Genomic DNA, 57,671 nt, shown 5'->3' with positions numbered 1-57,671 from the left:
AGCGATCGCTCTTGAGTGGCCAACATTTCTAATAGTTTCGCTAAACTAAACATGGCATCAAATCCCGGATGCAACTGTGGAAAGATAAACCCGGTGTCCCCACTTCCCCCCAAAGAGACGTTAGGATTCATTTGCGCTGCTTCCATCAATGCAGTAGGATTAGACTTCGTGCGAATTACCTTACCATCGTGACGACGGGCAATTTGTTCCACTGCGCTAGACGCTTCGACCGGCACAACCACCGTACTGCGAGGATAGGCCGTAAAAATCGTATTAACCATCAAAGCGGTTAACCATTCTCCCCGTATGGATAGGCCCGATTCATCCACTAAGATAAACTGTTCTCCATTGGCCGAAACTTGCGCCCCTAAATTAGCTTTAACCGCTTCAACCACTTGGCCCAGTTGATGGAGTAAAGACTCCCTTTCCTCCGTTGTAACCGTAGTTTGACGTAAACTGGCATTGAGAACAATGGCATCACAACCAAACTTAGTCAGGAGTTGGGGTAAAATCGCCCCTGACACCCCATAAACATAGTCAATGACAATTTTGGGGTCACTGTTACTAATACTGTCAATATCCAGTTGAGTCTCAAAAGTTTCACGATAGGTATCAATGATTTGCGCCGGATAGGCCATATTACCAATGTCTGCAATCCCCACCCGTCGTAAATCTTCCTTAAAATAAGCCCCTTCAATTTTCTTTTCTTGGGACTTAGGAATATTAATTCCTTGCTCGTCCAAAAATTCAATTAAAATATGATCCGTGCGATCCGGATGGGCCCGTAAATGAACCCCACCGGACACCCCTAACTTGGGGGTCATGGTGCGAGAAATGGGAATAGCAGTGGCTTCGAGGTTTTGAATATTAATCCCCACCGACATCAACCCAGAAATCAAAGAACGGCTAATCATGCGAGAAAACCCCCGTTGATCCCGTGATACCACCACTTGCGATCCGGCTTTGAGGGTTGAGCCATAGGCCGCCCCTAATTTCACCGCAAATTCTGGGGTAATATCAATATTAGCCAGTCCTGTCACGCCCCGTTGACCAAAAAGATTGCGATTAGCTGTACTACCCCAAATTAAATTAATATTCAAGATAGCTCCTGATTCAACTCGTTTGTTCGGCCAAACCCGAACATTTGAACTTATTTGTGCTTCTTCTCCTAGGATGGACAATGGACCGATGATCGCCCCTTCTAACACTTGCGATCGCCGATCAATTCGGGTTCCTCTGGCAATGACACAAGCCGCCAAATAGGATTCATCCCCAACGGTGACACCATTCCAAATAATGGGCCGTTTTAAGTCGGAGGCTGCCCCAATGGTGACGTTATCTCCGATGACGCATCCTTGTTCGATCATTACCCCCGGACCAATACGACAGTTATCTCCAATGAGGGCCGGGGGTTCAATTTTAGCCGTCGGATCAATGTAAGTATTCTGCCCCAACCAAATCCCCGGAGACTGTTCGTCATAAGCAAAATCAAGTTTAACTTTTTTTTCTAAGGCATCATATTGGGCTTCTCGATAGGCATCTAAATGGCCCACATCGCACCAATATCCCTCAGCAATGTAGCCATACATGGGTTCCCCTTTGGCTAAGAGGAGGGGAAATAAATCCTTAGAAAAGTCGCTTTCTTCTTTGGCCGGGAGGTATTCTAGGACTTCTGGTTCTAAGATATAGGTTCCTGTGTTCACGGTATCGGAGAAAATTTCGCTAGAGGCAGGTTTTTCGAGGAAACGGATAATTTTTTGTTCTTTATCGGTGATGACCACCCCAAACTCCATGGGGTTGGGGACACGGGTTAGGACAAGGGTGGCTTTCGATTTTTTTTGACGATGAAAGGCGATGGCTTCTCTGAGATCGAAATCTGTAATACTATCCCCACTAATCACTAAAAAAGTATCTTGGAGAAGGTCTTCTACATTTTTTACACAACCGGCCGTGCCTAAGGGTTGCTCATCTTCTACGGCGTAGGTCATTTCTACCCCAAACTCTTTGCCATCTTGGAAATAATCCCGCATCACATCGGGAAGATAGTATAACGTGGCAATTATCTCGGTGATCTTATGTCGTTTGAGTAAATTAATGATATGTTCTGCGATCGGGCGATTTAGGATAGGTACCATTGGCTTAGGTAAATCGCAGGTCAATGGACGTAACCGAGTTCCTGATCCCCCAGCCATTAGCACTGCACGCATAAATCCTCCTTTAATGGTTGATTTTGTTACTTATTTTTACAATTCAAGCTACCATTTCTCCCTTCTACCATAGCTCATTTTTGGAGCTTAGAGGCTGTTTCCATTGAGGAGAAATTATTGAGCGATCGCTCTGACATTCTCTCGGTTAATCAAAGGGTTTCTCTGACAACAACCATAGGAATCTTCAAGTTTTCACCCCTTTGAATAATGATTGCAACCATAGAGAAAATGAGTCGTTGATCAATGTTCAACGACTCTAGATTAAGAAATGTAAAGAAAATTAAGGAATGGGAACAGGTAACCATAAAGCGATAAGTAAAGATTATGACTAGTGTCAATAAATAAGGGTTACCTGTTCTGTGATCCCTGTTGCTTTTACTGTTGACCTTTCTTTTGTTTCAAGCGAGACACCGCACCTGCACCAGCTAAACCCAATAAAGCGATCATCGAACCGGGTTCAGGAACGCTAGCTGGAGAAGCTCCAAAATTAAGATCCTCTGTAGCATCGTCGTTAACGGTAACTTGATAGTTAAGTTGAGTCAGTCCCAAAAGACCTAAATCCAACGCATTACCAAAGTTAAGCTCAGAAATCGATCCCCCATTCAGGGTTTCTTGATGATTATGTTCGTTAAACTGTCTTCCATTCAAATCCTGTAACGGTCGATTATTCTTGGTAAAACCAATACTAGATAGATAATCTTGGAAGATGTCGATTTGTCCAGCAGACATCTGAATGGTATCTTCAAAGACAAACCAGTTAACCCCTTCCGTTGCAGGAGGTGTGGTTAAGGAGCCATTATAGAACCAACCATCAAAATTAGTGGGGATGATATCGCCAATATTTAGGTTTTGACCCAAGGTGAAACTAGAAGGAAGACTGCCATTGGTATCTAGTTCATCTTCAATGGCATCAAACAGGGGTTTTAACTCCTGATTTTCGCTACCTTCTTCTACTAATAACCCCAGAACCGATAATCCTCCGTCGACATGGCGGTTAACAAAGTGTAACTCCATGTCCGAGAGGAGTCCATCGATCGCGTGTTCACTTTCGTAGTGGAAATGGAACTGTTGCAGTTCAAAGGTTTCTCCTGCTACATCTATATCGTTGAAACTACTGGGTAAATATTCAACATTGAAGTTTTTGCCAGCATTGGCAACTTGATCTAGGTTTTGACCGGTATAGTTAACGGTCAAATATTCGCTTAAATCAATGGTAGGGGTATCGGTAATATTGACCGGCGATTGAAAGTTACCGTTAGCATCCGGTGCAATCAGTGGCCAATCATTATCGGGATCATCGTAATCCCAACCTCCGTTAACGACACCGAGTTGCAGACTTTCAATAAAGTTGGGTAAGGTTTGTTTCCAACCCGATTGTTGTACTTCTCGTACCACATAGGGACCCGGTGCTAAGCCTGTAAATTCGTAATTACCGAATAAGTTAGTGGTATCGGTTGCAATCACGTCACCATCAAAGTCGATCAGTTGAATTTCCCATCCAGCTAAACCGAGTTCTAAGGGATCTCTGATGCCATTTTTATTGAGATCGTTGAATTTCGTTCCTGAAATAGAACCGAGTTGCGCCATAGCAGGGGTGGCAAAACCACCAAGCACAGAACAGCAGGTTAAAGCCGTAGCACTGGCTACTTTTAAAAGGCTTAAAATCCTCACAGTCGTATTCATAATTATTGTGTTATGGGTGCAATAGAGTTTTATGATTCCTTAAGAATGTTAAACGAATATTCTTTTTTTGTAAAGTTGTATGTAGATTATGATCAATTTTAAAATTGATAAATAAAACTTATAAAAAATAAGAAGATATTAAGAAACAATCAAGTTGCCAAACGAGAAACAATAAGAATAATTGAAAGGAAGAGATGATTTGTTAGGGATCAGGGTACAATGGGAAAGACGGGAGAATTAGCAACGTCAGAGGAGGTGCGGTGATGACAACCGTAAGTTTGACAGGGCAAGACATTTCTGTGATGACAGAGCAAGATGTAGCGGATCTGGCAGGACGACTCGAACAAGATGATTATACCAATCCCTTTGAAGCCCTCAAAGATTGGCATACATTGCGAGCGATCGCTTTCCAACGTCAAGACCTCGCAGAACCTTATCTCTACTTGCTCGATATCGAAGCTTATGACGAAGCTTAATCATGCTCAAGTCTAAAGTGGTCCTCATAGGCATTAGTGGCGGTATTGCTGCTTATAAGGTCTGTGAGGTTATTTCTTCTCTCTTTCAAGCCGGGGCAGAGGTTCGGGTGATCCTCACAGAAACGGCTCAACGCTTCATCACACCCTTAACGGTTTCTACTCTCAGTCGTCATCAAGCTTACACCGATACAGAGTTTTGGCAGGGGACTCATTCTCGACCCTTACATATTGCCCTGGGAGAAGAGGCAGACTTATGTTTGATTGCACCTTTAACCGCGAATACCTTGGGTAAATTAACTCATGGGTTGGCCGATAACTTATTGACCAATACGGTTTTAGCCTCTGGGTGTCCCATTTTACTGGCACCGGCCATGAATACAGAAATGTGGGAACAGCCGGTGGTTCAACGGAACTGGCAACAATTACGGCGAAATAGTCGTTATCATAGTATCGGTCCGGGGTCAGGTTTACTCGCTTGCGATCGCGTGGGTTCAGGACGGATGGCCGAACCAAGAGAAATCATTACTAAATTACAATCCCTCGCTTACACTCAAGGACAACAAGATTTTAAGGGGAAACGGATCTTAATTAGTGGAGGGGGAACCAGAGAGCATCTTGATCCGGTGAGATTTTTAGGGAATCCCTCCACCGGAAAAATGGCCTTAGCTTTAGCTCAAGCAGCCAGCGATCGCGGTGCTATTGTTACTTTAGTACACGGTCCGATCGCACCAGAATTACGCCCCATCGCTCCTGATTATAAACTAATCTCTGTGGTGAGTGCTGACCAAATGGAAGCGGTGATCATGAGCCATTTAGTGGAGTCTGATATTATTATTATGTCCGCTGCGGTAGCTGATGTAAAACCTGTCAATTATACGGCTCATAAATTACCGAAACAAGAGCTACCTATTGAGTTAAAATTAGAACCGGTTCCCGATATTTTAGGGAAGTTAGGCAGTCTCAAAAAAGTCCATCAAATCTTAATTGGATTTGCTGCCCAAACCGGAGACATTGTTAAGCCGGCCTTAGATAAACTAAAGCGTAAAAATTTAGATATTATTGTTGCTAATCCTATTGACCAGCCAGAAGCAGGGTTTGGAACTAATACCAATCAAGCTATTTTTATTAATGCCAATGAACAACAAAAAACCATAGAATCTTGTTCTAAATTAGAACTATCTCATCGCTTATTAGACTTTGTGAGAACCGTTAGGGTGAATCGTTAATCGATCAAAGATAGTTTAGTCACTATTGCCTCTTACCATCCCCCCTAACCCCCCTGCCCCTAACCCCCCTGCCCCCTACCCCCCCTGCCCCCCTTATAAAGGGGGGTGTGGGGGGTGTGGGGGGTTATCGAAGTTGCAAGATATTATCATAACTCAGCAACTTACCCATTCTTGTGCTTGAGACAGTTGATTATTATGAAAAACTTCAACAGGATAAGGTAGAATGAATCCTATTAATTGAGTCACCCTTCGTATCCATTCAATATCAGACACTAAAGCGATTTTCTCAAAATCAGTCCAATGCTTTAGTCCGAGTTTAAAATCTTCCCAAATAGCTTTAAGATCAAAGCCAGAAAATTCATGACCGAGTTCATACAATAAACGGATTTTTTTGTATTGTCTGAGTTTGGTTTCTATGGCAGGAATAACCAGTGATTGATAATCATCTCCCGTCACTTTGCCTTCCGCTTCTAAAGCTAAAACTAAATCATTTTTTACTGTTAAAAAATTAATCATTATTAAACCCTCCTGATTTTTGTTTATCTTATGTTGAAAAATAGATAATGTACCCCTCACTTATAACCCAATTAGACAGTAACAAGAAGATAACAACGGTTCCCTTAAAACTGATTTTAACCAGCCAAACTTAAGAAGAGTAAACCCCCTCCTAAAATAGTTTCGATCACTCCAGCTATCTGAATATATCTATGTAAAAATTCATCCGACCAATTTTTAACGAAATTTGCCCAACCTGGAACAAGAAGATAGAGAACACATTTAATAGTAATTAACCACCCTAAAATCGTAATCATCACTGTCCAGTTAGCCACCCAAAGATTATGGACAAAAACCACAATTAATCCCCAAGGAAGGAATAAAAGTGACCAGAAGATTAACCAAGTCTGTTTGGTTAACAGTTCTTTAATTAAATCTTTCCAGACGAAACTTTGTAACAGATAAGATAAACCCGTTATGATCAGAAAACTAGCAATAATCCGTTCAATTATTATTGTCATAACTTACCCCCTTGATAATCATTTTTGACATACTCCACTCGTTAAGCTCCTACGTCGCTATAACGAGGGATTCTTAAACTCGCGCTTAAGATTTCCTGCTTCACAGATTGGTAACTAGGCAAAGCCCCCGTCCCATCATCTCCACAGGCATTTTCAGATACGCTATGCCCTAGCGCATATTCTTCTACACCACGATTTCTGATAACTTGCGCTGCTGCCACGTCTCGGTGGGTTTTATACCCACATTCAGGACAATTATGCTCTCTAACATCAAGGGTTTTCTTACCAGTATGAAACCCACAATTAGGGCAAATTTGAGATGTAAAATTCTTGTCAACTTCATTAACAAAAACATCTCTTTTCCATGCTACCCATTTAAGAATGGTTATGAATTGTCTAAAACCAGCATCAAGACAATGTTTAGATAACATTCCTTTAGCCCATGACCTAAAATCAATATCTTCAATAAATATTGATTGTGATTGGTCACAAAGACGATGAGCTAACTTGAAATGCCAGTCTTTACGAGTATCAGAAATTCGTTGATGTAATCTAGCTATCTTTTTGTTTAACTTGTGTCTATTATTAGAGCCTTTTTTCTTATTTCTTAATCTACGCTGTAGCAATTTCAGCTTACGATGTAGTCGATTTAAGAATCGAGGTCTATCCACAAGTTCACCATCGGAAGTAGCCAAGAATTTATCTAAACCTAAGTCAATACCTAAAGGATGTCCATGAAAAGAAACGTCAGGAATATTAACATCTAACTGTAAAGAAAGCATCATGAAGTAACCATTAGCTCTCCTTACAATGCGAGCTTGTTTTAACTCAAACCCATCAGGTATTTCTCTAGACTTTCTAAACTTTACCCATCCTAGGTGTGGTAATTTAATTTCGTTACCTTTAATACAATCTTTTAGCATTTGAGGATATACATAAGACCGCATTCTATCCCTATTTTTAAAGCGCGGAAAGCCTAACTTTTTGGACTGCATATCGGCAAAAGCTCTATCTAAAGTCCTCAAGACTTGTTGTAAAACTTGAGCGTTTACTGATTTGAGTATGTCATTAGTTTTCTTGGCCTTTGTTAATGCTTTAGCTTGATTGTGATAATTAGGGTAAGGTACGTCAGGAGAAATAATATATTCCTGAATTAATGAGCAAGAATTAACAGGGGATTTTCTAGAACTTAGCCAGTCCTTACGATCTCTTAAAGCATAATTCCAGACGGAGCGACAAACATTTAAAGTATGTTCAATTACCTCAATTTGTTGCTTATTTGGGATTAGCTTAAATTCGTAAGTTAATGTAAGCATTAGTTCGACCACTATTAATACTTTCCCTAGTTTAAATTAATCTACACACAATGTCAACTCGTGTAAGTTGTCTCCCGCTGGTCGGTTTATTTGTTGGCAAAAATTCATCTCCCGTTAATTTCTATGAGTCTTTTTTTGGGGAGAAATATAACGGGAGTCCTCTTTTTGTATTTCAGGATAGACAAGGAAGGTTAATCAGAATGTAGAATGTAGAATGTAGAATTACCTCCACCTCAATTTGGAGGCTTGAAACAAGGAAAACTCTTCTTCTCTTGGTCGATTGGATATGGCGAGGAAACCTCGCCATCCCTCGACCGCTTTCATCCCCTTGAAATAGGAGGCTTGGAACCCTTTTTTTGGTCAAAGGCCGATGGTTTTATCGTTTCGACTCTCTATTTTTATTATAATCATTTTTCATCTAAGTAGTGTTACATTTCTTTAAGGAGAGCAAGTATCCAAGCAGCGATTAAACTAAACCAAATCAGCAATTCTAGCCATTTTATCCAGTAAGTTTGGTTCCACCAAAGTTGAACCCAAGAAATATTGAAATTCTGCCAATAAGTTTTAAGATGATTGGGCCATTGTAATGGACTATCTTGTGGCTTATAGAACCAGTTAAACATAGAAACAAAGAAAGGGAATCCACCCACTTTCGCACTAACTAATAAATGAACCGCTAAACTAATAAACATGATCACCCACGATAGTAAATGGGCTAAATACCAACTATGATTAAGTTCTCCATTGGGTAACCATTTTTCATCCATCATTTTGCCAGTAAACACTGCAAACGTGAGGGAAACAAGGGTCAAGGTATTAATAACCCGATGAAAATGATAAGACCAACCTTTTTGAGAAATATGGCTTAACTTAGACAAAGTATTCCGTTGAATTAAACGTTTTCGGCCTTGATGAAACCCATAAAAAACTAACGTGGGGAAGATCAATAACGTCCACAGTCCAAAGGTGCCATGAATCCCTTCGATTTCTTCAAACTTAGGTAAAGGAATTTGTCCCCATCGGCCGTCATAAACATCATAAGTCCAGTAAGCGGTAATCATCGCCAAAATGAGGAATAAAGCGGTTAAACCGTGGACGATACGAAGTAATAAAGGTTGATAAGGTTGTAGAATTTTCATGACAATCATGACAATCAAGAATACTAAAATGGGGTAAGACCAAGGAAGAAAGAAGATAATAAGTATCTCTTTTTCCCTTTGCCTTTCTATTTATCTATTGTTCTGCTTGAACCATAGAAAAGAATCCAGGAACCCTGCCGGCAGCCGCACCACCATCTTTTTGAGAGAGGATGACAGCACTAATTTGATCACTCATGACGGCCACTTTTTTTTCTGTTTGTTTCTCACAAGTTAACTCAATTAACTGAGACGTTCCTGATTTCATGGCATTGACAATCTGATCGTAAAGTGTTTGTGCGTCCTCAATTTCTTTGCGTTGCACGGAAATAGGAAGAGGGGTGTACTTTAGGGCTAAATCAATACTAATCATTAACGCTCCTTACGGTAAATACTGTCTATTTTATTATGGGTTAAAAATGGGAAGTGTGGGAAGTTGAGGAAGAGTGCAGAATGATAAAATAGTAATACCGTTGATCTTGGAAGTTGAATAAATGAATACTTGCGTGTTAATGGCGAAAGTCATTAGTAACCCTGAATTACGCTATACCCCAGATAACCAGACAGAAGTAGCGCAAATGTTGGTAGAATTTGAAGGACGGCGCAAAGAAGATGCGCCCTGTACCTTAAAAGTTGTCGGATGGGGCGGTTTAGCAACCCAAATGAAACAAAGTTGCACCGAAGGCGATCGCTTGATTTTAGAAGGCCGTTTAGCGATGAATACCTTTGAACGGAAAGAAGGATTCAAAGAAAAACGGGCAGAATTGGTGATTTCTCGCTTTTATCCCTTAGATGGGGTGGCTGAGTCTTCTACTGTGGATAATGTAGTTTCTTTTGATTCTGCTAAATCATCCCAACAGATGGATCATAGTTATGATGAGGATGACTATGATATGGATGAGTCAGAAACAGCAACCCCTACATCAGATAATGAAGCTGATGATCCCATTCCTTTTTAATTAATTTCTCATTAATCTCTTTTATATCAACAATTTTTCTGGGGTTTAATATTATTAAACCCCTACGGACGTTCAACCGAAAATGATTAGATAAGGAAGTTAAACCACGACTTAAATCTAGTTAAGTAACGGAAACTAATATTATGTTATTAAACTATAATCCTAAAGATTGTCTTCCCTCTGCCGAAGATTTACCCGATTCTGATGATACACCTGTGGATAACGAATTACAAGACCTAATCCCCCATTTACTTCAATCGATTCTGGCCTTAATTTGGTCAGATAGACAAGACTGGTATTTTGGGGTTGATATGGGTATTTATTATGATCCTTATGAACCTGCTATTGTTCCTGATGGGTTTTTAAGTATTGGCGTTCCTCGTATTATTGATGAAGATTTACGGTTATCCTATGTGTTATGGGAAGAACAAAAGGTTCCCATTTTAGTGTTAGAAGTGGTTTCTCATAAAAGAAGAAAAGAATATACGCAAAAAAAAGATTTTTATGCAGAAATGGGAATTTTATATTATGTTATTTATAATCCTTTGCGAAAAAGAAAACCCAGATTAGAAGTTTATCAATTAAACAATGGAAACTATGAATTATTACAAGGGGAAACAATCTGGTTATCAGAATTAAATATAGGAATAGGGAAAGAAACAGGGATTTATCAAGGAATAGAAAGAGAATGGTTATATTGGTACGATGAAAAAGGTCAGCGTTATTTAACTCCTGAAGAAAGAATTAAATCAGAAGGAGAAGAAAGACAAAAAAAAGGAGAAATAGAGGGAAAACAAAACCTAATTTTAGGTCAACTGCAACGAAAGTTAGGGAATATTTCTTTAAAAACTGAACAAAAAATAAAACAATTATCCTCTAGTCAATTAGATAAGTTATCTCTTGCTTTATTTGATTTTACTGATTTAGATGGTTTAAATCAATGGTTAGATGAAAGGTAAGATGGGCATTGCCCACCCTACGATCTCGAACTATAATCTTATGGTTTGGTGGTGAACGTTTGTATTAATTAGCAGGTGGGAATAGCTGATCTTGTAGTGGACTGTTTTAACTAAAATGGTGGGTTACGACGGACTCTTATGTGTCTGTGATGACTAAATTATCGCCGTATAACCCACCCTACGCTAATGCTATTGTTGTTAGGGTTAGCTACTACTGGGATCGTATTTTAAAGTTTGGTGGTGAACGTTTGTATTAGTTTTTCATCAATGATTAACGAACCCGATGACCAATATCACGACGATAATATTTACCAGAAAAATCAATAGCTTCGATGCAACCATAAACCGTCTCGATCGCTTCATTGAAATCTTGACCCCTAGATGTTACCCCTAACACTCGTCCCCCATCGGTGAATAAGCACTCGCCGTCTAACTTGGTTCCTGCTTGAAACACTGTTGATCCGAGGGTTTCGGCTTCAGTGATCCCTGTAATCACTTTTCCTTTTTCGTAGCTTCCAGGATAGCCTTCAGAGGCAGCTACTACACACACCGCACTGCCGTCATACCATTGTAACGGGGCAAACTCATTTAAACGGCCTTCAATACAAGCCATCAACAACTCATCTAAGGGAGTTTCTAATAAAGGTAACACCGCTTGCGTTTCAGGATCACCGAAGCGACAATTATATTCTAGAACTTTGGGATCACCTTCTGGTGTCACCATTAACCCGGCATACAATACCCCACAATAGTTAATACCTTGTTGACGCAACGCTGACACAGTCGGTTCTAAAATTTCTTGTTGCACCCTTTCTAATAACTCAGGGGTTGCGATCGGTGCCGGTGCATAGGCCCCCATTCCGCCGGTATTAGGACCCGTATCTCCTTCTCCAATGCGTTTATGATCTTGTGCTGGTAATAAAGGCCGTACAGTTTTCCCGTCGGTGAGGGCTAAAATAGAGACTTCTTCCCCTTGTAAACATTCTTCGACCACAATTAAATTAAAACCGGTGGTCATTAACTCATCTACGGCTGCTTGCGCTTCTTCTACGGTTTGAGCAACGATCACCCCTTTTCCGGCGGCTAAGTTATCCGCTTTGACGACGATAGGGGCCCCTTGTTGAGTAATATAAGCTTTAGCTGCCTCTGCATCGGTAAAAGTCTCTCCTTGGGCGATGGCAATACCAGCATCGGCCATCAATTTTTTAGCCCAAGACTTGCTAGACTCGATTTGTGCGCCAGCTTGAGTCGGTCCAAATACCTTAATATTGTAGCGTTGTAAATAATCGGTGATGCCTTTCGCTAAGGGAACTTCTGGTCCAACCACCACGAAATCAATCTTATGTTTCTGGACATATTCAGCAATATTGCCAAAGTCATCCACTGCATAGGGAAGATTTTCGCACCTTTCCAATAAAGCAGTGCCTCCATTGCCAGGGGTACAAAAACACTGTTCTACTTGAGGCGACTGAAGTAGTTTCCAAGCTAGGGCGTGTTCTCGCCCTCCATTTCCCACAACTAAGACTTTCACGCTTTAATCATACATAAAATAAACCCATAGACATCATAAGTCTGTAAGTGCTACCATTGCAATCTAATTGTCATAACTTGATCACTGCCCACGGGTCAGAGATCACTGAAAAAAGATGTTTCGCATTTATACTGCTCATTCATTAGGACAGAAATGGGTTGAAAACTATCAAGACTTTTCACCAATTTTTGCTTGTATTTTAGGCTTTACTGAGACTGCTTTAATTCGGGGTATTTCAGCAGCCGGGGCAACGCCAGAAGCGAGAAAATATACTGCGATCGCTGATGCCGAATTTTTAATTAATGGGGTTCAATCTTCTTATCAATACCGGTTACCTCCTTTAACCCAAGGGGTTTCTCCTGTATTTATTACTCGCGCGGTGGTAGAAGCGTGTCATATTCCGATTTATTTATTTAATGCTGGTTTACCGATTCCTCCTTCTGTTTCTTACATTGATTTAGGGGGCAAACCGGCCCACTGTTTAACCACAGGAAAAGCCTTACCCTTACCGTTAGTTTATGAGTTATTTCAACAAGGATTAAACTGGGGTAAAAAATTATCGAAAACTTCTACAAAAAATTATTTAATTCTCAGTGAATGTGTTGTAGGTGGCACAACAACCGCCTTGGCTATTTTAACAGGATTAGGCTTTAACGCTACAGGAAAAGTTAATAGTAGTCATCCGACTTGTAATCATGAACAAAAAGAATTAATCGTAAAAAAAGGCTTGACAAATGCTAGATTTTATGTTTTTTTTAAACCGATTAATCCTTTTGAATTAGTGGCTGCTGTGGGTGATCCCATGCAAATTGTAGTCGCAGGAATGGCGATTAGTGCTAGTTTAAAAACGGGGGTCATGTTGGCTGGAGGAACGCAAATGTTAGCGGTTTATGCTTTAATTCAAAGCATTATTAATACTTCTAAATGTGATGTTAATTTAGATAATATTATTGTGGGGACAACGCGCTGGGTAGCAGAAGATATTACAGGAAATACTGTTGCTTTAGCGGATGATATTGGTACGGTTCCTTTATTCGCTACTCAATTGAATTTTTCTGGTTCTTCTTATGAACAATTGAGAATCTATGAAAAGGGATATGTTAAAGAAGGTGTGGGGGCCGGAGGTTGTGCGATCGCTGCTTCTTTATCTTATCATTGGACTCAAGAAAAGTTATTAAATAGTATTGAAAATCTTATTAATAATTATCAAAGAATAACAAATTAGGTGTATTTTGATTAGGTAATTTAACGCTCTTATGATCAATATCCGCTATTATTTAGTATAATACGGCTATACCGCTACGCAAAAGGCCAAACTCAAAAGTAGGTTACTAAAGACTTTAGAATCTTTAATTATTCTAGTGGATATTGGGTCACATGATGAGGTTTATTAATAAGAATAATAATTAAAATAGTATTTAAAATTGTTAGGGTGGATTACAATTTATTAATATACAGGGGATAATCTCAATGTTGCAATTACTATCAACTTCTTTTTTATTAATTTCTTTGAGCTTTTATGAGCAATCATTAAAGTATCTATCAATAATTCGTGATCAAGGGATTGAAAATCATAAAATACTCGCTCAGAATAGAGAAAATAATCAACAATTTAATCAGTTAAAACAAGAATTAGAAAAAGCAGGATTTGAGGTAATTATTGCTTTACCACCGAAACGAGGAGCTTATGGACTCTTACAAGTTACCACAAAAAAAATATGGATTAATCCCGTTGTTTTTGATCTCCATATTGCCCTACCAACTATCATTCATGAATCGGTTCATGCGTCTCAAGTCTGTGCAGGAAAAGGAGAAATCACAGCATTAGGATTAACCCTAGAACCCATTAATCAAGCGCGTCCTTTTTTTCAAGGGTATCGAGATATTCATCGTAAAGACTTAGAAAGAGAAGCTTATACGGTACAAACCCAACCCAATAGTTTTGAATTAGCTTTATCTTTACTTAGAGAAAAGTGTAACCTATAACCTAGTAAGGTGGGCAGTGCATCGGCCTACAGTAATATTCAATTTTCTCCTAAAACTTCTTGGAAATTAAACTCAGGGGCAGCTAAAACAAAAACAGTGGTAGGTAAATCTTCAGTCCAATGTTGTAGTCTTTCATAGTTAGGAACAAACAGTTTATCGTCACTGGGAGAGGGCATTCCTAAAAAGATAAAGTCAGCCCCTTGAGACGACTGTTTCAGAATAGTGGCAAAGGTGCGACCATTGGCTACAATAATCTCAGATACGGCATCAATGCGTAAATCTTGGACTAATTTATCTAAGTTATGTTGGGCCTCACTCACCGCAGTTTCATCCATGACCACTAACTTAAGATGAATCTCGCCTTTTTGCCATTTCGGATTAGAGTGGAGTAGATAAGCCAAAATCAACATTAAACTACCATTCCCTTGTATTCCACCTCCCCACCAAACATCGATACGAAAGCGACGATTTTTTGACTCGTGCCAGGGATCATAGGATAAATTAGGATTTTCTCGCAAAACAATGACATTGCGCTGTGCCTTATAAAGATTAGCGATCATTTGACAATAGCGATCGCGGTGAGTGGTTTGTTGAGAATCACCCAATAAAATCGTATTCGGAACAATCGATCCTAACCCATAGGTTTCAACGAGTCTTTCAGCCCCATCGAAGGGATCAGGGGCCGTAATTAACCTAACTAATGCTTGTACCCCACGACGTTGTAAATAGTCCCGAATACGCCGTTCTAATACCGCTTGACCGGCAATATCCCGTGATCCTTGGGGTAAGACACTGGAAACCGTAATTAACCCTCGCTCATGGGTCAACGCTTGGGCTAACTGAATTAACGGCCAGCGTTTAGTGGGCGCACCCGACAAGACTAAAAATTGAGGCCGCCAATTTTTTGTATCATCGGTGTGGTCCGTTTGTAAAATGGCCATGCGTAAAATAGCCATCCAGATACCTCGTCGCACGTCTCCCCACGTTACCATCAACTCCCGTTGACGCACCCAAAAATAGATGGCAATAACCACAATAGCAGCCACACAGGTAGCCAAAGCATCGATGAGAAACATCACCCCTAAACAGCCAACAGCCCCTAATAAAGATAAAGCCCAAGGCACTTTAAAAGAGGGACGAAACGAGGGACTATTTAATAACCCTTCTACCCCGGCCGAAATATTTAAGACTAAATAGGTGGTCAAGAAAAACATGGTTAACACTGGGGCAATAATATTTAAGTCCCCAATACAAACCGCAGCGATCGCTACGGCAAACGTCACCAATGTGCCTATTTTCGGTTCATCGTTGGGCCCACTCCCCTGGCCTAAAAAGCTCATCCACGGGGGGAAAATGCCGTCTCTGGCCAAGGCTTGAAGAATACGCGGGGCTCCTAAAATACTACCAATGGCACTACTGAGGGTTGCCCCCCAAACCCCTAAGGAAATGGCCGGTCCCCATAAGGCCATGCGTTGCATAATCAAAGGTTCGGCAATTAAGGTGCTACTATTGGCCCGCATGGCTAAGAAGATGGGTAAAGTCATATAGATTAAAAACCCGGTTCCCACGGCAGCCAAGGTGCCGATGGGTAGGGCTTTAATGGGGTCCTTTAAGTCTCCTGACATATTTACCCCGGCCATGATTCCAGTTACCGCCGGAAAAAAGACAGCAAATACACCCCAAAAGGGTTCTTTATTATTAACCCACAGTTCGATATGGGTTTCTTCGACGGAATGACCAAAGAAGAAAGAGAATAATGATAAGACAATGGCCGCCATGATGAAATATTGGGCTTTAATGGCAATATCAGCCGAGGTAAAGGCTAAAATGCCTACGCCGACGGTGACAATTAAGGCGATGTAGAGTTGACTTAAGCCCAAGTCAGGAAAGGCTGTCACCACACTTTCAGCAAAACCGATGGTGTATAACGCCACAGAAAGGGCTTGGGCAAAATAAAGGGGGATGCCCACTGCCCCCCCGGTTTCGACTCCCAGAGAGCGACTAATCATATAATAAGCCCCTCCGGTTCTGACTACGCGATCGGTGGCGATGGCACAAACGGAAAGGGCGGTTAAAAAGGTAATACTATTGGCTAAGACAACGATTAAAATCGTCCCGATTAACCCTGAATTGCCGACAACCCAACCAAAGCGTAAATACATGATTACGCCCAGGATGGTCAAAATAGAAGGGGTATAAACACCCCCAAAGGTTCCTAAGCCGGATGGGTTGTCTTCGACGGGAGGTTGAGGGTTGGGGGGTTGCGATCGAAAGGGCAATTTCACAGACGACTATGACCTTATCTAGTTGATCATCGTTATTATGCCAGATTTTTGAGTCTAGGCAATGCCTAAGACTATACAGAATAGTAGATCACAAACATTCTCATCTTGGGGTTGCAGGGGAGTAGGGAGCAGGGAGCGGGGGAGATAAAAATAAAACTAAATTGATTTCAAAGTTGTTACTCTTGAGATCACAAAATAAATCCCAAGAAAGACTTATTTGCTTGTATTTAACTCAAAATCCTCTCCCTGCTCCCATTCTCTGACCCTCCCCTGCTACTTTTACCAGTAAGTTTTCGATCTACTGAGCATCGTTGCTGGTTAGCTTCGGATATTTCTCGGCAAAATATTCACTTAAGAAAGTGTTAACGAAAGATAAGATCACAGGAGCCAGTAAGAAAGATAGCAAGCCACTCACCCTAAACCCAGGGGCAAATGCAGACGCTAACCAAAAACAAAAGCCGTTCACCACTAAAGAAAAAGCCCCTAAGGTAACGAAGTTGAGGGGTAAGCTTAAAAAAGAGATGACAGGTTTCACTGAAACGTTAATTAAACCGATAATCAGCCCTGCAATTAACGCAGAGGGAAAATTCGCTAAGTTGACCCCCGGAAAAATAATGTCAACCACTAATAAACTGAGAGCCGTTCCTAATAATGTTAATAGATTCCTTAACATATTTATCTCCTAAACTTTAACAAAAATATATTTTTTCTAACGCTAGACAGTAATAATTTAACAAACTCTCTCTAATATTTTATCTGTCTAACGAGATAAGATCTTAGAGAATTACCCATTAATCGTTTCTAATTACTGCCTCATCTTTTTTTCTCTGTCTTAAGAAGGATGATATTTTATCTATTTTTTTTACCATTAAAGAAGTTGTAATTGTTATTGAAGTAAAAAGATGCAAATTTTAAAATTAATTCTATCAATTCTTGTCCCTCCCCTCGGTGTGTTTCTCATGGTGGGAGTCAATGGAACTCTTTTAATCAACATTTTGTTAACCCTGTTGGGTTGGCTTCCCGGAGCTATTCATGCGGTTTGGATTTACTCTAAACAAGCAAGAGAGGTGAATACTTACTAAACCCATCGGCGAGAAGTTCTCCAAAAAAGTGCAAAAAAAACCTTAAGAATCGTCGAAGAAACCGAAACCCTACTACTAGAATAAAGGCAGACACGATTCTTAACGCTTATTCCTGAGGATAAAGGAGACATCATGACTGTATCTCGTCAAGAACAATATTTTAATTTGATCGATCAATTAATGCGTTGTCCCAATGGAGAAGAACCTAACTTATTAACAGCACATAGCGAATTAATAGACCAGGGGTTTATTGAATCTTTGGTACAAGTTTCTACCATGATGGCTCATGAAAATAACCCCGATGGAGCAAAATTTTTAATCCATGTTGCCCGTGAATTAGCGAAAGAATTAGGCTTGTATCCTGAAGCTCCTGCCAATAGCTAAAACAGTGAGCAGTGAACAGTGAACAGTGAAGATTGAATAATAAAATTAACTGGTAACTGTTCACTGTATGAAAAATTATGTTAAAGCATATTCTGTCAATTTTCCTACAAGAAAATTGTCCTCTCTGTGAAAGGGCTACCCCGCAAGAAATTTGTGATTATTGTCAGAAACAGTTAAAAAGTTGTCAATTAAAAGATCCTAAAATATTCTGGGGAGGCGAGTTACCTTTATTCGTTTGGGGAGAATACGACGGTAAATTAAAACAAGCGATCGCAGCTTTAAAATATGATAAACATCCCAAAATCGGTGAACTTTTGGGGTTTTGTTTAGCAGAAACCTGGCAAAAGTATGCGTTAATTGATCCTAATTTATCCCCGTTAATTATTCCCATTCCTCTTCATAAAACCAAAGAAAAAAGCAGAGGATTTAATCAATCAGAAATCATAGGGAGAGGATTTTGTCAAGTCACAAAATACCCTTTAAAGAGTAACGGTTTAATTAGAGTTCGTCAAACAAAAGCTATGTTTGGGTTAAGCGTTACAGAAAAAGAAAAAAATATGAAAGGGGCGTTTCAATTAGGAAAATCTTTACAAAATACGACCTTATCTAAACCTGTTTTATTAATTGATGATATTTATACCACAGGAACAACAGTTAAAGAAGCTGTCAAAATTCTACAAAGTCAGGGAATAAAAGTATTAGGGGTGCTTGCCGTTTGTAGTCCACGTCGTTTATAATATAGCCCCAATGGTGCCATAAAATAAATTTAGTTCAGTTAAAATTAATAAATTAATTAGTTTAATTGCTTTTAAAACTATGATTAAACTCAAAAAAATATATACAATTTTACTCGTCGGGAGTGTTGTTTCTGTCACTAATATGACGTTCAATTTAACAGCAAGTTGGAGTCAACAAGAACCAGAAACCCCCGAAGAAACGGTTTTAGAAGAGTCAGAAGAAACCCCATCATTAACGGCAGTACAATGGTATAACAAAGGAGTCGATGAAATCGATGCAGGAAACTATTCAGCAGCCATAGAGGCGTTTACCGAGTCCATTAAACTGGATGAAACCGACGCAGATGCTTATTACAACCGAGGTTATTCTTACTTAGTTTCAGAGCAATTTGAAGAGGCAATTAATGATTATAATCAAGCCATTGAATTAAAGCCCGAATTTGCCTATGCTTATGGTAATCGCTGTTATGCTTACTATCAACTAAAAAATTATGAACAGGCCATTAACGATTGTTCAGAAGCCATTAAAATAGAATCAAATTATGCAGACTTTTATATCTATCTAGGGAATGCCAAAGATGATTTAAAAATGCACGAAGCAGCCATATTAGCCTACAATCAAGCCATTGCTCTCAATGAAAATAACCCTAAAGCCTATTATAATCGTGCCTTAGCTTATAATCGTTTAGGAAAGTCCCTACAAGCCGTACAAGATTATAGCAAAGCCATTCAATTTAATCCCAATTTTGCCGATGCTTATCATAACCGAGGGGTAACTCGCTTTAAACTAAAAGAAAGAGAAAAAGCGATCGCAGATTTAGAGAAAGCGGCCGAATTATTTACAGCCCAAGGTAACATAGATAACGCCCAACACGCTATCAATACCTTGAAACAATTAGAAAAAGAAGAAACCCTTTAACTGATATGCTAGTAACAAATAAAGCCTGCATCAGCAGGCTTTATCAATTAAAATAAACTATCTGGCCATAGTACAAAACCCTATGGCTTTTACTTACCAGCCTTTTTCAGCTTGCGCTAAAACATAAGCTGCCACATCTTCAATTTGTTGAGCATTTAAACGTCCTAAAAAGGCAGGCATTGCAGCTTTCCCCTTAGTTACCTGAGCAATGATGGCCTCTTCACTCAACATTTGGTTCTTTTCTAAAGCACTTTTTGTCAAGCCTTTACTAGCTCCTGCTACCACATTACCTCCTCCCATATGACAGGAGGCGCAGTTAGCGGTAAAAATGCCTTTACCTGCACCCGCATCACCGGCTAAGGCAGGGGAAACAAAACTGAAACAAAAAAAGGCAAAAAACAGTAAAATCAGGGACAATAATCTTTTCATCGTGTTCTGTGTTCTCCTTACAAAGATCAATCCGTTATTAATCTTCGCTATAACTTCTCAGTCTGTCAAAAGACGCTGTGTCAAACTTGCCAACCTGTCACAGTTTGGATTGTTAGATAGCAAAAAAAATCTTTTTTGTCCAAAGACAGCTTGTAAAAGGTCTCTCTTTTTCTTATAATCAGAAACGGACAGAAAAACAGACAAAACATCGTTTTGCCTTCAAGAACTTATAGGGAATAATATAATGTCTAAGAAATTAGGTCTACTCATTGCTACAGTTGCTTTCGTTATCTCCAGTTTCTTTGTAGCTGTTAACCCCGCAGCCGCCGAAACCGTTGAAGTTAAAATGGGTTCGGACGGTGGTATGTTAAAATTTGAACCTTCCAAGGTCGAAATTAGCCCAGGAGATACGGTTAAGTGGGTTAATAATAAGTTAGCTCCCCATAACGTTGTGGTTGAAGGAAGTTCCAAACTTTCCCACAAAGGACTTGTTTTCTCCCCTGGCGAAACCTTTGAAAGCACTTTTAACGAGCCTGGAGAATATACTTACTACTGTGAACCTCACCGTGGTGCTGGTATGGTTGGTAAGGTAATTGTCAAGTAGTTTTCATCATTCTTAACAATTCAAGAGCTTAGCCTACGAGTCTCTACTTCGTAGGCATTTTTATGGCTGAAATTCTGCAAGACGTTTCATCAACAGTTGAGCCTGTTGGGTAACCCTATCCCAGTCTTGATGAGCTAAAGCCTGATGAGGAAATAACTGACTCGATAGGCCAACAGCAATGGCTCCTGCTTCGATAAAATAGGCTGCATTATCTAAAGTCACCCCTCCTGTGGGGATTAGGGGAATCTCACCGAGAGGACCTTGTAACCCTTTGATATAGGCAACACCACCAATGGCCTGTACAGGAAAAACTTTAACACAACTGGCTCCTGCTTGCCAAGCGGTGATAATTTCCGTCGGGGATAATGCCCCAGGAATGATGGGAATGTCATGATTAATGGCTGTTTTAATCAGAGTTTGATTAACATGGGGGGTAAAACAAAATTGAATGTCGGCTGCGATCGCTTTTTCTAAGTCTTCTAGGGTTAAAATGGTACCAGTGCCAATGATGCACTCAGGTAAATCTTTTCTTAATTGTTGAATAATTTGACTTGGTTGGTAACTATTCCAAGTAATTTCAATCAGTTTCATTCCCCCGGCTGCCACGGCTTTAGCCATGTTTACCCCCTGATCGATATTATCAGTGCGAATCACAGCAATAGCACGATTTTGTTGTAATAAATGTCTCCAAGACTGGGAAGAATTAAACTGATTATTAACTGTCATCCGCTTACCTCAATTAATGACTAAATTATCTCTGTGAACGATAGTTTCTGCTCCATGATACCCTAACAATTCGGGAATTTTATCTGAATGATTGCCTTTTATTTTATCAATTTCCTCTTGACTATAATTAACAATGCCTCTTGCAATTTCTTTGCCCATTTCATTGCATAATTGAACCGCTTCTAAAGAATCAAACTCCCCTTCAACTTTAATAATTCCTGCTGCTAATAAAGACTTTCCTTTTTGAGAAATAGCCTTGACTGCACCCTTATCTAGATACAATTTTCCCCTCGGTAATAACCCATGGGCGATCCAACGTTTTCGGGCATTATCATTTTTTAATTGGGCTTCAAATTTCGTGCCAATGTCTTCGCCGTTGAGAATTTTTAAGAGGTTTTTTGGCTTCTTCCCATGGGTTATGATGGTAGTTACACCGGCTGATGTTGCCAGTCTCGCTGCTGTTAGTTTGGTTAACATTCCTCCGGTTCCCCATTGGGAGCCTTTATTGCCTGCTTTAATTTGTAATTGATCTAATTCTAAACGATTAACAAGTTTAATGGGTTTCGCATCAGGAAAGGTGCGAGGATCAGCCGAATAAAGTCGATCAACATCCGTTAAAATAAACAACCAATGGGCATTAATTAAACTAGCGACTAAAGCAGAAAGGGTATCATTATCTCCAAATTTTAACTCTTCAATCGCCACGGTGTCATTTTCATTAACAATGGGAATAACGCCTAATTCAAACAAAGCATCAAAGGTATTTTTTGCATTGACATAACAGCTACGTTCCATTAATTCCCTACGAGTCAACAAAACCTGAGCAATGGGTTGATTTAAAGCAGTAAAAAGGTCATCATAAACACGAATTAATCTACCTTGTCCCACGGCCGCAATGGCTTGTTTGGTCGCTATTTTTTTAGGTCTTTCTGTTAGCTTTAGGCGACTACAACCCACTCCCACCGCCCCCGATGAAACCAAGACAACAGAATAACCCAGTTGCCTTAATTCTGTTAATGTTTCCACCAAAGCAGCAATGGTTGATAGGGCTAATTTTCCGGTCTCTGGTTGAGCCAGACTTGAGGTGCCAATTTTGATAACAATGGTCTGGGAGTGGTTCATATAATGCTTAAAAAATAAGTATATAAACGTTATTTGGCTGCCCGTAAAGCAGCGCCAATTAAACCCACTTTGGGATTTAAAATAACATGAACAGGCATTTTAGATAAGAGTGAACTCATGCGTCCTTTGGCTTTAAAAGATTCCATAAATGACCCTTTTTTCAGTAAAGTTAATACTTTAGCGGCAATTCCACCTGCTATATATAATCCTCCGTAGGGTAAGATTTTTAAAGCTAAGTTTCCCGCTTCTGCGCCGTAAGCAGAAATAAACATTTCCATTGTTTGTTGACATAAAGCATCGTCATTTTCTAAAGCGGCTTTAGAAACTTCTGCGCTTAAATCAATGTTTTCTTCACTATTCCAAGCTTGATAAATTTCTTTTAATCGGTTAGATTCTTTGTCAGGATATTTATGACGTAAAAATTGATAAATTGCACTAATTCCCATACCAGAAACCACCCTTTCTATAGACACTCTGGGTAAATTATAGTTATCTTTAATATAGGTTAATAATTCAAATTCTAATTGATTTCGTGGGGCAAAGTCTCCATGGGAACCCTCTGAAGAAAAGACCTCATAAACTCCACTTTCTAACGGGGTCAAAAAACATTCTCCTAAACCCGTTCCGGCACCTAAAACCGCCATAGGTGTATTCAGTTTCGGTTCAATGTCTTGTAAAGAGTATACATCATCTTTTTCTAACCCTAAAATACCGTAACCAATGGCAGCAAAATCATTAATTAGATTTACTCTTTCTAAGGATAACTGTTTTTCTAAGCGATCGCTAGTTAATGACCAACTTAAATTGGTTAATTCTGAGGCATTATTAACCACCGGTCCGGCAATACCAAAACAGCCATTTTTTATGGTAATTTCTTGCTCTAATTCTTGCTTGGCTTCCTTTAAAAATTCTCTAACAATCGGTACTAAATCATCATAGTTTTGACTAGGATAAGATTTTTCATACAAGGTGGTTTGTTCCGGTAAATTTTTTACTTTTTTAGGATTTTCTGAATTAACTAAACGTAAAATGGTTTTCGTTCCTCCAATATCCCCAGCGAGTAACACAGTCATAATCAATTTATCCTCTATTTTCTTCTTTTCTTAGTTTAATCAAAAGGGGTTATTCTGTAAAATAGTCGTGATCTATTTTTTTGATAGCATAGGATTCAACTAGAGAAACCCCCACGTTATAATCAATTAATAATTCACTTAGTCTTTCCCCGTCAATTAAAATAATTTTACTGTCGATCATGGTTGTGTATTCTATTGCTTCTTTACTAAAGTTAGAAGTAGTAATAAATATGCCTTTTTTGGCTTGTTTTCCTAATAATGCACCGGCAAACTTTTGTATTTCTGGCCTGCCAACAGTATTTTCCCAACGTTTAGCTTGAATATAAATAACATCTAACCCTAATCTATCTTCTTTAATAATACCATCAATGCCCCCATCATTCACTTTTCCCACTGCTTCCCCTGCTTCTTTTCTTGATCCTCCATATCCCATAGAAATCAGTAAATCAATGACTAATTTCTCGAAAAAGTTAGGAGGATATTGTTTAATGGTTTCTAATAGTTCTTTTTTGAGTTCTTCTTTAATTTTAAGATAAATTTTTTCTAATTGTTCCTCTGGTGTTATCGTTTCGTCTATGACATTTAACTGTTGATTAGACTCAGAAGATAATAAGTTATTATTTTTATTTTTTGTATTATTGGTAAAATTAATAAATTCGGGAAAACGCTTTAAAAATTTAGCATCAATTTCTTGAATACTATTATCTTTTAAGATATATTGACCTCTTTCTGTTATTTTAAAATAGCCTCGTCTTGTACTAACTAACAGTCCTGCTTTTTTTAAATAAGTTCTTGCCCATCCTACCCTATTATCAAAAATAGCTTGTTTTCCACTGGGTAACAACTGTTTTCTTTCTTCATGAGTTAGATTAAAATGACTAGCTAAAGCTTCAATACACTCTCGTAACGAATGTTCTTGAGCATCTCCAGAATATTGAAGCAAAGGAAACATGATCGATTGATAATCAGGAATACCCATGAAATACAATGCTATTATACCGCTACGCGAAAGGCAAAAGGCAAAAGGCAAAAGGCAAAAGTAGGCTGAGACTAAGTTTCAACGGTTCAGGATGTCCTAACCTAGGCTTCAACTGCTATACCTACAATTATTAATAGTGTTTCAAAGACACCTAACTCTTGCCTATTCCCTACCCCCCACACCCCCACACCCCCCTTGAAAAGGGGGGCAGGGGGGGTTAGGGGCAGGGGGGGTTAGGGGCGGGGGGGGTTAGTCCCATTTGTGTCGTCGGGCTTCATTAATGATTTCTTGAGCTTCTTTGAGTGAAATGTCATCGGGATCTCGAAGAGATCCCCTTTGCGGTGCGCTCAAGAGTTGGGGAATGAGATGGCAGTCACGATTAGGATCTAAATCAGGTTGTTGGGAATAACGAGGCAGGGCAACATGACACAAAAAAGGTGAAGGTTTGGCTTCTAGTTGAAGCGGTTCAAGATTTTGAACCTCTCGTAAATTGAGAAAAAATAACAAAGCACCGCTCAGGTTAGCATCACTAAAGTTGGCACCACCAACTAAGGCACAGTTGAGGTGAGCATCACTAAGGTTAGCATATCTCAGGTCCGCATCACTGAGATTAGCATATCTGAGGTTAGCACCACTAAGATTGGCATATCTGAACTCAGTATTACTGAGGTCAGCACCGCTAAGGTCAGCACCAGTGAGATTAGCACCGCTAAGGTTAGCATATCTAAGATTAGCACCGCTAAGGTTAGCACATCTAAGATTAGCACCGCTAAGGTCAGCTTTACTAAGATTGGTATCTTTGAAGTCGGCACAGTTAAGATCAGCACCACTAAGATCAGCCCTCTCTGCATCCCTGGAGGCAAAGCGACGATTAAGCAACACGAACAGTCCAGCAGCACCGGTTGCAATGATGCCTAGATCCCGTAGGGGAGATTCCCCCTGTTGGTCAGTAAGCGTGCCTCTTTCGTTATGGGATAGAGGATCTTCCTCTAGCTCAAGTCTGTGATCCCAGAGTCGGTTAAGGCCCCACACCATCGAGAGTAAGACTGGAGTAGCGATCGCTCCGATTACTAATAACTTATTGTTCATGAGCAAACTTCAAAAAACTTTATATAAACAACAATCAGTACACTCAACTCTCAGACAAGTGTACCCCTTCGGTGAAACTTAACATTAGAAACCTTCGTCTACTATAAAACAAGCTCTGGTATTAGTTATGTATTCAATTGTCTTAAAGATAAAAATGAAAAGCCTTCGGGCGTCTTGCCGTGTTTCGACTCCAAAGGCGTTTTCATATCACTCTTACTCCTCACACACAAACATAATGTACCAACTTAAATACTCAAAGCCAACCTAATTTATGACACTTTCTAAATTGTCACAAGCGATCCCTGACTGAATCATCAGATAAAGATGATTAGGTAACTAGATGTATATTCGTCTTTTTCGTCACGGAAGATTGCTAAGTTAAGCTTTATAATTGGGCATACTAAGAAAAGGAATCTCACCCAGCCGGTTGGCAACTAGACAGGAAACAATCAACAATACTTCCTCGAAGGTACTGGCAATGGGAGAAACTCAAAGGTAGTCAATTTTCATTACTTTTTATTCTTTGCACCTATGAAATTTTTGAAACTGCTTTCGCCTTTTGTTTTCAACGTAGTCGGGGGTTTGTCCCCCATTTTATTATCTTTATTTGTTGGCGCATCTCCTACCTTGGCCGCCGAAAATGTTATCTTAAAAGCAGGATTACTGCATCATAAAATTGCAGTTGAAGACTTACAGAAATTGACAGAAAGTGAAGATATTCCTCATAGTTTAAAACCTTATAGTTTTTTATTAAACAGTGAAGTTAAACAAATTTTATCTCAAAGTTTTAATATCGATCCTTTAATTGCAGAACAATTTTTAGACGATCTTTTTAAAAGTGACGACGGCAAAAAATTATTAAAGCAAATGAGTCAAGCTTTACCTGATAGTGATGCCTCGGAACTTAAACAAGCGTTACAATTATTTTTAAAACAAACAAATCATTTGAGTATTATTAATTTTTTACGAGTGTATCCCCAAGAAACTGTTACTATTGATGTGTCAAAAGTAGCCCTTTTAGGGTTAAAAATGAATGGTTCTTTTTTACACAGTCGCTTGATTAATTCCCAATTAGAAAAAGGTTTCAGCAATTCTTCTCAAACCGATATTTTAGCAAAATTTGATCCCACTGCAACAGGAGATCAAACAGTTTCTATAAAAACTGCTGTCCTTTATGATCGTAGTCGCGATCGCTACATTCCCCTAGATATTTATACGGCCAAAAAAACCCACGGTCCTCTGGTAATTATGTCCCACGGATTTGCCTCAGATCGTCGTTTTCTACGCTATTTAGCCAGACATTTAGCCTCTTATGGTCTGACAGTGGTTTCTGTTGAACATCCTGGAAGTGATATTAATGCCTTAATTAAAACAGCAACAGGGATAAAATTAAGTCAAATTTTACCCTCAGCAGAATTCGTTGATCGCCCGCAAGATATTAGTTTTGTTTTAAATCGATTAAGCCTTATCAATCAAAAAAATCCCCAATTTAAAGGAAAATTTAATACTAAAAAAGTTAGTATGATTGGTCATTCTTTTGGAGGTTATACTGCCTTGGCCTTGGGGGGTGCATCCTTAGATTTGAAAAGCTTAAGACGTTTTTGTCAAAACAAATCTCCCCTAGGGCGATCGCCGGCAGATTGGTTACAATGTGCAGCAGGAGAATTACCTTATCCCCAACGAACATTTAAAGATAATCGTATCAAACAAATCATTGTTTTTAATCCCATTATTGGCGAATTATTTGGGGATAATTTATCTCAAATTAAAGTTCCCACCCTAATGTTATCCGCTTCCGATGATGGCATAACCCCCACCATTGCCCATCAATTAAAACCTTTCAAACAACTGTCCACAGAAAAATATATGATCATGGCCATGGGAGGAACTCACATGAGTATTAGTGATATGAATAGTATGAATAGTGTGATGGGACAGAGTACCCTAGTCAAAGAAGTGATGGGAATAGAAGCTGAACCTGTTCGTCAGTTAGTCAGGGGAGTTAGTTTAGCATTTATTCAACAGTTAACCCCTAAAAAATCTCAGTATAAAATGTTTTTAACTTCAAGTTATATTGAATCCTTATCCCAGGAAAATTTAAACTTTCGTATGGGTAAACAATTACCGACCAGTGTTAAAACCTGGATTAATGTAATGAATATGGAGACACCGAAAGTTAGTTTATTGTCTATTCAATCTAAATTGGCTCCTTTACAAAACATTCAACGTTATTTTATCAATGCGCGACAAATTTTCTTGCAACCTCAATATAGCACTGAAAAATTGAATGATTTATTTACAGGGTTACTTCACACCCACGACGATAACTTAGATAAGTGGAGTTAACTCATATCTTGCACCTTCGATAAACCCCCCAAACTCTACCCCCCACATCCCCCACACCCCCCACACCCCCCACACCCCCCTTTAAAAGGGGGGCAGGGGGGGTTGGGGGCAGGGGGGGTTGGGGGCAGGGGGGGTAGGCAAACTGTTAAGTGATTACTGATTTTCCGTAACGGTTTCTGCTGCTTCCCTTTGTTGCGCTGCTTGTTCGGCTTCAGCTTTCACACATTCTAAAACTCGAACCATAGCGGCCGCAGTGTAGTCACGGGTTGCTTGTTCATCAGGGGCAAACTCAGTTCCCTCTTCATTGAGAGGAGTGGCCACACCACAATAAGCCGACATTTCACTAATCACGCCATCGGCCCAACTATTGGAGGTATCTGAAAAAACAAGGGGTTCTTGGGTTTGTTGTAATTCTTGTGGTAAGTCTAGCTGATTTCTAAGATGAATAGCCATACGACGCATGGTATCCATTAACTCAGCCCGAGTAATGGGTTCACTGGGTTGTAAAGTGTTGTTAGGATTACCAAGATTGAGGAATTTCCACTGGGCCCATTTAATTTTTTTGGCACTCCAACGGGAACTATCCACATCTTTAAAAGAAACTACGTCCCGTTCGGGTGTGGCATCTAAATCTACTTTATAAACCGTTCCAATGGCATCAACGGCCATGGAAATCAACTGTTCACGGGTCACCGCTTGGTCAGGACGAAACGTATTATCATCAAATCCTGACACTAAGCCCATTTCAACCGCTTCAGCAATTTGGGCTTGATAGATGTTGTTATTAACATCAACAAAACTGATTCGAGGGGTTTGGGTGGCCGGGGTTGTGGTGGCAGGGGGTGTGTCAGGAATATCCCCACCGGCAGCGATCGCAGCTTGAGAACCGCTAAAATAGAAGTGGCCTAATACTTTCTCTTCATAGGTTCGTTTACTAAATTGCCAACCCGGATAGAGATGAACTTTCATAAACCCTTCGGCCATGCCTTTGGTACTACCGAGAACAATTTCACTGTAACCAGGGGTTCTGGGGGTTCCCACTAACACTAATTCCCCGTCACGACGGACCAAACGCAATAAATAATCTAAACCAAGATCATTACCATCGAGACGAATGGAATAACCGTTACTATCCGTAGCACGACGACAAATGCCAGTAAAGTCAAAATTGAGTAATAAAGGGTCAACTAAGACAGGATTGGAACCGCTTTCTGTCCAACAATCCCGCTTATCGGGGATTTGCTCAATTACTAACAAATCATATTTATCGTCTCCGTAGGGTCTAGCGATGGCAATAACCTTACTTTGATCTAACTGAGTTTCACTAAAGGTAGAAGCTTTAACGGGAAGATGGGAAGGGATAAAACTACCGAGGGTAACGGCGGCTAGAGTCGCTAGGTTTAGGGGTAATCTAGATATTTTCATGGTTTCAACTATAAACTTATGTTGGAGGGTTGTATTAAATAATAGCGAAAGAAAATCCTATTCATCGCTATCTGTTGACCGATTTTAGGGGTCTGGAGTTCCTCTTTCTATAGGAGTATGACAAAGGTTGTCAATTTTGAGTGAATGGGAGTGACAATTATTAGATTGACTATTAATTCTCATCATCCCCCTCAAAATTAATTTATTTTTAAGAATTTATCATAGTTTTCGTTGCCATAGAATTAATAGGATTGAAATAGATCAATAGATAATCAAGTTTAACTCACCTCTATTTCAGTCTGTTTGAGATGACCGTCTTCTAATTCTACAATGCGATCAGCTACGTCTAAAATACGATTATCATGGGTAACAATTAGAATGGTACATCCTTGTTCTTTGGCTAATTTTTGCATAATATTAACTACATCATGACCTGATTTACTATCAAGAGATGCGGTCGGTTCATCAGCTAAAACCATCTTCGGACGACTCACTAATGCACGAGCGATCGCCACTCTTTGTTTTTGTCCTCCAGAAAGGTTATGAGGATAATAATTAATCCTTTCTCCTAACCCCACTGCTTCTAAAATTTCTTGAGTTTTTTGTTTAATTTCTTCTCTGGAATATTGAGGATGTAATTCTAAAGACATGGCTACATTTTGTCTTGCCGTTAAACATTCTAAAAGGTTATGAGACTGGAAAATATAACCGATATTACGTCTAATTTTAACTAATTGATGTTTTTTGGCACCGACTAACTCTTGTCCCAACACTTTAAGACTTCCAGTTTGTGGTGATCTTAACCCTCCCATTAAGGTTAATAAGGTCGTTTTTCCCGAACCAGAAGGACCTTTTAAAATTACAACCTCCCCTGATTTTAACGTTAAATTAATATCAAAAAGGATCTGTTTTCTTAATTCTCCTTTTCCAAAATAATGATCAAGTTCTTTAATATCAATTACAGCATTATTATTCATAATTTATTTAACTGAATTGGTTTTAACTGTTCCCTGTTCCCTTGAGTTAAAAGATATCCGCCGGATCAGCAGCCCGTAATTTACCCACTGCAATAACCCCACTTATACAACACATTAAAATGGTTAAAATTAGAACCGTAATTGCTCTTGATGTTACCATCATAATCGGTAAACCCGTCGCTTTAGCTGCATTATAATACAGTAACATCGAAAAACAAACACCAGGAATAAACCCAATAATACCTAAGATAATGGCTTCTTGAAACACTAGGGTTAATAAATAAAAATCTGTGTATCCCATGGCCTTTAAAGTAGCATATTCAGGTAAATGATCAGCTACATCCGTATATAAAATCTGATAAACAATTACCGTTCCTACGATAAACCCCATAGTCGTTCCTAACGTAAAAATAAAGCCGATCGCTGTTCGAGTTCTCCAGAATTTTTTCTCATGTTGAATAAACTCTTGTTTAGAATAAAAACTAATATCTTCATAATTAAAATTTTTCCTCAAAAACTCAAGATTTTTCTCTAGATCAGCCTCCGATTTTAATTTTATGACTCCAATATCAATTAACCCTTGTTTTCGCTCAGGAAATAAGCGCAAAAAGTTAACATCGCTGGTAATAATTGTCCCATCGGCACCAAAAGAAGTCCCCACAGAAAACAGACCCCCAACTCTTATTTGACGGTTTCCTACTTCAGTTTTAACGGTTTCTCCTGAGTCAAACAATTCAGGAATCGGCCCAAATTCTTTCCGACCTAAACGATCATATAAAACCACATCTTGTTGTTTAGTGACTGATATTTGCTCTTGTACTTCAGGCAATATAATGACATTTTGATCGGGGTTTAAACCAACATTTAAAATATTCCTTGTTTTTCTCACTAGGGGATTTTTCCAAGTAGCAAGTCCGATATAAACAGGAGTAACTGTTTCGATTTGATCGACTCCTAATGTTTCGTATAATCTACGTTGAGAGAAGCTTCTAATTCCTGTTAATGTATCAGTTTTAGAATTAAGAATAAAAATATCACCATCTAAACTTTGATGCAGTTTAACGGAACTGTCAAACAAAGCATCTCTAAAACCCAATTGCATAAACATCAAAACATCAGCAAAGGTAATCCCTGCTAAGGCGACTAATAAACGGGTTTTTTCATGGGTTAACTGTAACCAAGCTAAAGGGGTTTTCATAATATTTATAATTGAATTTCTGTGATAACTTTTGCATAGGTGAGTCCCGAAACTTTAGCGGATGATTCTGGAGTTAACACAATATCTACTTCAACCACTCTAACATCAACGTCCGCGGCCGGATCAGTATCTAAAACATCTTTTTTACCAATTTGTAACCCAATTTTCTTAACGGTTCCTTCTAAGGTTCCGGCAAAGCTATTATTATCACTTTTTATGATGGCTTTTTGTCCTATTTTTACCTGATTAATTTCACTTTCATAAACCTCTGCAACTACCATCATTTGATCGGTTTTTCCTAATTCTAAAATACCATTATCCTCTACTTTTTCCCCTGGATAGGTATGAATTTTTAACACTTGTCCCTCCAGAGGAGACTTAATATAAGCTAAGTCTAAATCTGTTTGTTTTTCTTGTAATTGAGCCATTGCCCTATCCAGTTCTGCTTGTGCTTTTTGAACATCAACTGGTCGAATTTCTGCAATACGATTTAAGTTAGCTTTAGCTGCTATAATTTGTTGATTTAAACTGTTGACTTCTTTCCTGGATTGTGCTTTTTCTGTTTCAATTTCTTCTTGTAATGTATTAATGGTTTTATTGAGTCTTTCTTGCCCTTCTCTTAAACTTTCTCTTGCTTGTTCTAATTCTAATTGACGTTGCTCTAACTCTGACTGAGAAATCACGCCATTTCCGGCTAAATTTTCATATCTTTGATACTCTCTTTGAGCATCTTTTAATTCAGCTTTTAACCGTTCAATCGTAGCGGTTTGTTCTCGTTTTTCCCCCTCTAATTCCATCTCTAACCGTGCCAGGGTGGCTTGATTTGTAGACAGTTCGCCTTCTAACTCCGCTTCTAATTGTTGAATGGTTGCTTCTTGTGCTTCAATTTCCCCTAGTTTAGCCCCTGCTTTGATAATTTCTAAATTAGCTTGAGCGACTTTTACTTCTTCCTGTGCTGCCTTGAAAGCAGCTTTTTTACTGTCTATATTATCTAAAATAGCCAAGGTTTGCCCGACTTTTACCCTGTCCCCCTCTTGCACTAATAATTGCTGAATTTTCGCCCCTCCTTGGGTGGGGGGTGGAGCTAAATTAATGACCTCTCCTAAAGGTTCGAGTCGTCCCAAAGCTGAAATTGTTTCTATTTTAGGGGATTTAACAGAGGTGCTAACTTCCGACTGTTGTGACTCAGAACGACTGAGGTTCAGTACGTAAACGGTTGTGACTCCCATTAAAGCCACCCCTAGGAGAGAAACCCCAATCACCCAGGGTTTACCCTTCTTAGATAATAGGGTTTTTTTGAACTCCATTGCTTGTCCCATTAGGCTTCGTCGCACTCACCAAAAATTTAGACTAGACTGTACAGTTTGATTATAGTGTTTTTAACTAAACGAGGGGTCAACCCTCGTTAACCCCTACGATAAAAAATATTCTGTTTTTAGCGACCGGGTATGCCGACATACCAGAAATAGGTTGCCATAGGGATAACCGTAGCGAGAACCATTAAGATTACCACCCAGATAGTTGCGCTGGTATCGTCTGTATCTTCTGCACTGGTAAAGGTGCTTTCAATATTGAGTTCTTGCACTTCAGGGGGACCGGGGTCGGGGTTGCCAGATAAAACAGCCACAAGGCGATCGCCAGCTTCGAGGAAAGCCTCATTATACTTGGCACTCCGTAAAGGGACAGCAAGGGTTTCTTTAACCACACTCGTCGCAATTTCATCAGTTAATAAAGACTCGGTGTCATCTCCTTGACGTAAAGCGGTTTTATTGGTTAAAGTATCGACGACCAAAATAACTTGGTTAGCCTTTTGTTCGGGGCTAGGATACCATTTATCAAAAATACCATCGGCCAAGTCTTGCATGGTTAAACCATAATCTAAACGACGGATAGCAATGAGTCTGACTTCGTTGCCCGTATTATTGGCTAATTTTTTTAATTGACCATTGAGGCGATTTTCATTAGCAAAACTAATGGCATCCGCTTGATCAACCACCCAAGTGTCTGATCCGGGGGTTAACACAGGGAGATCATAAACCCCCGTTGCCGACGCAGGAGCGATCGCACAACTCAAAGCGATGGCCAGACATAGGATAAGTCCTATCAGGTATTTTATGGGTTTCATAGCAAATAGTTGAATGAAGATAATAGCTTAATTTTCAACTATTTTGACATACTCAAGCCTCTGTGCAAACCTGATTTGGATACTAAGAAAAATTCTAGTTTTGATATTGATCTTGATCTCTGTGACAACCGACACCCCACACCCGACACCCCACACCCCAAAATAATCTTCTTATTTCCCTATTCCCTGACTGACCATTTACCGATAATATGAATAATGCTGAATCAACCTTAACAGTAAAATCAACTTTAGGGAATGGTAAATTCCGCCCCATTTCCTCCCCATCATGGTTAAACTGACGGGGTCCTTAGCGGTTAATTTAAAGATTAATGAACCAAGAAATATTTGAAAAAGTAAAAAGTATCGTCGTCGAACAACTCGAAGTTGAAGAAGATCAAGTGACCCCAGAGGCCAATTTTGCCAATGACTTGGGGGCTGACTCTTTAGATACCGTAGAATTAGTAATGGCCTTAGAAGAGGAGTTTGACATCGAAATTCCTGACGAAGCGGCTGAAAATATCGCCACAGTCAAAGCTGCGGTGGATCACATTGAAGAAGCGACCAGCTAAAGCCTAATTAATAACAAAAATAAGTTATTTATCCCCCCATCGCTCCCTAATTTCGTTGTTGGGTAGATCAATCTTTTTATAAGGGAAAATCATGACAAATTCACAATTAAAGCGAGTAGTGGTAACCGGGTTAGGTGCTATCACCCCCATTGGCAATACCCTAACAGACTATTGGCAAGGTTTAATGAGTGGAAAAAGCGGAATCGGCCAGATTACCCATTTTGATCCCTCTCAACATTCTTGTCGCATTGCTGGTGAAGTGAAAGGATTTGATCCCCATGACTACCTCGATCGCAAAGAAGCAAAGCGCATGGACCGTTTTGCCCAATTTGGCGTGTCAGCCAGTTTACAAGCCTTAGCTGACTCTAAATTAGCGATTAATGACCTTAATGCAGAGCAAATCGGGGTCATTATTGGTACGGGAATAGGGGGGATCAAAGTCCTTGAAGATCAACAAGAAATTTATTTAAACCGAGGCCCCAGTCGTTGTAGTCCTTTTATGATCCCCATGATGATCGCTAATATGGCCTCAGGGTTAACGGCCATCCACACAGGAGCTAAAGGACCGAATACTTGTACGGTAACCGCCTGTGCGGCCGGCTCTCATGCTATCGGCGATGCCTTTCGTCTGGTCCAACGAGGTTATGCAAAAGCCATGTTTTGTGGGGGAACCGAAGCAGCTGTGACCCCCTTATCTTTAGCCGGGTTTGCGTCGGCCAGAGCTTTATCAACCCGTAACGATGAACCCCAAAGAGCAAGTCGTCCCTTTGATAAGGATCGAGATGGTTTCGTCATGGGAGAAGGATCAGGCATTTTAATTCTTGAAGAATTAGAACACGCCTTAGAACGGGGTGCGAAAATCTATGGAGAAATCGTGGGTTACGCCATGACTTGTGATGCCTATCACATGACGGCACCAGTTCCCGATGGTGCCGGGGCTACCCGCGCTATGGAATTAGCCCTCAAAGATGGGGGAATTTCCCCGGAACAAGTCAGTTACATTAACGCTCACGGCACCAGTACCGCAGCTAACGATGTGACCGAAACTAAAGCCATTAAAAAGGCGTTAGGAGATCATGCTTATCGTATTGCGGTTAGTTCCACTAAATCGATGACCGGTCACTTATTAGGCGGTTCCGGGGGGATCGAAGCAGTGGCTACGGTGATGGCCATTGCTAATGATCGCATTCCCCCAACCCTTAATTTAGATAACCCTGATCCTGAGTGTGATCTTGATTATGTTCCTTACGACAGTCGCCCTTTAGACATTGATGTGGCTTTATCTAACTCCTTTGGGTTTGGTGGACATAATGTGACCTTAGCCTTTAAAAAATATCGTTAATTTGATGTTTTTGGTGAGTTAATTATTGATGAAGTTAGCTTATGTTTCTCCTGCATCTAGCAATATGTAGGAGTAATTGTCACAAGAAATTACCTTCCTGATAACCTGCAACCAAATCTACTCAAAAATAGTAGGTTTGGACATCGGAAATGAATCGTTGATATTGGTGATTACAAAAAAGCAGTTTTTACCTGTTTCTTTAGCTTTATAAAGAGCAGAATCGCTCATAGACAGTAAAACATCTGATGTTAAACTAGGAGAAGGCATTAAACTAGCAAATCCTAAACTAATTGAAACATAAGACGAAACAGCAGAGGAACGATGGGGTATTTTTAACTGTTGAATCTGTTCAATAATTCTTTGACAAATGGCTTCACCTCCTTGATTATCAGTATTGGGTAAAATGATAGCAAACTCTTCTCCTCCATAACGACAGACTAAATCTGTTCCTCGTAAAACAGCTATTTTTAAACCTTGGGCAACCTCAAAAAGGCAACGATCGCCTTTGAGATGACCATAGGTATCATTATAGAGTTTAAAGTTATCTACATCGCACAAAATAAGTCCTAATGGTTGTTCTTGTCGTAGGGATCTTTGCCATTCTCTTTCTAAACAATCATTAAAATAAAGACGATTTCCAATCTCAGTTAAAGCATCGATGCGAGCCAGTTTTTCTGATTTTTTCTTACTTTTTTCTAATTCTTTCACCAGGGTTTCTAAATAAGCATTTCTTTCTTTTAATTCTTGTTGTAACTGTTTTATCTGTAGTTGATTTTTGATTCTAGCTAAAACTTCTACTAATTTCAAAGGTTTCGTAATATAATCAGATCCGCCTATAGAAAAGGCTTTTACCTTATCTAAACTTTCATCACTGGCACTAATGAAAATGATGGGAATGTCTTTTGTTTTTAGGTTAGCTTTTAATTTTTCACAAACAGTATAACCATTCATATCTGGCATTTTAATGTCGAGTAAAATTAAATCAGGAGGTGATAGTTCAACAGATTTTAAGGTAGTCACTCCATTGATAGCTTGGCGCACTTCATACTCATTATCTTCTAACATATCTGATAACAATTTCAAGTTGGTCACTTGATCGTCAACTACCATGATAATTGGTTTTTCTTTTGATCTAAGTAAACTTGACATAATGATAAATTTATGTATGAGTTGAGTAATAGTGATCAATTAAAGCGGTAATTTTATCAAATCGATAATTTTCTGCTAAGGGTTGGAGAAATTGAGCTAAACTAGGATGAGAATCTTCAATTTTTTTAATCAACACTAACACTTTTTTTCCTTGAAGATAAAGACTTGCTTCATAGAGATCATTTAGCCAGTCTTGAGGCATTTGCTCTAAAACCGTAGGGTTTACTTCAGTATGAGATGTTAATTGAGTTTGTTTAGTATCTGATTTATAAACATATTGTAACCCTAAATATTGTCTCATTTTTTCCCAAATGACTGCCCTTTGGAAAGGCTTAGCCACAAAGTCATCACAACCGGAAGATAAAGCTTTTTGTCGTACATTTTCAGAGGCATCAGCCGTTAAAACAATGATATAGGGAAATAACTCAGTTGTTGTGTTTTTGATAGATTCAATGGCTTTAAAACCGTCCATAATGGGCAACTCTAACTCCATCCAAATAAGATGGGGTTGCCATTCTTCCCACAGAGAAATGGCTTGTTGTCCATTGTAGGCAACTTGGACTGATAAGCCAATAGATGATAATAGATTAACCAACAGATTCCCACTTGGCAAATCATCATCAACCACTAAAATGCGATAATGAGGTTGGTTGGGGGCTAAACCAATTACTTTTTGGGGTATTGTTTGAGATAGAATTGTCTCTTTCTTAACTAATTCTACCGGAATTTTTATGGTAAATGTTGTACCAATATCAGGCAAGCTATCAACGGTTATCTTACCTTCCATTACTTCAATAAATTGATGGGTGATATAGAGTCCCAAGCCACTTCCTTGTGCTATATTACGTCCTGTTTCTGTTTGTTCAAAAGGCTTAAATAATTTGCTTATTTCTTGGGGTGAGATTCCTTTTCCTGTGTCTTTAATTTGCAATATTAAGTCATAGTAATTTTCATTATTACTAGAGTTAAAGTAGCCACCATCTTCCTGATAAACTACTATTCTCACACTTCCTTTTTCTGTAAATTTAATAGCATTATTTAATAAGTTAATTAAAATTTGTTTTAGTTTCTTTTTGTCAGCATAAATATAGTTTAATTTTTCTTCAAGATTGTTTTCTACCGCAAACTCTAGACCTTTTAAACGACAATTAAGGGCAAACATTTCTTGAACATTCGTTAATAATTGAGATAAATTGAAACTATTTTTTTCTTGTCTCATTTGACCTGCTTCAATTTTAGAAATATCTAAAATTTGGTTAATTAGAGATAAAAGATGTTGACTACTATTATTAATAATCTCTAATTGTTTTTTTTGTTCACTATTCAAGAAGTTATCTTGATACAGTCGTTCACTATAACCAATAATATGATTTAACGGGGTTCTTAACTCATGATTAATATTTCCGATAAATTCTCGTTTGACTTGATTTGCTTTTTCTAGTTGTATTGTTCTTTCCTGGACGCGAGTTTCTAAAGTCTCAAAGGATTCTTTTAATTGTTTTGTCATCTTATTAAAGCCATTATATAATTCGCCTAATTCATCATTATTTTCTATTGTTAATTCTAAATCAAACTGATTATTGTTGATTTGTTTGATAGCTAATTGTAAGTTTTTAATTGGTTCAATAACACGCTTTTTAATAAAGACAAAAATATAGACAATAATGATTATAATGATTATTAAAACAAGTATTAGGACAATAACAATAGGAATAAAAGGATAAATAGTATCTAGAAAAGGTTGCTCAATAGTGACAACCCAAACCAGATTGTCTAAGTAATCTAACCATTTCTCACCTAAAAAAATGTCAAATCTTTTATGATAAGCAAATACTAATTCTTGACTAGGAGATTGTTCAATTGTTAATCTTTCTAAATTGTTAAAGTCGATTTGATAACTATTGATGTGACTTTGCAATAACCTGATATCTCGATGAAGAATAATTCTATTTACATTATTAATTTGATCAATAATGTAAATATTATTTTCCTTTCCTTGTGTATTGGTTAACTGTCTTAAAAGTTCATTTAAGTCAATACGAGTTACTAAATTAACGTTATCATAAGGTAATCCTAATTCATCAGTTAACTTAACTACCATTGTCACTGAATAATTATTAAGTTCATAAGTTACTAAACCAAACCAAACCTGAGTAACATCTTGCAGGTTATGTAACCAAGGTTGTTCCTGAATTTTATTTAGTTTAGGCCGAAGACTGCGACTGCTTTGAGCAATTACTTTCCCATCATTTTGAACTAGCAAGATATCTAAGATAGCTGGATTTCGCCAACGAATTTGACGTAATAATTGTTCTTCTTGGGAAGTCGTTGCGTCACGAGCTAAAATACGATTTCTTAATACGCTAGTTATTAAGGTTTGAAAAAATACTTGAAATGTCCCAATTTTTTCCTCACTAATTTGTTCTAAAGTCCAATCAATTCTTTTCACTATTAATAAAGAACTAATCACAATGCTGCTAATTACCCCCAAAAGACAAATAATAGTTAAGAGCATGATTCGGTGAGTAATTTTTTTGAGGAGTGATTGTTGTCGACATTTATTAATTTGATGACGATTTTTCATGATTTAAAATTTCATCAATATTATCTAGGGTGAGCAAAATATCAGTTGCTATTTGTTCTTGTCCAATGAGTTGACATGAGGGAAAGTTAGTTACTTTATTTTCTAAATAATTAATCATCAATTGAGTTACTAAATTAATTTGATTTTTGGGAATTTGATCAATAGTTGCATCAATTTTACCTGTTTTAATAGCCTTTACACCCAAAAGTGTTCCATCAAATCCAGTAATAATAATACCTGAGCGAGCCGCTTCTTTAACTGCTTCACTAGCTCCCACTGCCATTTGATCATCTGCTGCCATAATAACATCAATTTTTGGGAATTTCCTTAACCAAGTTTGAGTAATTAATTTAGCTTTTTTTGTTTCCCATTCAGCCGATTTCATATCTAAAATCTCAAGACGATAATTGGTATTCGCTATTTTTAAACCTGCTAAAAAACCTTGACGACGTTCGATGGTATTTTCTTCGTGTAATGATCCTTCTAAAATCAAAATATTAATTTTATTATCCTTCACCGAAGATTGTTGTATTTTTTTAATTACCCACTCTCCTAAAATTTCACCTCCTTGGAAATTATTAAAAGTTACAAAGGTTAAAATTTTATCTGTATCGATAGGAGTATCAATTACAATCACAGGCATACCTGAATTTGTGGCTTTTTCAATAATAGGAACTAATTGAATAGAATCTTCGGGAGCAATAATTAAACCATCTATTTCTTGATTTTCAACCAACTCAAGAACTAAACCAATTTGCTTTTTCACGTCTCCTATGATATTGGGTTGTTCCTCAGTGAATTTCACAACAGTTTGAATCCCTAGGATATCACCAACCTCTTTTGCTCCTTGATCCATCGTTTGCCAAAAAGGATCACTTTTAGCTTTAAAAAGATAAGCAATTTTCCAAGGTTTTGTTACAGTGATGTTATCTTCTATATAATCAAGATTAAAAGGTTGACATTGTTGATAATAAGAAGATTGAGTCAAAGTCGTTTCTTCTAAAACTGTAGTCTGTGTTTTCTTTTCTATTTGACAACTAAAAATAAATAAGAGGAGACATGGATAGATAATAAATGACAAACTGACTCTTAGCAGTTGTCTTGAATGATTAATAGAGTTTAAAAAAATTTTTCTAACCATTGATGATAAGACAAGATTAAGTTAAGCATTCGGCGAAATCTTCGTACTTAGTCTCCCAAAGAAACAAAAATATTCGAGAAGACAAGTTTACGTTAAGATATTAATTGGAGGTTGATTGTAGAAAAAACTATTCATAACTCCACGGCTAACATTGAAGATAACAAGGCATTAGCTGAAAAATTGTTAAGAAAAATAAAAAATACACTCCCTTTGATCATGGACGGAAAATGGCAAATTGGTTCTTTATTGGGCATCCCTCTTTATATTGACTCTTCTTGGTTTTTCATTTTGGGGTTAGTTACCCTGGTTAATTCTCAAGAAATAACCCAACTTAACTTAGTGGGAAACCTCTGGTGGTTAGCTTGGATCGCCGGGCTAATTTTGGCTTTACTTCTGTTTATTTCAGTCCTTCTACACGAATTAGGTCATAGCTTAGTAGCCTTAGCTCAAGGAATCAATGTTAATTCCATAACCCTATTTCTCTTTGGGGGAGTCGCAGCCATCGAAAAAGAATCAGAAAACCCCATCGGAGCCTTTTGGGTAGCGATGGCCGGACCATTGGTGAGTTTAGGACTCTCGGTTATTCTATTTACCCTTTTGTCAACCCTTCCGTCTCGTGAAAACTTAGATATGATTGGTGGTTTATCGGTCTATATGATGGAAGATATCGCGAGAATTAACCTAGTGCTAGGGATTTTTAACTTAATTCCCGGCCTCCCCCTAGACGGGGGACAAGTGCTTAAAGCCATTATTTGGAAACTAAAAGGCGATCGCTTTACAGGGGTGCGTTGGGCAGCTGCCAGTGGTCAATTAATCGGTTGGTTAGGGATTAGTTTAGGTCTATTTTTAATCCTCCTAACCGGTAGTTTAAGCGGACTATGGATCGTCTTTATCGGTTGGTTCGTACGACGGAATGCAGAAAATTATCAACGCATCACCCAATTACAAGAAAGTCTTTTAACCATTACCGCTAGGGAAGTGATGACTCGTGAGTTTCGCGTCATTAATGCCCATCTCACCATAACTCAATTGGCTCAAGACTATCTACTCAGTGAACTCCATGAGAGGATGGTCTATTTTGCTGCATCAGAAGGACGGTATCGAGGGTTAATTGTCATTGAAGACTTACAAAATATTGAACGCAGTCAATGGGATACCATGACAGTGTGGGACATGGTTCATCCTTTAAATACCATTCCTTCCGTGGGTGAAACAACCCCCGTTGTTACCATTATTGAAAAGCTAGAAGCCATAAACGAGGGTTATATTACCGTATTATCCCCTGCCGGTGCTGTAGCCGGCATTATCGATCGCGGAGATATTGTCAAAGCGATCGCAGCTTATCATCAATTACCCATTCCTGAAACGGAAATTAAACGCATTAAAGAAGAAGGCACTTATCCGAGTTATTTACAATTACCGGCGATCGCGAAAACCCTTGACACCTGAATGCACAGACAGGGAGATTATGGGAACAAGAGATGAGATAATAATTAAATGGGTAGATATAGGGCAATATGAGCAAGGAGAATTCTGCATCAGCATCAAACTCATCCCCAACCACCATTATTGCCATTATTAATGGGAAAGGGGGTGTGGGTAAGACCACAACGGCGGTGAATGTGGCCGCTATTTTAGCTGAAAAACAAGACGTTTTACTGGTAGATGCTGATCCCCAGGGTTCGGCCAGTTGGTGGACACAACGGGGTAAAGAGGGAATGGATTTTGACTTAACCGAGGAAAATAACCCCAAAATTCTGCAAAAACTGCGTAAAGTAGAAGAATATGATTTAATTGTTGTCGATACCCCCCCGGCCTTACGTTCAGAAGCCCTAAAATCAGTGATCACCTGTGCCGATTACATCATCCTCCCCACACCGCCAGCGGCCATGGATTTAACCGCGCTCATCGAAACCGTCAAAACCGCAGTCATGCCGTTAAAGGTCGCTCATCGGGTATTATTAACAAAAGTAGACTCTCGCAGTTTAAAAGAAACCCTAGAGGCTCAAAACACCTTACTCGAATTAGGAATTCCCGCTTGTCATGCCTTTGTGCGTCAATACAAAGCCCACGAAAGAGCCGTTTTAGAAGGGGTTCCCATCACAGAATGGCGTGGCAAAAATGCCAAAGAAGCGCAAGCGGATTATCGCCGAGTCGTCGAAGAATTACAACGGGATTGGAATCAATTATGACAAAAAAAGAATTATCAGATTTAATACGAGAAGAAGCCACAAACAATTCAGAAACTACTTCTGAAACAGGGCAAACTCCTATCGTTCCTAGCAATCGCGCTCGTCTGACTAAAGCCCAATTAGATGAACTGATCACCGAATTAAATCAGGCCCTGCAACAAGAAAAAAAACAAGTCGACAGCTTACAAAATAAAGTCAAAACCTTAGAAACTGAAATTAAAGAGGAACGAGACTTAAGTAGTCGTTTGCAAAACGAATTAAAAGACGCAGAAAACTATCAATCCCAATTAAATGAACAAAAAGAATTAGTAGAAAAACTCTATAGGCAACTGCAACAAAAAGAAGAGTTAGCGGTAGAATTAGCCGAAAAAAATGAGTTAATTGCTTCATTACAGGCGAAACGACAAGAAGAGCCTAAACCCCTGGTTCCCACTCCTTCACCTCGCGAAGAATTGCAGGTAAAAGAAACAGCTTTAACTAGGCAAGCTAGGGAGTTAGAACCCTTTGCCGCTCCTGCTTCAGCCAGCAAACCATTGACCAATGAAGATATTGGCTGGTTTGATTAATGAATGTAGAATTTAAAATTTAGAATTTAGAATTAAATTCTGATCTCTCTTAAACAAGTCATTGTTTAAATGTTCTTTGTTACCTTGAACATTAATTGATGATCCATTATTAATTATCCATTAACCTATGTCTGATTCAACTCCGTCAAAGATTAACGAAAAAAGCAGCAAAACTCGTCAATTATTAGGAATGAAAGGGGCGAATTCTGGAGAAACTTCTCTTTGGAAGTTACGCTTACAGTTAATGAAACCCATTACTTGGATTCCTTTAATTTGGGGGGTTGTCTGTGGGGCTGCCTCATCCGGGAATTATACCTGGAATTTAGAAAATGTTTTGCTGGCCGCCTCTTGTATGCTGTTATCAGGTCCGTTGATGGCTGGCTATACCCAAACCCTCAATGATTTCTACGATCGCGAAATTGATGCCATTAATGAACCCTATCGCCCTATTCCTTCCGGGGCGATTTCTGTTCCTCAGGTGGTAACACAAATTTTATTGTTATTGGGGTTAGGACTCGGATTAAGTTATGGGTTAGATCGATGGGTTGGCCATGACTTTCCCATCATGTTGTGTTTAACCTTAGGGGGAGCCTTCCTAGCGTATATTTATTCGGCTCCCCCATTGAAGTTAAAGCAAAATGGCTGGTTAGGTAATTATGCCCTAGGAGCCAGTTACATTGCCTTACCCTGGTGGGCGGGCCATGCTTTGTTTGGGGACTTAAACTGGACGATTGTTATCCTAACCCTATTTTATAGTTTAGCTGGCTTAGGAATTGCGGTGGTTAATGACTTCAAAAGTGTCGAAGGCGATCGCCAACTGGGGTTAAAATCCCTGCCTGTCATGTTTGGGATTAATACCGCAGCTTGGGTATGTGTCATTATGATTGATGTCTTTCAAGCTGGAATTGGGGCTTATTTAATTTACATCCATCAAAATCTTTATGCTGCCATTTTGCTCTTATTGGTCATTCCTCAAATCACCTTTCAAGATATGTATTTCTTGCGTGATCCCTTAGAAAATGATGTAAAATACCAAGCCAGCGCACAACCCTTTTTAGTTTTAGGAATGTTAGTGGCTGGATTAGCGTTAGGCAATGCAGGGGTCTAGCTATAGTCAAACGAAGCAGAAGAGGAAGAATTAGATGTCAACATAAATTAAACTTCTGACTTCTGACTTCTGACTTCTGACTTCTGACTTCATACAAACTTCCTCGTGCTTTTTCTAACGACGAATGCCAAGGCGTTTAATGAGGGCTTGATAACGATTGGTATCTTTGCCGTTAATATAAGCTAATAAACGGCGACGACGGCCAATCATTTTCAGGAGTCCTCGACGAGACGCATGATCTTTAGGATTTTGCTTTAAATGATCCGTTAATTGGGTGATGCGTTTAGTAAGGATAGCCACTTGTAAATCAGCCGATCCGGTGTCAGTTTCGTGAACTTGGTATTCAGTGATCAAGGCTTGTTTTTCGTTAGCGGTCAAACTCATAGAACTTATTCAATAAATGCTGCAGCCTTTTATAATATCATTTATTTTTTGATCTAACTACCCTCAGCCCTATCAATTATGTTGGTTGATAAAATTTAGTGTATAACTGAATCTGGCAGTCTAAACTAGAGAAAGATTGACCCATGACAAGTGTAGATGAGCCTTTGCATTAACCCTCAATGTTCTAATCCTGACAATCGGGACACATCCCTTTTTTGCCAAAGCTGTGGCTCAGAGTTACTGCTGGATGGACGCTATCGGGTTATTAAGGAATTGGGGGGTGGGGGGTTTGGCAAAACCTACGAAGTACAAGATAGTAATCCCCAGCACTCGGACGGAAATCAATCTACCCATAAGGTACTTAAAGTTCTTCTTCATAATCATCCTAAATATCTCGAACTGTTCGAGAGAGAAGTGAGTGTGTTAAGTCGTCTTAATCATCCAGGCATTCCCCAAGTTGAGCCAGATGCTCACTTCACTTTCTATTTAAACAATAGCAACACCCCCTTGTACTGTTTGGTGATGGAAAAAATAGAGGGGCTTAATTTGAATCAATATATTACTCAACGGGGTAAGTGTATTTCCCAAAAAATAGCCATTCAGTGGTTAATGCAGTTATTGCGAATTTTAGAAGAAATTCACCATCATAATTTTTTTCATCGTGATATTAAACCGTCCAATATCATGTTACGGTCTACGGGACAGTTGGTTTTAATCGATTTTGGCACCGCTAGGGAGGTTACAGATACCTATCTATCAAAACAATCAACCGGAGAGGTGACAGGGCTATTTTCGGCGGGCTATAGCCCCATTGAACAGTTAAATGGTCAGGCGGTTCCCCAGTCGGATTTTTTCGCGTTGGGACGGACCATTGTTTATTTATTAACGGGAAAACATCCCAGTGAGTTGTATGATTCCCATGTTGATCAGTTAAACTGGCGAGAGAGGGTTCCGGAATTATCAGCGGAGTTTGCTGATGTGGTCGATCAAATTATGGCTCGTTTACCCAATCAGCGGCCTGAATCGGCACAAGTTGTTCTTAACCAATTAGAAGCGGTTTATCATAACTTGTACGGCTCCGATAGTTTTCTGGATAATTTTGCCCTTAATGCCGTTAGTGAGAATGATGAAGATATGCCCACTCGTGTTGCGCCACCTAATACACCTTTACCGTTACCCCCTAAACCTCAATCTTTTGCCTTTAGCGAACCCACCGAAAAGATTGACCCTAATTTTGTTGAACAGTGTCAAACAGAATTAGCTGAATTAATTGGTCCAATGGCTTCTTTAATCTGTCAAAAAACGGTCAAGAAAAATCCTAACATTTCTCCGTCGGATTTTGTCAAGGCATTAGCCACAAAAATTCCTGATCCCCAGAAAGCCGAAAATTTTAAAGAAAAATTATTAAGTTGATCCCCTGTTCACGAATGAAAAAAAATACCATAAACTTATGTTGACATCTACCGATTTTACAGGTTTATTTAATCAACGTTTTTTTAATAACTTTTTACCCATTCCTGCCACTCATCAAATTTTATTAGGCAATCAAGCACCGGATTTTATTCTACCAGATATTACTAATAATCAAAGGGTTAGATTAGGAGATTATTTTGAACAACAGCCTGTTATTTTAGCGTTTACGCGTATCTTTACGGAAAAGCAATATTGTCCTTTTTGTTATCCCCATATTATTAATCTCAACAAGTATTATGAACGGTTTGTTGAACGGGGTGTAGAGGTTTTAATGATTACCAGTACCGACGCTCAACAAAGTCAAATTGTGGTTCGAGATTTAGGGTTAAAAATGCCTTTATTGAGTAACCCCGATTGTAAGGTGTTTCGGATGTATCATACCGGACAAGCGTTAGGCGCCCCCCTTCCCGCCCAGTTTGTGTTAGATAAAACCGGTAAAATCCAATATAAACATTTATTTTCGTTTCTCGAACCTAATGCTAGTGTTGATCAATTGTTACTCAAAATAGCTTAAGTAGATCACAAAGATCCTAGTTAGGATTGCGGGGGAGCAGGGAGACCGGAGCGGAGGAGAAAGAAAATAGAATAAAAATAAAAAATTAGGGAATATGATTGAGATTCTTAGAGATTTATAACCTTTTGAACTTTTATTTACTCTAAAATACTTTAAAATAATCTCCCCTTCTCCCCACTCCTCGCGCGTTCACGCTTGTCGGGGAACCCCACCGGGGTCGCTCGTCTCCCTTGCAGCCCAAACAAGTAAGTTTTCGATCTACTGAGCTTCCTTTTCAGAGGAGCAACTGTAGGGAGACTATCTTAATTCATCTGAAAAATTAAACTAATTGGTAAAACCAACCTTCAAAGCGATCGCCTAAAGCTTTAAGAGAATAGTCTGCTTCAGCTTGTTGACGACATTGTTGCCTGTCAATTTCATCAATCTGATTAATCCCATCAACTAACCCAGAAATACTATCCGGTTCGACTAAAAATCCCGTCTTTTTATGTTGGACAATTTCAGCCGGTCCACCCCGTCGATACGCAATCACAGGAACCCCACAAGCTAACGCTTCAATAGCCACATTTCCGAAAGCTTCTACCCATCGCGGAGTCATCAATAAAGCTTTGCATTGCCCTAACTTTTCTTGTAATTCTTGGGTACTCAAAAAGCCTTCATATTGATAAGGTGCATGGGGATAATTTTGACGAATGGTTTGCCAATAGTCTTCATCCGTCACCTTACCAAAAATTTTTAAGGGAATATTAACGATTTCTGCTGCTTCTATGGCATCTTCTAACGCCTTTTCTGGGGCAATTCTTCCCACCCAAGCTAAACAATGATCAGGGGTATCATAATAATTATATAAAGATAAATTTAAGCCACTGCCTAAGATATGACAAATATCATTAAAAGGAAAGGTTTTGGCTTGAGTATGGGTATAAACCCCAATGGTTTTTGGGTATTTGATAGCCACTCGGTTCATAACCTCATCAAAAGCATCCGTAATCGACCCCATACTGATAAAATGGGCAATAGGACAATGGAAAAAAGGAGTAAGATAAAAAGGTAACCAATCAAACGCAAAATTAACCATTAAATCATAGTCATTTTGCACCCTTCTGGCATAGTCCCACATATTAGCCAAAACAGAATTTTCAGGCAAAATAATAGGCGTGTCTCGACGATGATTTTGGATCATCTCTTGGCAAGTTCCTGAAATTTCTTGACAAGAAAGATGGGGTAATTTTGAGCCTTGAGGTGCCACCACCGTGACTTGATGTCCCCGTTGACTCAATTCTTGCCCTAGGTTAAGCAGGGTTAACTCAACGCCTCCCCCAATTCCTGAGCCTAATGGTCCGACAGGGGTTGACAAAAATAACAACTTCAGCATGGGACTTTCTAAAAAAGTTGACAATAACGGTTCCATAAATCAGGAGATAGATGTTATCCTGGGAGCTAATTTGGCTATAATTTATCTCTTTTATCATTGTCCCATAATTGTTCTGCTCAATACAGATTCTTGCCCTTCCTATGACTTCTGTAACTCCCCCTAATGTCAACCAGCAAACCATAGAACTGGCCCCAAGCTATAACATCCCGATTATTTTGATCGTGATGGCGATCGCGACTTTATTCATACAACCTTGGGTCAGTTTTCCCTTAGCCTTATTGGGCTTGTTTTTGCTCCTACAAACGGTTACCATTCGCCTACAATTTACTCCAACCGCTTTAGATGTTTATCGATCTGATCAGCGTATTCGTAGTTTCCCCTATAGTGAATGGCAAAACTGGAAAATATTTTGGCAACCTATCCCCATATTATTTTACTTTAAAGAAGTCAAGAGTATCCACTTTCTCCCCATTATCTTTGATCCCCAAACCCTTAACGCCTGTTTGGAACGATTCTGTAATTTTGATAAAATAGAAGAAAGCGGGTTGAAATGAATACCGATTCAACGATAGACTTTTGATAAGTTAACTCCCTTTAGTCGAAAAAATAGGCAATAGGTAACAGATAAAAATTAGGTGATTCGAGAGGACACAAAACTAATTGGATTGCGTTCAATTGCCGTCACCTAAATAGGGCAGATTATATCCATCTGTAACCTATGGTCTCCTAAGCCTTTGATTGACTTGCTCAGAATCTAAAATCCTGAACCCTGTTCCTTACACGAAATCCATGACCTCAGACGTTCCCCAATCTTCAAACCCCGATCTCACCCCTAATTCCCCTCAAGAGAAAGCTTCTTTCGAGGATAAAGAAGGGTTGGAACCGTTAAACCTTCCTGAGACACAGGGGGAAAACAATGAAGTGGTTGACTCATCAGATAAGGACGACTCCGCTAATGATGAGCCCTCTAGACCAGTGGATTTAGAAAAGACCATTGAAGAGCTTAACCAAGAGGTTGCCGACCTCAAACAACAGAAACAGGGTTTAATCGCTGAAATCGAAGCTTTAGAAGCCAGCAAAGCTCAAAAACTGTCAGAAAAAACCCAGGCAGTAGAACAGACTTTGGAAAAAATGGTAACAGAAGGACTCAAAGAACTTCAGCAAAAAAAACAAACCCTCGAACTATCCGTTGAACAATTAGAACGTCGTCGGGATAGGATTCGGGAGGAAATGAAAACCACCTTTGCAGGAATCTCCCAAGACTTGGCCATTCGGGTACAGGGTTTTAAAGATTATCTGGTGGGGAGTTTACAGGATCTCGCTGCCGCCGCTGAACAGTTGGACTTGCCGACTCAAGAGAGTTGGGAACAACCCTCAGAACCGGTAACACCTCCCTCAAATAGCGGGTCAACAGTCCAATTTGCGCCTCAAGAATTCGCCGAACAAACTCGTAAAATTCAGCAAATTTTAGAGCAGTACCGCAAAAATCCTGACTACTATGGACCGCCTTGGCAGTTACGCCGAACCTTTGAACCCATTCACGCCGAAAGAGTACAAAAATGGTTCTTTTCTCAAGGGGGAAGGGGAACCATTCGTTCGATGGGCAGTCGCTTACAAAACATCTTAGTGGCTTCGGCGGTGATTTCCGTTCTCAATGAACTGCACGGCGATCGCACTCGGTTTCTAATTTTAGCCCATACCCCAGAAAGACTGGGAGAATGGCGACGGGGACTCCAAGACTGTTTAGGCATTTCTCGGGGGGATTTTGGCCCAGAAAGAGGGATCGTCTTATTTGAGTCTCCCGATCCTTTGATTCAAAAAGCAGAGAGATTAGTAGAGGAGAAGTTTCTGCCTCTGGTCATCATTGACGAAGCAGAAGAACAAATCAGCCTCTCCTTACTGCAATTTCCGTTATGGTTGGCCTTTGCCCCCGATCCACAACAAATGAGCAGTTATCTCTATTAAACGACCAAAACTTTGACCACCTTCAATTTTTATTATGACTTATGGCTTTTTTCATTAGCGCATTACTAATTCTCATCGGCTATCTACTGGGTTCGATTCCCACAGGATACCTAACCGGGTTACATCTCAAAGGGATTGATGTTCGTGAACATGGTTCGGGATCAACCGGTGCCACTAATATTTTACGCACCATTGGCAAACGGGCTGCGATTTTCGTCTTAACGGTAGATTTAGCCAAAGCGATGTTAGCGGTTATCATGGTTAAACTCTGGTTTTTCTTCCAATGGACGGAGCTGATCCCCTCAGAATGGAAACCTTGGTTAGTAATCTTAGCTGCGATCGCTGCTGTGTTTGGTCACAGTAAATCAATTTTTCTCAATTTTACCGGTGGAAAATCCGTGGCATCTAGTTTAGGTGTTTTATTAGTTCTTAACCCCATTGTGGCGTTAGGAACCTTAGGCAGCTTTTTAGCCATGTTAAGCTTATCCCGTATTGTCTCCCTGAGTTCTATTACTGGAGTCATAGCGGTTAACATTCTCATGTTTGGGTTACATCAGCCTTTACCCTATTGTTTATTTGGGCTAATTGTGGGACTGTATGTTATCTTCCGTCATCGGACTAATATTATTCGTCTTGTACAAGGAACGGAACCCAGACTTGGACAAAAATTACAACAAGAAGGAAGTTGATTATTTCTGACCTTGAGATTATCTCGAATACCAGGAGGTAGTTATGTTCTTAGATAACTACCTCCTCATCTTTTTTAGGTTTAATTTCTGTGGGATAAAAAGGAATAACATCATGAAAACGATTGATATCAATATAATACTTGCCATCGGGCCTTTGTCGGAAAATATCGACTAATTTCATATCCCATAAAATGTCTTGATAACGGTATAAATAACGGGCGTGAATGGTTTGAGAAAAGGTTTCATCTAATCCCGTTAAGGTAACCCAAAGTTCGGTATTGTCTTCGGCTAAACTATCCGCTGAGGTTCCAAAAAAAGGGCTATTTTCATCAATGGCGTGCATTACTTGCCAACTTAAACTAAACATAGGAGTCTGCGATCGCAATAAATTCAAATCATAAAAACGGCGCATAAAATGACCTTCACTACTGATTTCGTTGCGCACTAAACTGACTTGTATTTGTGCTTCTAAAATTTGATTATCTCGTTGGTTAGCGGCGCGAAACATTAGAGTAGGAACCCCGTTAAATGGGCAGATTACAGCAACTTTACTAAATAAAACCCTAGCCGTCGGGCGAGAGAAACGAGCAAACATTAATCCAGTTAAAATGGCCACTAATAATAATCCTGTCCATACCTCTAAAGTGACTAAAATTTGAGCATAGAGCGTTTCGGGATACATCGAACCATATCCTACCGTCGATAGGGTTTGAATACTAAAGAAAAATGCGTCTTTAAATGACCCTGGTTCAGCATTAGCAATTCCCTCTCCTGTGGTTAAATAAGCAACAGCAAAGATAATATTAATAACTAAATAAAAAAGACTGGTTAATAAGAGGAATTTTTGCCAAGATAAGGCTAATAGCCAATGATATAAATCGTTTTCAGCAGGATGTAATACATCAACTTGTTGTAGGGGTTTTCTTCGTTTCCCTATCTTTAAAAAACGTTTACTAAAAAAAAATACTGTTTTCATCATTATGATAATTTGGCGAATAAGATAATAAATAAATCAAATTATAACGCAGTTTCTCCCGTCTCAGTCAAAGGGTTAATTAAATGCTTTTTTCTTCACTGATTCACTTAAGGTTTTATGATTGTCTATTGAGTTATTTTTTACGGTATATTTAAACATTTTTTAAATCACAGATAACAATGCTTAATATTCAAGTCTTCTCTTATCTGTTGTACAATATATAATTAATTATCCAGAATTTAAAGAGAGGAAACCATGTCTAGTTATCCTGGACTTTCAAGGGAGGCGTTTCGTCATCCCCTAGATAAACAAGCAGAACAAACGTTAAGAAGTGTTCCGGGTTTTGATATTGTTGCTAGTAGCTTCATGGAATATCTTTATGAAAGACCTCAACACATTTCTTTAATGGGAAATAGTATTAAAGTCGGTCCGCGTCAATATGGTACATTGTACGGTATTTTTAGAGAAACGGTTTATGATTTAGATATTAATCCTGAACCCTTAATTTATGTCAGTCAAAACCCTATTGCTAATGCTTATTCTTTGGGTAAACAACAACCTTATATCGTTTTAAATGCGGGGTTATTAGACTTATCCAATGAACTAGAATTAAGAACAGTCATTGCTCATGAATTAGGTCATATAAAATGTGAGCATAGTTTATTAATACAAATGGCTATTTGGGCCATGGGGGCAGCGTCTTTATTTGGAGAATTGACTTTAGGTTTAGGTAATATTATTAGTAGTGGGTTAATTTTTGCTTTTTATGAATGGCGAAGAAAAGCAGAATTATCAGCAGATCGAGCGGCTTTATTGGTAATTGATGATACAGAACCTATTTTTAGAATGATGATGAAAATGGCTGGAGGCAGTCATAAATATGCCCATGAATGTCATTTGGATGAGTTCATAAAACAAGCCGATAAGTATCGTGAATTAGATGAAGATGATCTCAATCAACTTTATAAATTTTTGATTTATAATGGGGGTAATGGAGTCTTTTTAAGCCATCCTTTCCCTGTTGATAGAGTGCATTATTTACAAAATTGGGCTAATTCTAACGAGTATGAAAATATTCGTCAAGGAAATTATAAAACATCTCAAAAAACTGAAGCAGTTACAGTTGATCAAAGCGAAGAAGCCGCCAACTTAAGGAAACAAATTGAAAAATTACAACAAGAGATTGAAAGAATTAAAAATAACAATAAAAATCAAGATTAATTTTATTAGCGATGTCGTTTCATCAAAGATTACTAAATTGACGTAAAGCAAGACTTGATCCTTGATTCCATCCTAACTCAATATATTGAGGTAAGACAGTTTTAACATCAAAATCAGGAAATAATCGACTCGTTGAACTGTCTTGGTAACTCTCTCCTTCTAACAAATAAATGTTTAAATTTTCTTGGCGATAAATCCATAATTCAGGAACTTTAATAACTTCATAAGCATTGATATCTGTGATGGAAGTAAAATCAACTTCAATGGCTAAATCTGGAGGTGGATCAACGGTTAAATTAAGTTTATCTTTACCTAAAATACCTTGTCTGTTATTAATATAAAAACAGGTATCTGGTTCAACTCCTGCTACTGGTGGTATTTTTAGAGTAATAGGGTCAAAACATTCCCAGTCTAACCCTTTTTTCTCTAAAAGAATTCTCACTAAATTTCTGAGCAGATCAATCCGTTTTCCGTGACTAGGTAAAGGAGACATAAGGCGAATTTCTTGGGTATTCAGATTAAAAGAAAGTTTAGGAATAGAGGTTTCTTGTCTTAAATTCAGTAATCTCTGATAATCTTCCCATGTTTGATCCCGAAAAATAACCGTGTTACCAGGGGATAAAGTTAAAGTGTCTTCACTAATAGTAATTAGCATCATAAACCTTAAATAAACTAATATAAATACTATTATAATTAAAGAAGAAAGACTTACATTAATTTACCCATGAGTGATACTGTTATCATTGACGATATTTACAACCTTTTTCGTGCTTCTCAAATGGTTCTGGCCTGAACTTGCCCGATTTTACTGGAATTTCCCCTAACCGGTTCAATGCTAATGCCTTTATTGAAGAAGCCGCACCTACTTCTGTACCCGAAACTGCAAGTATTTTAGGATTATTGGGAGTAGCTTCCTTGGGTGCATTGGTTTCTAAAGGCAAAAAACAAGCTTGATTAATGATTTTTTTAAACAATTAAATTGGTGTGTAGGGGTTAACGGTGGTTGACCCTTTTTTGCAGTCTCTATTGCTATCTTTTTTTAATTGATCTAAACTGAGAGAGTAGTTAATCACTTTATCAAGATAAAAATCAGTAATGATTAACAGCATTAAACAGAAGGCCATTGTTGGCAAAAATGGCAAAATCGAATTATCAGAAACAGAGTTAACCGAAGGTTCTCTAGTAGAAGTCATCGTTTTAGTAGAATCAGCAGATGAAGAAGACGAAACTGAGTATTTGTTAAGTTCACAAGCTAATAAAAAACAATTACTTGACGCATTAGAAAATGTTAAACAAGGTCAAGTTATTTCTGTTGATTTAGATGAGTATGAAAAAAGTTACCTTTGAGGTTAAAGCGTTTGAGGAGTTTACTAATTGGGCGATTTTAAATAAAAAAATATTCAAAAAATTTGCTCTTTAATTAGAGATGCTCAAAAAAACCCTTTTTCTGGTCTTGGCAAACCAGAACCATTAAAATATGAATTACAAGGATGTTGGTCAAGACGTATTACAGAAGAACATCGATTAGTCTATAAAATTGAGGGAGATATGTTAATTATTTTATCTTGTCGATATCACTATGACTAAAATTTTATTTAAAAACAACACAATTTCTTCCTTGATCTTTTGCTTTATATAAGGCTGAATCAGCTTCTTGTAGAATACGATTATAGTCAGGATGTCCCTCGTAAATAGCCACCCCAATACTACAAGTAATATTAAGAGATTTAACCCCATTTATCTTAAAAGTTTGAATTTCGCATTTATGACGAATTCTTTCAGCAATATGGAGAGCAATATATTGATCAGCACTGCCCAATAAAACTAAAAACTCTTCGCCTCCTGAACGAAAAATAAAGTCACTTTCTCGCACTGTTCCTAATAATAATTCTGCAAATTGTTTAAGCACTAAATCCCCGGCTTTATGTTGATAAGTATCATTTATTTGTTTAAAATGATCAATATCAATAGCTAACATGGCATAAGGAAGTTTTTGTTGGCGACAAATCTCTGTTTGACGACGTAAAATAGTAGGTAAATAGCGGCGATTAAAGACACGGGTTAACGCATCCATTCCTGTGTCTAATTCTAACACTTTTTCTATTAAAGAAGAAATAAACCAAGAGGTTTTGGTGACGGCATCATTGAGGGCAACAATATTATCAAAAAACTGGTTTTCCTTTCCTTCTATTTTAGATTTTGCAGCTATAAATAGGGCATGGTCGATGTCTAAAATTTGTTGTTTTAAATCCGATGCAAAATCTAATTGATATCCAATAAAATCAGCTTTATAAACCACCCAAAGACCAAAATTAGAAGATTGTAATTTGGGTAAAGAGTCTAGATGTATATCAGGATTTTGATAGAGAAAGGTTAAAGTATTTCGTAACCAATCTAATAATAAACCTCGTAATCTTTCACATTCAATGGCAGTATTTGGGCTAATTCCTTTCATCTTCAAAGAAAGTTCATTAGTTTCATGAATCACTTCATTAGATACATAAGCTTCAGAAATAATTGAGACTAAAATATCAAACACTTGTCCTAAGACTAAAAAAGCTTGAGTAATATCCTCTTCTGTCTTGAGAAACTCATGAAGACGACTATAAATCTCTCGCTTTAAAATACTAATCCCATAGGTAAAATAATTAAAATTGACATTAATATTAGCATGAACCAATCCGACTCTTTTTTGTCGTTTGATCATTGCTTTGATTTCTGCTTCATTATGAGGGTTAAATAAAGCCTTAATCCAATGGGTTAAATGTTGTTTAAGATTTTTATCAACTAAACTATGTTTGATGAAAGCTTCGGTTTCAGGGATTTCTAATAATTCAGTATAAAATTGTGAGACAATAGCTGATATTTCTGGCTCTAATAGCTCTCCCATACGGGTTAAAATATCGGCGGATTCACTTTGATAAAGTTTCTCTAACTTAATTTCTATTAATTCTTTGATTTTCATTATAATTAATACATATAAAATACAACAAAATAATTCCCTTAATCTTAAAAGATTAAGCTGGTTAAATAATATAGTTTTGAACCCTCTTTAAATCTAACATAACTGTTTAGCTAAAATCTTTTAATTGTTACTCAGACTGACTAAAATTTACAAAAATTGTCTAATTTGAAACCGTTAATAAAATCTCATTGGCTATTTTCTTTTGTCCCGTCTCTTTCTGCAAAGCTTAATTTTGTGTAATAACTTACCTATCTTCAAAAAAGTTCTCGTTAAACTAGAGACTATCGAAGGAGCCAAGAAGAAGCTTATGGTAACGCTGTTAGAAAACCCATTTCGCGTTGGACTGCGCCAAGAAAGAACCCCAGAACCCTTAATACTTGTCATTTTTGGAGCATCCGGCGACCTCACTCAACGTAAACTCGTTCCGGCACTCTACAAGATGAAACAGGAACGGCGACTCCCCCCAGAATTAACCGTGGTTGGGGTTGCCCGTAGAGACTGGAGCCATGACTATTTTAGAGAACAAATGCGTGAGGGCATTGAAGAATTTTCCGACGGCATTGGAAACGAAGAATTATGGAAGGATTTCGCCGAAGGATTATATTATTGCTCAGGCAATATGGATGATCCTGAGAGTTATCAAAAATTAAAAGGCTTTTTAGAAGAATTAGACGGAAAACGCGGCACTAGAGGTAATCGTGTTTTCTACCTTTCTGTTTCTCCTAAGTTTTTCCCCCCAGGAATTAAACAGTTAGGGGCTGCAGGAATGTTAAGCGACCCCATGAAACACCGTATCGTCATCGAGAAACCCTTTGGAAAAGACTTAAGTTCGGCCCAAGTTCTCAACCGCATTGTACAGAATGTCTGTAAAGAAGAACAGGTTTATCGTATTGACCACTATCTCGGTAAAGAAACCGTTCAAAACTTATTAGTGTTCCGCTTTGCTAACGCTATTTTTGAACCCCTATGGAACCGTCAATTTGTTGATCACGTCCAAATAACCGTAGCCGAAACTGTCGGAGTTGAAGATAGAGCCGGTTATTACGATACCTCCGGGGCCTTGCGAGATATGCTGCAAAACCACCTCATGCAGCTATTCTGCCTCACCGCTATGGAACCCCCCTATGCCTTAAACGCCGATAGCATTCGTAACGAAAAAGTGAAGGTCTTACAAGCCACCCATCTTTTTGACGTTAATAACCTCGAAAAATCAGCTATTAGAGGACAATACAAAGCAGGATGGATGAAAGGGAAGCAGGTTCCCGGCTATTTAGAAGAACCCGGCGTAGGGGAAAACTCCTCGACTCCTACCTATGTGGCCATGAAACTGATGGTAGATAACTGGCGGTGGAAAGGAGTCCCCTTCTATCTGAGAACCGGAAAACGGCTACCCAAAAAAGTTTCCGAGATATCCATCCAATTTAAAGACGTACCCTTACTCATTTTCCAGTCGGCAGCCCATC

Annotated in this window: 56 protein-coding genes and 1 pseudogene (1 of these 57 running past the window's edge); 27 read left to right on the top strand and 30 right to left on the bottom strand. The window is 38.7% G+C overall.

What is annotated here, in order from left to right; genetic code table 11:
• Both C4E06_RS23710 and C4E06_RS23705 read right to left on the bottom strand, forming a co-directional pair.
• On the bottom strand, positions 1-2,207 hold the 5' portion of the coding sequence (locus C4E06_RS23710) for a mannose-1-phosphate guanyltransferase (protein ID WP_107670836.1). It extends 319 nt beyond the left edge of the window; the window shows 2,207 of its 2,526 coding nt (coding positions 1-2,207); the start codon lies at positions 2,205-2,207; its stop codon lies off the left edge, out of view.
• Between the two features lie 375 nt (positions 2,208-2,582).
• Entirely contained in the window at positions 2,583-3,890 is a 1,308-nt protein-coding gene (locus tag C4E06_RS23705; RefSeq protein WP_107670835.1) for a carbonic anhydrase family protein, read from the bottom strand.
• A gap of 263 nt (positions 3,891-4,153) precedes the next feature.
• On the opposite strand from C4E06_RS23705, the gene C4E06_RS23700 reads away from it, so the two are divergent.
• Together C4E06_RS23700 and coaBC are read left to right on the top strand one after the other, a co-directional pair.
• Positions 4,154-4,366, top strand: a complete 213-nt coding sequence (locus C4E06_RS23700) for a DUF2555 domain-containing protein (protein WP_107670834.1) — start codon at positions 4,154-4,156, stop codon at positions 4,364-4,366.
• Positions 4,367-4,368: 2 nt separating this feature from the next.
• Positions 4,369-5,592, top strand: coding sequence for a bifunctional phosphopantothenoylcysteine decarboxylase/phosphopantothenate--cysteine ligase CoaBC (gene coaBC, locus C4E06_RS23695; RefSeq protein ID WP_107670833.1), 1,224 nt, complete (start codon positions 4,369-4,371; stop codon positions 5,590-5,592).
• A gap of 153 nt (positions 5,593-5,745) precedes the next feature.
• Here coaBC and C4E06_RS23690 read toward each other — a convergent pair whose 3' ends face one another.
• The 5 genes from C4E06_RS23690 to C4E06_RS23670 all read right to left on the bottom strand — a co-directional run bounded on the left by C4E06_RS23690 (position 5,746) and on the right by C4E06_RS23670 (position 9,433).
• Entirely contained in the window at positions 5,746-6,108 is a 363-nt protein-coding gene (locus C4E06_RS23690; RefSeq protein WP_107670832.1) for an STAS/SEC14 domain-containing protein, read from the bottom strand.
• A 116-nt stretch (positions 6,109-6,224) separates the two neighbouring features.
• Positions 6,225-6,608, bottom strand: a complete 384-nt coding sequence (locus C4E06_RS23685; protein ID WP_107670831.1) for a hypothetical protein — start codon at positions 6,606-6,608, stop codon at positions 6,225-6,227.
• Positions 6,609-6,649: 41 nt separating this feature from the next.
• Positions 6,650-7,924 carry an RNA-guided endonuclease TnpB family protein gene (locus C4E06_RS23680; RefSeq protein ID WP_107666431.1) on the bottom strand — a complete coding sequence of 425 codons (1,275 nt, stop codon included), beginning with the start codon at positions 7,922-7,924 and terminating at the stop codon, positions 6,650-6,652.
• A gap of 428 nt (positions 7,925-8,352) precedes the next feature.
• Positions 8,353-9,063 carry a cytochrome b/b6 domain-containing protein gene (locus C4E06_RS23675; protein WP_107670842.1) on the bottom strand — a complete coding sequence of 237 codons (711 nt, stop codon included), beginning with the start codon at positions 9,061-9,063 and terminating at the stop codon, positions 8,353-8,355.
• Between the two features lie 94 nt (positions 9,064-9,157).
• Positions 9,158-9,433 carry a hypothetical protein gene (locus tag C4E06_RS23670; RefSeq protein ID WP_107670830.1) on the bottom strand — a complete coding sequence of 92 codons (276 nt, stop codon included), beginning with the start codon at positions 9,431-9,433 and terminating at the stop codon, positions 9,158-9,160.
• A gap of 121 nt (positions 9,434-9,554) precedes the next feature.
• Between C4E06_RS23670 and C4E06_RS23665 the strand changes: the two genes are divergently transcribed.
• Complete coding sequence (locus tag C4E06_RS23665; protein ID WP_107670829.1) at positions 9,555-10,019, top strand: single-stranded DNA-binding protein; 465 nt, start codon at positions 9,555-9,557, stop codon at positions 10,017-10,019.
• A gap of 143 nt (positions 10,020-10,162) precedes the next feature.
• Positions 10,163-10,978 carry a DUF4351 domain-containing protein gene (locus tag C4E06_RS23660; protein WP_107670828.1) on the top strand — a complete coding sequence of 272 codons (816 nt, stop codon included), beginning with the start codon at positions 10,163-10,165 and terminating at the stop codon, positions 10,976-10,978.
• Between the two features lie 271 nt (positions 10,979-11,249).
• Here the strand turns inward: C4E06_RS23660 and purD are convergent, their stop codons facing one another.
• Positions 11,250-12,509, bottom strand: a complete 1,260-nt coding sequence (gene purD / locus C4E06_RS23655; RefSeq protein ID WP_107670827.1) for a phosphoribosylamine--glycine ligase — start codon at positions 12,507-12,509, stop codon at positions 11,250-11,252.
• Between the two features lie 115 nt (positions 12,510-12,624).
• Between purD and cobT the strand changes: the two genes are divergently transcribed.
• Together cobT and C4E06_RS23645 are read left to right on the top strand one after the other, a co-directional pair.
• Positions 12,625-13,734 (top strand): nicotinate mononucleotide-dependent phosphoribosyltransferase CobT, encoded by a 1,110-nt coding sequence (gene cobT / locus C4E06_RS23650; RefSeq protein WP_107670826.1) that lies wholly within the window; start codon positions 12,625-12,627, stop codon positions 13,732-13,734.
• Between the two features lie 245 nt (positions 13,735-13,979).
• Positions 13,980-14,495 carry a hypothetical protein gene (locus C4E06_RS23645; protein ID WP_107670825.1) on the top strand — a complete coding sequence of 172 codons (516 nt, stop codon included), beginning with the start codon at positions 13,980-13,982 and terminating at the stop codon, positions 14,493-14,495.
• Positions 14,496-14,533: 38 nt separating this feature from the next.
• Here the strand turns inward: C4E06_RS23645 and C4E06_RS23640 are convergent, their stop codons facing one another.
• The gene (locus tag C4E06_RS23640) at positions 14,534-16,780 is read right to left on the bottom strand and encodes an amino acid permease (protein ID WP_107670824.1); all 2,247 of its coding nucleotides are present in this window, start codon (positions 16,778-16,780) and stop codon (positions 14,534-14,536) included.
• Between the two features lie 298 nt (positions 16,781-17,078).
• Positions 17,079-17,453 carry a phage holin family protein gene (locus tag C4E06_RS23635; protein ID WP_107670823.1) on the bottom strand — a complete coding sequence of 125 codons (375 nt, stop codon included), beginning with the start codon at positions 17,451-17,453 and terminating at the stop codon, positions 17,079-17,081.
• A 229-nt stretch (positions 17,454-17,682) separates the two neighbouring features.
• On the opposite strand from C4E06_RS23635, the gene C4E06_RS23630 reads away from it, so the two are divergent.
• From C4E06_RS23630 to C4E06_RS23615, 4 genes are all read left to right on the top strand, one after another.
• Positions 17,683-17,862, top strand: a complete 180-nt coding sequence (locus tag C4E06_RS23630) for a YqaE/Pmp3 family membrane protein (RefSeq protein WP_107670822.1) — start codon at positions 17,683-17,685, stop codon at positions 17,860-17,862.
• 132 nt (positions 17,863-17,994) lie between these two features.
• Positions 17,995-18,246, top strand: a complete 252-nt coding sequence (locus C4E06_RS23625; RefSeq protein WP_107670821.1) for a hypothetical protein — start codon at positions 17,995-17,997, stop codon at positions 18,244-18,246.
• Positions 18,247-18,323: 77 nt separating this feature from the next.
• Positions 18,324-18,983 carry a ComF family protein gene (locus tag C4E06_RS23620; protein ID WP_107670820.1) on the top strand — a complete coding sequence of 220 codons (660 nt, stop codon included), beginning with the start codon at positions 18,324-18,326 and terminating at the stop codon, positions 18,981-18,983.
• 79 nt (positions 18,984-19,062) lie between these two features.
• Positions 19,063-19,902, top strand: a complete 840-nt coding sequence (locus tag C4E06_RS23615) for a tetratricopeptide repeat protein (protein ID WP_107670819.1) — start codon at positions 19,063-19,065, stop codon at positions 19,900-19,902.
• Between the two features lie 93 nt (positions 19,903-19,995).
• Here C4E06_RS23615 and petJ read toward each other — a convergent pair whose 3' ends face one another.
• Positions 19,996-20,331 carry a cytochrome c6 PetJ gene (petJ, locus tag C4E06_RS23610; protein WP_107670818.1) on the bottom strand — a complete coding sequence of 112 codons (336 nt, stop codon included), beginning with the start codon at positions 20,329-20,331 and terminating at the stop codon, positions 19,996-19,998.
• A 244-nt stretch (positions 20,332-20,575) separates the two neighbouring features.
• Here petJ and petE point away from each other — a divergent pair, with 244 nt between their 5' ends.
• The gene (gene petE / locus C4E06_RS23605; protein WP_107670817.1) at positions 20,576-20,935 is read left to right on the top strand and encodes a plastocyanin; all 360 of its coding nucleotides are present in this window, start codon (positions 20,576-20,578) and stop codon (positions 20,933-20,935) included.
• Positions 20,936-20,995: 60 nt separating this feature from the next.
• On the opposite strand, the gene C4E06_RS23600 is transcribed toward petE, so the two are convergent.
• The 5 genes from C4E06_RS23600 to C4E06_RS23580 all read right to left on the bottom strand — a co-directional run bounded on the left by C4E06_RS23600 (position 20,996) and on the right by C4E06_RS23580 (position 25,924).
• Positions 20,996-21,661 carry a bifunctional 4-hydroxy-2-oxoglutarate aldolase/2-dehydro-3-deoxy-phosphogluconate aldolase gene (locus C4E06_RS23600; RefSeq protein WP_107670816.1) on the bottom strand — a complete coding sequence of 222 codons (666 nt, stop codon included), beginning with the start codon at positions 21,659-21,661 and terminating at the stop codon, positions 20,996-20,998.
• A 9-nt stretch (positions 21,662-21,670) separates the two neighbouring features.
• Positions 21,671-22,783 carry a glutamate 5-kinase gene (proB, locus tag C4E06_RS23595; RefSeq protein ID WP_107670815.1) on the bottom strand — a complete coding sequence of 371 codons (1,113 nt, stop codon included), beginning with the start codon at positions 22,781-22,783 and terminating at the stop codon, positions 21,671-21,673.
• Positions 22,784-22,812: 29 nt separating this feature from the next.
• The gene (locus C4E06_RS23590; protein WP_107670814.1) at positions 22,813-23,856 is read right to left on the bottom strand and encodes a glucokinase; all 1,044 of its coding nucleotides are present in this window, start codon (positions 23,854-23,856) and stop codon (positions 22,813-22,815) included.
• A 49-nt stretch (positions 23,857-23,905) separates the two neighbouring features.
• Positions 23,906-24,835, bottom strand: coding sequence for a restriction endonuclease (locus tag C4E06_RS23585; protein ID WP_107670813.1), 930 nt, complete (start codon positions 24,833-24,835; stop codon positions 23,906-23,908).
• 249 nt (positions 24,836-25,084) lie between these two features.
• A complete protein-coding gene (locus C4E06_RS23580) occupies positions 25,085-25,924 on the bottom strand; it encodes a pentapeptide repeat-containing protein (protein ID WP_107670812.1) in 840 nt (279 codons plus the stop codon).
• Between the two features lie 531 nt (positions 25,925-26,455).
• Here C4E06_RS23580 and C4E06_RS23575 point away from each other — a divergent pair.
• Entirely contained in the window at positions 26,456-28,270 is a 1,815-nt protein-coding gene (locus C4E06_RS23575) for an alpha/beta hydrolase (RefSeq protein ID WP_107670811.1), read from the top strand.
• A 153-nt stretch (positions 28,271-28,423) separates the two neighbouring features.
• Here C4E06_RS23575 and C4E06_RS23570 read toward each other — a convergent pair whose 3' ends face one another.
• From C4E06_RS23570 to psb32, 5 genes are all read right to left on the bottom strand, one after another.
• A complete protein-coding gene (locus C4E06_RS23570; protein WP_107670810.1) occupies positions 28,424-29,695 on the bottom strand; it encodes a DUF3747 domain-containing protein in 1,272 nt (423 codons plus the stop codon).
• Positions 29,696-29,973: 278 nt separating this feature from the next.
• Entirely contained in the window at positions 29,974-30,672 is a 699-nt protein-coding gene (locus C4E06_RS23565; protein ID WP_107670809.1) for a DevA family ABC transporter ATP-binding protein, read from the bottom strand.
• Between the two features lie 46 nt (positions 30,673-30,718).
• A complete protein-coding gene (devC, locus tag C4E06_RS23560) occupies positions 30,719-31,870 on the bottom strand; it encodes an ABC transporter permease DevC (protein WP_107670808.1) in 1,152 nt (383 codons plus the stop codon).
• Positions 31,871-31,875: 5 nt separating this feature from the next.
• Positions 31,876-33,177 carry an HlyD family efflux transporter periplasmic adaptor subunit gene (locus C4E06_RS23555; protein WP_232826351.1) on the bottom strand — a complete coding sequence of 434 codons (1,302 nt, stop codon included), beginning with the start codon at positions 33,175-33,177 and terminating at the stop codon, positions 31,876-31,878.
• A 128-nt stretch (positions 33,178-33,305) separates the two neighbouring features.
• Positions 33,306-33,995: a photosystem II repair protein Psb32 gene (gene psb32, locus C4E06_RS23550; RefSeq protein WP_107670806.1), complete on the bottom strand. Its 690-nt coding sequence runs from the start codon at positions 33,993-33,995 to the stop codon at positions 33,306-33,308.
• A gap of 329 nt (positions 33,996-34,324) precedes the next feature.
• Between psb32 and acpP the strand changes: the two genes are divergently transcribed.
• Positions 34,325-34,564 (top strand): acyl carrier protein, encoded by a 240-nt coding sequence (acpP, locus tag C4E06_RS23545; protein WP_107670805.1) that lies wholly within the window; start codon positions 34,325-34,327, stop codon positions 34,562-34,564.
• 91 nt (positions 34,565-34,655) lie between these two features.
• The gene (fabF, locus tag C4E06_RS23540; protein WP_107670804.1) at positions 34,656-35,906 is read left to right on the top strand and encodes a beta-ketoacyl-ACP synthase II; all 1,251 of its coding nucleotides are present in this window, start codon (positions 34,656-34,658) and stop codon (positions 35,904-35,906) included.
• Positions 35,907-36,023: 117 nt separating this feature from the next.
• Here fabF and C4E06_RS23535 read toward each other — a convergent pair whose 3' ends face one another.
• Genes C4E06_RS23535 through C4E06_RS23525 form a run of 3 tightly spaced genes read right to left on the bottom strand, consistent with a single transcriptional unit; the run spans position 36,024 to position 40,780 of the window.
• A complete protein-coding gene (locus C4E06_RS23535; protein WP_198648987.1) occupies positions 36,024-37,016 on the bottom strand; it encodes a diguanylate cyclase domain-containing protein in 993 nt (330 codons plus the stop codon).
• A gap of 49 nt (positions 37,017-37,065) precedes the next feature.
• Positions 37,066-39,639, bottom strand: coding sequence for a hybrid sensor histidine kinase/response regulator (locus C4E06_RS23530; RefSeq protein ID WP_107670803.1), 2,574 nt, complete (start codon positions 39,637-39,639; stop codon positions 37,066-37,068).
• On the bottom strand, positions 39,617-40,780 hold the full coding sequence (locus C4E06_RS23525) for a sugar ABC transporter substrate-binding protein (protein WP_107670802.1): 1,164 nt from the start codon (positions 40,778-40,780) through the stop codon (positions 39,617-39,619). The genes C4E06_RS23530 and C4E06_RS23525 overlap by 23 nt, the downstream gene beginning before the upstream one ends.
• A 216-nt stretch (positions 40,781-40,996) precedes the next feature.
• Here C4E06_RS23525 and C4E06_RS23520 point away from each other — a divergent pair, with 216 nt between their 5' ends.
• The 4 genes from C4E06_RS23520 (at position 40,997) to chlG (ending at position 44,646) form a co-directional block, all read left to right on the top strand.
• Positions 40,997-42,229: a site-2 protease family protein gene (locus tag C4E06_RS23520; RefSeq protein WP_107670840.1), complete on the top strand. Its 1,233-nt coding sequence runs from the start codon at positions 40,997-40,999 to the stop codon at positions 42,227-42,229.
• Between the two features lie 68 nt (positions 42,230-42,297).
• A complete protein-coding gene (locus tag C4E06_RS23515) occupies positions 42,298-42,972 on the top strand; it encodes a ParA family protein (protein ID WP_107670801.1) in 675 nt (224 codons plus the stop codon).
• Positions 42,969-43,538, top strand: coding sequence for a hypothetical protein (locus C4E06_RS23510; RefSeq protein WP_107670800.1), 570 nt, complete (start codon positions 42,969-42,971; stop codon positions 43,536-43,538). Before C4E06_RS23515 ends, C4E06_RS23510 begins: the two co-directional genes overlap by 4 nt.
• Before the next feature lie 127 nt (positions 43,539-43,665).
• A complete protein-coding gene (gene chlG, locus C4E06_RS23505) occupies positions 43,666-44,646 on the top strand; it encodes a chlorophyll synthase ChlG (protein ID WP_107670799.1) in 981 nt (326 codons plus the stop codon).
• Between the two features lie 114 nt (positions 44,647-44,760).
• Here chlG and rpsO read toward each other — a convergent pair whose 3' ends face one another.
• Positions 44,761-45,030, bottom strand: a complete 270-nt coding sequence (rpsO, locus tag C4E06_RS23500; RefSeq protein ID WP_107670798.1) for a 30S ribosomal protein S15 — start codon at positions 45,028-45,030, stop codon at positions 44,761-44,763.
• 156 nt (positions 45,031-45,186) lie between these two features.
• Between rpsO and C4E06_RS23495 the strand changes: the two genes are divergently transcribed.
• On the top strand, positions 45,187-46,443 hold the full coding sequence (locus tag C4E06_RS23495) for a serine/threonine-protein kinase (RefSeq protein WP_107670797.1): 1,257 nt from the start codon (positions 45,187-45,189) through the stop codon (positions 46,441-46,443).
• A 37-nt stretch (positions 46,444-46,480) separates the two neighbouring features.
• Positions 46,481-47,017, top strand: coding sequence for a peroxiredoxin family protein (locus C4E06_RS23490; RefSeq protein WP_107670796.1), 537 nt, complete (start codon positions 46,481-46,483; stop codon positions 47,015-47,017).
• Positions 47,018-47,336: 319 nt separating this feature from the next.
• On the opposite strand, the gene C4E06_RS23485 is transcribed toward C4E06_RS23490, so the two are convergent.
• Positions 47,337-48,428 (bottom strand): glycosyltransferase family 4 protein, encoded by a 1,092-nt coding sequence (locus C4E06_RS23485; protein ID WP_107670795.1) that lies wholly within the window; start codon positions 48,426-48,428, stop codon positions 47,337-47,339.
• Positions 48,429-48,532: 104 nt separating this feature from the next.
• Between C4E06_RS23485 and C4E06_RS23480 the strand changes: the two genes are divergently transcribed.
• From C4E06_RS23480 to plsY, 3 genes are all read left to right on the top strand, one after another.
• The gene (locus C4E06_RS23480; RefSeq protein WP_107670794.1) at positions 48,533-48,946 is read left to right on the top strand and encodes a DUF3119 family protein; all 414 of its coding nucleotides are present in this window, start codon (positions 48,533-48,535) and stop codon (positions 48,944-48,946) included.
• Between the two features lie 235 nt (positions 48,947-49,181).
• Positions 49,182-50,357, top strand: a complete 1,176-nt coding sequence (locus tag C4E06_RS23475; RefSeq protein ID WP_107670793.1) for a DUF3086 domain-containing protein — start codon at positions 49,182-49,184, stop codon at positions 50,355-50,357.
• A gap of 41 nt (positions 50,358-50,398) precedes the next feature.
• The gene (gene plsY / locus C4E06_RS23470; protein ID WP_107670792.1) at positions 50,399-51,046 is read left to right on the top strand and encodes a glycerol-3-phosphate 1-O-acyltransferase PlsY; all 648 of its coding nucleotides are present in this window, start codon (positions 50,399-50,401) and stop codon (positions 51,044-51,046) included.
• A gap of 49 nt (positions 51,047-51,095) precedes the next feature.
• Here the strand turns inward: plsY and C4E06_RS23465 are convergent, their stop codons facing one another.
• Positions 51,096-52,022, bottom strand: coding sequence for an ion channel (locus tag C4E06_RS23465; RefSeq protein ID WP_107670791.1), 927 nt, complete (start codon positions 52,020-52,022; stop codon positions 51,096-51,098).
• Between the two features lie 255 nt (positions 52,023-52,277).
• Between C4E06_RS23465 and C4E06_RS23460 the strand changes: the two genes are divergently transcribed.
• Positions 52,278-53,243 (top strand): M48 family metallopeptidase, encoded by a 966-nt coding sequence (locus C4E06_RS23460; RefSeq protein WP_107670790.1) that lies wholly within the window; start codon positions 52,278-52,280, stop codon positions 53,241-53,243.
• A 22-nt stretch (positions 53,244-53,265) separates the two neighbouring features.
• On the opposite strand, the gene C4E06_RS23455 is transcribed toward C4E06_RS23460, so the two are convergent.
• A complete protein-coding gene (locus C4E06_RS23455) occupies positions 53,266-53,901 on the bottom strand; it encodes a Uma2 family endonuclease (RefSeq protein WP_198648984.1) in 636 nt (211 codons plus the stop codon).
• Positions 53,902-53,983: 82 nt separating this feature from the next.
• Positions 53,984-54,217 carry a hypothetical protein gene (locus C4E06_RS28420; protein WP_107670788.1) on the bottom strand — a complete coding sequence of 78 codons (234 nt, stop codon included), beginning with the start codon at positions 54,215-54,217 and terminating at the stop codon, positions 53,984-53,986.
• Positions 54,218-54,338: 121 nt separating this feature from the next.
• Here C4E06_RS28420 and C4E06_RS23445 point away from each other — a divergent pair, with 121 nt between their 5' ends.
• Together C4E06_RS23445 and C4E06_RS29735 are read left to right on the top strand one after the other, a co-directional pair.
• A complete protein-coding gene (locus C4E06_RS23445; protein ID WP_107670787.1) occupies positions 54,339-54,590 on the top strand; it encodes a hypothetical protein in 252 nt (83 codons plus the stop codon).
• Positions 54,571-54,830 (top strand): annotated as a pseudogene (locus tag C4E06_RS29735) (Txe/YoeB family addiction module toxin). Before C4E06_RS23445 ends, C4E06_RS29735 begins: the two are co-directional and overlap by 20 nt.
• 4 nt (positions 54,831-54,834) lie before the next feature.
• Here C4E06_RS29735 and C4E06_RS23435 read toward each other — a convergent pair.
• A complete protein-coding gene (locus tag C4E06_RS23435; RefSeq protein WP_107670786.1) occupies positions 54,835-56,208 on the bottom strand; it encodes a GGDEF domain-containing protein in 1,374 nt (457 codons plus the stop codon).
• A gap of 307 nt (positions 56,209-56,515) precedes the next feature.
• On the opposite strand from C4E06_RS23435, the gene zwf reads away from it, so the two are divergent.
• On the top strand, positions 56,516-57,671 hold a 1,156-nt coding region (zwf, locus tag C4E06_RS23430; RefSeq protein ID WP_107670785.1), incomplete at its 3' end, for a glucose-6-phosphate dehydrogenase.

This window comes from Cyanothece sp. BG0011 (genome assembly GCF_003013815.1).
In the GTDB taxonomy this organism is placed as follows: Bacteria; Cyanobacteriota; Cyanobacteriia; order Cyanobacteriales; family Microcystaceae; genus Crocosphaera.
The sequence above is the reverse complement of the archived record's forward strand: the minus strand, read 5'-3'. Positions and strand labels throughout refer to the sequence as shown.

Excerpts from the sequence above, each read along its gene's own strand:
- C4E06_RS23705 (WP_107670835.1), bottom strand. The coding sequence starts at position 3,890 with ATGAATACGACTGTGAGGATTTTAAGCCTTTTAAAAGTAGCCAGTGCT.
- C4E06_RS23700 (WP_107670834.1), top strand. The coding sequence starts at position 4,154 with ATGACAACCGTAAGTTTGACAGGGCAAGACATTTCTGTGATGACAGAG.
- coaBC (WP_107670833.1), top strand. The coding sequence starts at position 4,369 with ATGCTCAAGTCTAAAGTGGTCCTCATAGGCATTAGTGGCGGTATTGCT.
- C4E06_RS23690 (WP_107670832.1), bottom strand. The coding sequence starts at position 6,108 with ATGATTAATTTTTTAACAGTAAAAAATGATTTAGTTTTAGCTTTAGAA.
- C4E06_RS23685 (WP_107670831.1), bottom strand. The coding sequence starts at position 6,608 with ATGACAATAATAATTGAACGGATTATTGCTAGTTTTCTGATCATAACG.
- C4E06_RS23680 (WP_107666431.1), bottom strand. The coding sequence starts at position 7,924 with ATGCTTACATTAACTTACGAATTTAAGCTAATCCCAAATAAGCAACAA.
- C4E06_RS23675 (WP_107670842.1), bottom strand. The coding sequence starts at position 9,063 with ATGAAAATTCTACAACCTTATCAACCTTTATTACTTCGTATCGTCCAC.
- C4E06_RS23670 (WP_107670830.1), bottom strand. The coding sequence starts at position 9,433 with ATGATTAGTATTGATTTAGCCCTAAAGTACACCCCTCTTCCTATTTCC.
- C4E06_RS23665 (WP_107670829.1), top strand. The coding sequence starts at position 9,555 with ATGAATACTTGCGTGTTAATGGCGAAAGTCATTAGTAACCCTGAATTA.
- C4E06_RS23660 (WP_107670828.1), top strand. The coding sequence starts at position 10,163 with ATGTTATTAAACTATAATCCTAAAGATTGTCTTCCCTCTGCCGAAGAT.
- cobT (WP_107670826.1), top strand. The coding sequence starts at position 12,625 with ATGTTTCGCATTTATACTGCTCATTCATTAGGACAGAAATGGGTTGAA.
- C4E06_RS23645 (WP_107670825.1), top strand. The coding sequence starts at position 13,980 with ATGTTGCAATTACTATCAACTTCTTTTTTATTAATTTCTTTGAGCTTT.
- C4E06_RS23635 (WP_107670823.1), bottom strand. The coding sequence starts at position 17,453 with ATGTTAAGGAATCTATTAACATTATTAGGAACGGCTCTCAGTTTATTA.
- C4E06_RS23630 (WP_107670822.1), top strand. The coding sequence starts at position 17,683 with ATGCAAATTTTAAAATTAATTCTATCAATTCTTGTCCCTCCCCTCGGT.
- C4E06_RS23625 (WP_107670821.1), top strand. The coding sequence starts at position 17,995 with ATGACTGTATCTCGTCAAGAACAATATTTTAATTTGATCGATCAATTA.
- C4E06_RS23620 (WP_107670820.1), top strand. The coding sequence starts at position 18,324 with ATGTTAAAGCATATTCTGTCAATTTTCCTACAAGAAAATTGTCCTCTC.
- C4E06_RS23615 (WP_107670819.1), top strand. The coding sequence starts at position 19,063 with ATGATTAAACTCAAAAAAATATATACAATTTTACTCGTCGGGAGTGTT.
- petJ (WP_107670818.1), bottom strand. The coding sequence starts at position 20,331 with ATGAAAAGATTATTGTCCCTGATTTTACTGTTTTTTGCCTTTTTTTGT.
- petE (WP_107670817.1), top strand. The coding sequence starts at position 20,576 with ATGTCTAAGAAATTAGGTCTACTCATTGCTACAGTTGCTTTCGTTATC.
- C4E06_RS23600 (WP_107670816.1), bottom strand. The coding sequence starts at position 21,661 with ATGACAGTTAATAATCAGTTTAATTCTTCCCAGTCTTGGAGACATTTA.
- proB (WP_107670815.1), bottom strand. The coding sequence starts at position 22,783 with ATGAACCACTCCCAGACCATTGTTATCAAAATTGGCACCTCAAGTCTG.
- C4E06_RS23590 (WP_107670814.1), bottom strand. The coding sequence starts at position 23,856 with ATGACTGTGTTACTCGCTGGGGATATTGGAGGAACGAAAACCATTTTA.
- C4E06_RS23585 (WP_107670813.1), bottom strand. The coding sequence starts at position 24,835 with ATGGGTATTCCTGATTATCAATCGATCATGTTTCCTTTGCTTCAATAT.
- C4E06_RS23580 (WP_107670812.1), bottom strand. The coding sequence starts at position 25,924 with ATGAACAATAAGTTATTAGTAATCGGAGCGATCGCTACTCCAGTCTTA.
- C4E06_RS23575 (WP_107670811.1), top strand. The coding sequence starts at position 26,456 with ATGAAATTTTTGAAACTGCTTTCGCCTTTTGTTTTCAACGTAGTCGGG.
- C4E06_RS23570 (WP_107670810.1), bottom strand. The coding sequence starts at position 29,695 with ATGAAAATATCTAGATTACCCCTAAACCTAGCGACTCTAGCCGCCGTT.
- C4E06_RS23565 (WP_107670809.1), bottom strand. The coding sequence starts at position 30,672 with ATGAATAATAATGCTGTAATTGATATTAAAGAACTTGATCATTATTTT.
- devC (WP_107670808.1), bottom strand. The coding sequence starts at position 31,870 with ATGAAAACCCCTTTAGCTTGGTTACAGTTAACCCATGAAAAAACCCGT.
- C4E06_RS23555 (WP_232826351.1), bottom strand. The coding sequence starts at position 33,177 with ATGGAGTTCAAAAAAACCCTATTATCTAAGAAGGGTAAACCCTGGGTG.
- psb32 (WP_107670806.1), bottom strand. The coding sequence starts at position 33,995 with ATGAAACCCATAAAATACCTGATAGGACTTATCCTATGTCTGGCCATC.
- acpP (WP_107670805.1), top strand. The coding sequence starts at position 34,325 with ATGAACCAAGAAATATTTGAAAAAGTAAAAAGTATCGTCGTCGAACAA.
- fabF (WP_107670804.1), top strand. The coding sequence starts at position 34,656 with ATGACAAATTCACAATTAAAGCGAGTAGTGGTAACCGGGTTAGGTGCT.
- C4E06_RS23535 (WP_198648987.1), bottom strand. The coding sequence starts at position 37,016 with ATGGTAGTTGACGATCAAGTGACCAACTTGAAATTGTTATCAGATATG.
- C4E06_RS23530 (WP_107670803.1), bottom strand. The coding sequence starts at position 39,639 with ATGAAAAATCGTCATCAAATTAATAAATGTCGACAACAATCACTCCTC.
- C4E06_RS23525 (WP_107670802.1), bottom strand. The coding sequence starts at position 40,780 with ATGGTTAGAAAAATTTTTTTAAACTCTATTAATCATTCAAGACAACTG.
- C4E06_RS23520 (WP_107670840.1), top strand. The coding sequence starts at position 40,997 with ATGGACGGAAAATGGCAAATTGGTTCTTTATTGGGCATCCCTCTTTAT.
- C4E06_RS23515 (WP_107670801.1), top strand. The coding sequence starts at position 42,298 with ATGAGCAAGGAGAATTCTGCATCAGCATCAAACTCATCCCCAACCACC.
- C4E06_RS23510 (WP_107670800.1), top strand. The coding sequence starts at position 42,969 with ATGACAAAAAAAGAATTATCAGATTTAATACGAGAAGAAGCCACAAAC.
- chlG (WP_107670799.1), top strand. The coding sequence starts at position 43,666 with ATGTCTGATTCAACTCCGTCAAAGATTAACGAAAAAAGCAGCAAAACT.
- rpsO (WP_107670798.1), bottom strand. The coding sequence starts at position 45,030 with ATGAGTTTGACCGCTAACGAAAAACAAGCCTTGATCACTGAATACCAA.
- C4E06_RS23495 (WP_107670797.1), top strand. The coding sequence starts at position 45,187 with ATGAGCCTTTGCATTAACCCTCAATGTTCTAATCCTGACAATCGGGAC.
- C4E06_RS23490 (WP_107670796.1), top strand. The coding sequence starts at position 46,481 with ATGTTGACATCTACCGATTTTACAGGTTTATTTAATCAACGTTTTTTT.
- C4E06_RS23485 (WP_107670795.1), bottom strand. The coding sequence starts at position 48,428 with ATGGAACCGTTATTGTCAACTTTTTTAGAAAGTCCCATGCTGAAGTTG.
- C4E06_RS23480 (WP_107670794.1), top strand. The coding sequence starts at position 48,533 with ATGACTTCTGTAACTCCCCCTAATGTCAACCAGCAAACCATAGAACTG.
- C4E06_RS23475 (WP_107670793.1), top strand. The coding sequence starts at position 49,182 with ATGACCTCAGACGTTCCCCAATCTTCAAACCCCGATCTCACCCCTAAT.
- plsY (WP_107670792.1), top strand. The coding sequence starts at position 50,399 with ATGGCTTTTTTCATTAGCGCATTACTAATTCTCATCGGCTATCTACTG.
- C4E06_RS23465 (WP_107670791.1), bottom strand. The coding sequence starts at position 52,022 with ATGAAAACAGTATTTTTTTTTAGTAAACGTTTTTTAAAGATAGGGAAA.
- C4E06_RS23460 (WP_107670790.1), top strand. The coding sequence starts at position 52,278 with ATGTCTAGTTATCCTGGACTTTCAAGGGAGGCGTTTCGTCATCCCCTA.
- C4E06_RS23455 (WP_198648984.1), bottom strand. The coding sequence starts at position 53,901 with ATGATGCTAATTACTATTAGTGAAGACACTTTAACTTTATCCCCTGGT.
- C4E06_RS23445 (WP_107670787.1), top strand. The coding sequence starts at position 54,339 with ATGATTAACAGCATTAAACAGAAGGCCATTGTTGGCAAAAATGGCAAA.
- C4E06_RS23435 (WP_107670786.1), bottom strand. The coding sequence starts at position 56,208 with ATGAAAATCAAAGAATTAATAGAAATTAAGTTAGAGAAACTTTATCAA.